Here is a 57,671-nt window from a genome sequence, read left to right as displayed (position 1 = left end):
TACGATAAATTCTAATACCAACGGCTCTTATTAACATGATCGTACATACTATTGCTATTACTTCTACATGGGTTAAGATAACTTACAAATCAGGCACACTCCATTTTAATAGCAGACCCGCATAGGTGAGGCCTCCGCCAAATCCATATAACAACACATGTTGTCCATACCGTAAACGTCCATCATCCAAACCACACTGCAAAGCCAACGGGATGGATGCCGCCGATGTATTGCCATACAATTCTACGCTTGTCAGCGTTTTTTCCAAAGGTACTGTACTTCTTTCACATATGGACTCGATCATTCTCAAATTAGCACTATGAGGTACAAACCAGTCAAGATCCTCTTTCTGCATATTTGCCTTATCCAATAATCGTTCGATTCCCGTTGGAACAGAGCGAACAGCCCATTTATAAACCTCACGTCCATTTTGAGCAATAAATCCATGGTCTTGCAGCTTCTCTCCATCCAAATGATCAGATAATCCCACTCGGTAAAGATGTGCTCCCCCATGCCCATAAGTACCTATATCTGAAGTTAAAAATGATCCTTCATCCTCGTCATATTCAACAAGCGCAACCCCTGCACCATCTCCAAAAAGTATACACGTCGTCCGATCCGTATAATCTGTAATTTTGGACAACGTTTCGGCTCCCACTACCAGCACCTTACGATGCAGACCACCCGTAATAAGGCCATTTGCCAAATGAAGTCCATAGGAAAAACCTGCACATGCTGCACTAATATCCATTGACCCTGTATTCGGAATATCAAAATGAGCCTGAATACGTGAAGCCGTGCTCGGAAAGTAGTAATCAGGTGTACTAGTCGCTACAATGATCATCTCAACATCGTTTATATTTACGTCATACAGGTTAATCATACGTGTAATAGCTTGTATGCATAAATCAGATACATATTGATCTTCAGCCGCAATGCGTCTTTCACGCATGCCCGTTCTTTGTACAATCCACTCGTCACTAGTATCCACAAGCTTCTCCAAGTCAGCGTTCGTCAAAATCCGTTCAGGTACATAAGTGCCAAAGGCCGTAAGCTTAGCTTTTGAATTCAACAATCTGATCACTCTCCTTTGTAATCCTTATTCACATTATAACACCAGATACTAATACCTGGTACTAAATTATTTTAAAACCGTCTTCTTATTACTAGTTAATATCCACTTATCCAGTTAAACTTATAACAAGCTCAATTTAAATAAAATCCCACTGCCTTTTAACGCAAAAAAAGACCATGATCTTATGAAGATCATAGTCTCTTTTGCTTGTTGCTTGGCGACGTCCTACTCTCCCAGGACCCTGCGGTCCAAGTACCATCGGCGCTGGAGGGCTTAACGGTCGTGTTCGGGATGGGTACGTGTGGAACCCCTCCGCTATCGCCACCAAACATGAATTTGCTACGCAAATTCTTCCGTATTGAAACTCGGTTCATCACAGCTGTGTGAATGAATTTCAATGCGTATTTCGTATGTATTTCTACATACCTTCAAGGTTACACCCTGAAAACTGGATCCGAAACTCTTTTGCGTTTTATCTTAGGATAAGCCCTCGACCGATTAGTATTGGTCAGCTCCATGCATTACTGCACTTCCACCCCCAACCTATCTACCTCGTCGTCTTCAAGGGGTCTTACTAATTGGGAAATCTCATCTTGAGGGGGGCTTCACGCTTAGATGCTTTCAGCGCTTATCCCTTCCGTACATAGCTACCCAGCGGTGCTCCTGGCGGAACAACTGGTACACCAGCGGTACGTCCATCCCGGTCCTCTCGTACTAAGGACAGCTCCTCTCAAATTTCCTACGCCCACGACAGATAGGGACCGAACTGTCTCACGACGTTCTGAACCCAGCTCGCGTACCGCTTTAATGGGCGAACAGCCCAACCCTTGGGACCTACTTCAGCCCCAGGATGCGATGAGCCGACATCGAGGTGCCAAACCTCCCCGTCGATGTGGACTCTTGGGGGAGATAAGCCTGTTATCCCCAGGGTAGCTTTTATCCGTTGAGCGATGGCCCTTCCATGCGGTACCACCGGATCACTAAGCCCGACTTTCGTCCCTGCTCGACTTGTAGGTCTCGCAGTCAAGCTCCCTTCTGCCTTTGCACTCTTCGAATGATTTCCAACCATTCTGAGGGAACCTTGGGGCGCCTCCGTTACTCTTTAGGAGGCGACCGCCCCAGTCAAACTGCCCACCTGACACTGTCCTCGCACCGGTTTACGGTACCAAGTTAGAACCTAGATACGATCAGGGTGGTATCCCAAGGATGCCTCCCTTCAAGCTGGCGCTCAAAGTTCGACGGCTCCCACCTATCCTGTACAGATCGTACCCAAATTCAATATCAAGCTGCAGTAAAGCTCCATGGGGTCTTTCCGTCTTGTCGCGGGTAACCTGCATCTTCACAGGTATTAAAATTTCACCGGATCTCTCGTTGAGACAGCGCCCAAGTCGTTACGCCATTCGTGCGGGTCAGAATTTACCTGACAAGGAATTTCGCTACCTTAGGACCGTTATAGTTACGGCCGCCGTTTACTGGGGCTTCGGTTCATAGCTTCGCCCGAAGGCTTACCACTCCCCTTAACCTTCCAGCACCGGGCAGGCGTCAGCCCGTATACTTCGCCTTGCGGCTTCGCACAGACCTGTGTTTTTGCTAAACAGTCGCTTGGGCCTTTTCACTGCGGCCCCCTCGGGCTATTCACCCTACCGAGGCACCCCTTCTCCCGAAGTTACGGGGTCATTTTGCCGAGTTCCTTAACGAGAGTTCTTCCGCGCGCCTTAGAATTCTCTTCTCGCCTACCTGTGTCGGTTTGCGGTACGGGCACCTTCTCCTGGCTAGAGGCTTTTCTTGGCAGTCTGAGATCATGACCTTCGCTACTACAATTTTCGCTCCCCATCACAGCCCAGCCTTAACGATGTGCGGATTTGCCTACACATCAGCCTCACTGCTTAGACGGACATCCATCCGTCCGCGTCACTACCCTACTGCGTCACCCCATCGCTCATAACGGATTACGGTGGTACAGGAATTTCGACCTGTTGTCCTTCGACTACGCCTATCGGCCTCGCCTTAGGTCCCGACTTACCCTGAGCGGACGAACCTTCCTCAGGAACCCTTAGGCTTTCGGCGGATCTGATTCTCACAGATCTTTTCGTTACTCATACCGGCATTCTCACTTGAATGCAGTCCAGCGCTCCTTACGGTACACCTTCAACCCGCATTCAACGCTCCCCTACCCCTGATGCAAGCATCAAGCCATAGCTTCGGTGGTGTGTTTAGCCCCGTTACATTTTCGGCGCAGAGTCACTCGACCAGTGAGCTATTACGCACTCTTTCAATGGTGGCTGCTTCTAAGCCAACATCCTGGTTGTCTGTGCAACTCCACATCCTTTCCCACTTAACACACACTTGGGGACCTTAGCTGATGGTCTGGGCTGTTTCCCTTTCGACAATGGATCTTAGCACTCACTGTCTGACTCCCGGAACTAAATCTATGGCATTCGGAGTTTGACTGAGCTTGGTAACCCTTGCGGGCCCCGCACCCAATCAGTGCTCTACCTCCACGATTCTATTTTCCGAGGCTAGCCCTAAAGCTATTTCGGGGAGAACCAGCTATCTCCGGGTTCGATTGGAATTTCTCCGCTACCCCCACCTCATCCCCGCATTTTTCAACATGCGTGGGTTCGGGCCTCCAGTGCGTGTTACCGCACCTTCACCCTGGACAGGGGTAGATCACCCGGTTTCGGGTCTACGTCCACGTACTCAAATCGCCCTATTCAGACTCGCTTTCGCTGCGGCTTCAGCTCTTCACCTTAACCTTGCACGGGAACGTAACTCGCCGGTTCATTCTACAAAAGGCACGCCATCACCCCTAGATCGGGCTCTGACTTCTTGTAAGCACACGGTTTCAGGATCTATTTCACTCCCCTTCCGGGGTGCTTTTCACCTTTCCCTCACGGTACTGCTTCACTATCGGTCGCCAGGGAGTATTTAGCCTTGGCAGATGGTCCTGCCGGATTCATACGGGGTTTCACGTGCCCCGCACTACTCGGGATCCGTCTCGGAGGGAACAAGTTTTGAACTACAGGGCTTTTACCTTCTCTGGCGGGCCTTTCCAGACCTCTTCATCTAACCGGTTCCTTTGTAACTCCATGTGAGACGTCCCACAACCCCAAGGAGCAAGCTCCTTGGTTTGGGCTAATCCGCGTTCGCTCGCCGCTACTGACGGAATCACTATTGTTTTCTCTTCCTCAGGGTACTTAGATGTTTCAGTTCCCCTGGTCTGCCTCTATTCTGCCTATGTATTCAGCAGAAAGTGACTGTCGATGAAGACAGCCGGGTTTCCCCATTCGGACATCCCCGGATCAAAGCTTGCTTACAGCTCCCCGAGGCTTTATCGTTGTTCGCCACGTCCTTCGTCGGCTCCTGGCGCCTAGGCATCCTCCGTGTGCTCTTTGTAGCTTAACCTAGTATTTACATCGTAAATACGATTTGCTTTGAATTTCGGTTCAACACTTACGTGTGAATGAAATTCAAGGCAGCTACCTTTATTTCACTTGTTTACACAAGATCAGCTTAAAGGAATATTCTAAAACGCAATTTCGTTTCGGTATCCAGTTTTCAAGGTACAATTCGCTTCATCGAAGCGAAACCCGATGAATATTTCGGTTCCACACGAACGTGTGAATGAAGTATTCGTCGAAGCTTGAGAGTTTGAGCTCTCAAAACTGAGCAACGAGTGAGTAAGTTCAGGATATTCATTTTATTCACACGAATGTGATGAACCGAATTGAATATCCGGTCGCAGGTACGTTATACCTGCTAATTTGAATGTTTCCATCGCAGGAAACGATTCTCCATAGAAAGGAGGTGATCCAGCCGCACCTTCCGATACGGCTACCTTGTTACGACTTCACCCCAATCATCTACCCCACCTTCGGCGGCTGGCTCCCTTGCGGGTTACCCCACCGACTTCGGGTGTTGTAAACTCTCGTGGTGTGACGGGCGGTGTGTACAAGACCCGGGAACGTATTCACCGCGGCATGCTGATCCGCGATTACTAGCAATTCCGACTTCATGTAGGCGAGTTGCAGCCTACAATCCGAACTGAGACCGGCTTTTCTAGGATTGGCTCCACCTCGCGGCTTCGCTTCCCGTTGTACCGGCCATTGTAGTACGTGTGTAGCCCAGGTCATAAGGGGCATGATGATTTGACGTCATCCCCACCTTCCTCCGGTTTGTCACCGGCAGTCTGCTTAGAGTGCCCAGCTTGACCTGCTGGCAACTAAGCATAAGGGTTGCGCTCGTTGCGGGACTTAACCCAACATCTCACGACACGAGCTGACGACAACCATGCACCACCTGTCTCCTCTGTCCCGAAGGAAAGCCATATCTCTACAGCGGTCAGAGGGATGTCAAGACCTGGTAAGGTTCTTCGCGTTGCTTCGAATTAAACCACATACTCCACTGCTTGTGCGGGTCCCCGTCAATTCCTTTGAGTTTCAGTCTTGCGACCGTACTCCCCAGGCGGAATGCTTAATGTGTTAACTTCGGCACCAAGGGTATCGAAACCCCTAACACCTAGCATTCATCGTTTACGGCGTGGACTACCAGGGTATCTAATCCTGTTTGCTCCCCACGCTTTCGCGCCTCAGCGTCAGTTACAGCCCAGAGAGTCGCCTTCGCCACTGGTGTTCCTCCACATCTCTACGCATTTCACCGCTACACGTGGAATTCCACTCTCCTCTTCTGCACTCAAGCTCCCCAGTTTCCAGTGCGACCCGAAGTTGAGCCTCGGGATTAAACACCAGACTTAAAGAGCCGCCTGCGCGCGCTTTACGCCCAATAATTCCGGACAACGCTTGCCCCCTACGTATTACCGCGGCTGCTGGCACGTAGTTAGCCGGGGCTTTCTTCTCAGGTACCGTCACTCTTGTAGCAGTTACTCTACAAGACGTTCTTCCCTGGCAACAGAGCTTTACGATCCGAAAACCTTCATCACTCACGCGGCGTTGCTCCGTCAGGCTTTCGCCCATTGCGGAAGATTCCCTACTGCTGCCTCCCGTAGGAGTCTGGGCCGTGTCTCAGTCCCAGTGTGGCCGATCACCCTCTCAGGTCGGCTACGCATCGTCGCCTTGGTAGGCCTTTACCCCACCAACTAGCTAATGCGCCGCAGGCCCATCCACAAGTGACAGATTGCTCCGTCTTTCCTCCCACTCCCATGCAGGAAAAGGATATATCGGGTATTAGCTACCGTTTCCGGTAGTTATCCCTGTCTTGTGGGCAGGTTGCCTACGTGTTACTCACCCGTCCGCCGCTAGGTTATGTAGAAGCAAGCTTCTACATAACCCCGCTCGACTTGCATGTATTAGGCACGCCGCCAGCGTTCGTCCTGAGCCAGGATCAAACTCTCCATTAAAGACCAACCGAAGCTGGTTTATAGAAAGAGCGATAAGCTCATTTTGAAACTGACGAGATAAAAAATATCTCTTGTTTGATTTTGCGAACAAAATCGTTTTACTCACTCGTTGTTCAGTTTTCAAAGATCAAACATTCATTTTGTTAATTCAGCACGTCGCTTCATCAACTCTTATATCATATCATGTCCGAACCAACTTAGCAAGCATTTTTTTAAAACGTTTTTTGTAACACTCGCTCGCAATATTGTATTTCTTGGCCGGAATTAGAATATACCATATACACATCCCGTTTGCAAGCATTTATTATGTGAAATTCATAATACTTTATATATTATTCATTTTCCTTCTATATAATAGCTCCGTTGTATCTATCTGCGTCTAACTACAAACAAAGAACCTCTTCCCTTAAGCAACAGGAAGAGGTTCTTTGTTCTATATCTACTGATTATTCTGAGCCCATAAAGGCAAAGCGGATTACTACAATAATAGCAAGCACCCACATGAGCCAGTGAATTTTAACTTTATTGCTGGTAAATAGATTACTGAATACAGCCAGTACAACGTAAGACAGGATACCAGCAGAAATACCATTCGCGATTCCACCTGTGAAAGGCATCAGCACGATAGTCAAAAATGCAGGAAACGCCAACAGAAAGTTATCCCAGTCGATGTTGCGAACCTGACTCATCATTAGGACCCCAACAATAATCAGAGCTGGAGCAGTAGCGGCAGAAGGCACGACCAGAGCCAACGGTGCAATAAACAGGGCCAACAAGAACAGAACACCTGTCGTTACAGCAGTCAGTCCGGTACGTCCGCCTTCTTCTACCCCTGCGGAGCTTTCTACGAATGCTGTAATCGTACTTGTACCCAATACAGCACCGGTACTTACGCCAACAGCATCCACCAGCATCGCTTTACCGATAATTTTCTCGCCTTTTTTCTTATCTTTCATTATACCCGCGCGAGTAGCCGTACCTACCAAGGTACCGAACGTATCAAACAACTCTACAAATGTGAAAATGAAAATGATATCAAACAGACCAATATGCAAAGCTGCTTTCAAGTCTAACTGGCCTACAGCCAAATTACTGAAATCAGGAATCCAGTTGCCTGTTGTCAAGCTACTCAGATTCGTTACTCCCATCGGAATACCGATTAATGTAGTAGCTACGATCCCAATCAGCAATGCACCTTTAACCCGAACGACCATCAGTGCTGCGATAATAAGCAATCCGATTAGGGCCAGCAGTGCATCCTTTTGATGTACCAGACTTCCCAAAATCAAATTAAAAGCATGACCCGGAACCGGTTGACCAACATCTGTCCCTGGAACGATACTCACCATAACCAGATTACAAAGCTTGAAGCCGACAATCGTAATAAACAAGCCGATACCCACTGTAATAGCTGTCTTTAAATTTTCCGGAACCGCAACAAGCAGCATCTGTCTTACTCGTGTCACGGTTAAAATCAGAAAGACGATACCGGATATAAATACAGCGCCAAGTGCCGCTTGCCAAGTAATCATGCCATTAGAACTCAGGACTACAGTCATAAAATAAGCATTCAAGCCCATACCCGGGGCCATGCCGATCGGCACATTAACGAATAACCCCATCAGGATGGTAACCAAACCTGCACCTACGGCCGTCGCAAAAAAGACAGCTTCACTGGGCATACCTGCTCCAGTCGGACCTAAAAAGGTATTGTTGACCACCAAAATATAAGCCATGGTCATAAAAGTAGTAATCCCCGCTATAATTTCTGTGCGGACGTTCGTGCCATGTTCCTTTAATTTAAAGAAACGCTCCATGAGTCGTAATTCCTCCTACGCAAAGCATACTCGTATTGTTGTCGTTCGTTTGAAGTAATATTCGCATTCAATGCGCTATATTATTACATTCGTTATTTTAGGCTCTCACCTACTGCTTGTCAACAGAAAAAGCGAATGTTACAAATTAAACATATATGTATTGTTCGGAAAACAGAAAACCCGCAAGCTATTATGCAGCTAACGGGTTATCATTTAAGGGAATCAGATGTTTTTGTACTTATCAAATGCATTCGCTGTGTCTGGGATATTCTCCAGATAAACGATCTTACCTTCCGCATCCAGCCGGGCCTTGTCCACTCCAGTAAGTGTATAAACTTCGCCTGTTGCTTTTTTACCACACACTGCCCATTTGGTTTGATAGGTATCAGGTTCTCTGGGTACAGGTTTCCAACCTTCATACATATGCTTGATTTCGAGCGATCCCTCAAAGAACATATTCAAGAAGCTTTTCCAACTGTTCATACCTTGTTTTCGATCACCATTCAATACAAACTCAATCTTCTCAGAAAAAAGGCTAATTAATCGCTCTCTACTCTTCTCGTCATCTTTTGCTAAATCATAGTAGTGAAAATAATCTTCTAAAATCTTCATCGTGCGCAATTCCATTCGTGCTGTATATGTGTATTCATCCTTATGAGAAGGTTATTGCAATTTTTCCAACAGCATGGTGGGTTTCGCTTAAAGCGTGTGCATCATATAAGCCTTTTTGCGAAAAAGGAAACGTCGCTCCCACTACCGATCTTACTTTCTTTTGCTCCAACAGGTCGGCAATTTCCTGCAGTTGCTGTCCGTTGGGCTCCAGCCATATATTTTTGGCCGTTACGTTGTACTCCTTTACCAGCTCTTCGTCAAAATTGCTCACAATGGATATGATCCGTCCAGTGCCCCTTTTCATTACCTTAAAGCTATTCTTCTGAACATCCCCGCCCATCGTATCGAACACCACGTCCACATCAGATAAAACTTCCTCAAAACGAGTTGTGTGATAGTCAATGATTTGGTCGGCTCCCAATGAAGCAAGCAATTCATGATTACGCTCACTGGCTGTAGTAATGACATAGGCTCCGGCTTGTTTGGCAAACTGGATAGCAAACATGCCTACGCCACCTGCACCTGCGTGGATTAATACTTTTTCCCCTTTGGTCAGTTGACCATGTGTAAAAAGCGCCTGCCAAGCAGTCAACCCCGCCAAAGGTACAGAAGCGGCTTCCTCCCAAGAAATTGAGGCAGGTTTACGCGCCAACAGGTGATCATCCACCAAGGTATACTCGGCATAAGTACCGAACCGTGTGGTGTCCGGGCGTGCAAACACTTCATCTCCCACTTTCCAATCGGTGACCTCGCTGCCTACTTCCGAAATAGTGCCGGCTACATCCCAGCCTAAAATAATCGGGAACTCCCAATCCATCATTTGTTTTAAGTAACCTTCACGCAACTTCCAGTCAATTGGGTTGATGGAGGTAGCCGCCACTTTGACTACAACCTGATGAGCCAGTGGTGTAGGAGTAGGCACTTCTCTTTCTTTCAATTCATCCTTGCTTCCATACTGATCTATAACGATGGCTTTCATATTCATTTCCTCCTCACATTTATATATTCTTCACATTGTTAGACATACGCTGTAGTACATCTGTCAAAGCCACAATTTCCTCATCTGTAAACTTACATAGCAGCTTTTCCTGGAAGGCTTGTCTTTGCTCTGACAAAACTTGCAGCTCTTGAACCCCTAATTCGGTCAAACGTATATAGGTCACACGCTTATCCTGCTCTTTTTTACTACGTAAAATCAGACCTTCCTCTTCCAGCCTTCGTAGATGTCGAGTCACTGCTGCACCATCCAGAACGAGCAGATGTTGGAGCTCTAGCTGGCTTAGTTCCTGACGATGGTCAATATGATACAAAATTTCAACCTTGGTAAAACTGGTTTTTAACTGTGCTTCAAAAGCGTTATTCATTTCTTTACACAAAAGATGCATGCGATAAAACAACTGACTTTTTTCAGAGCAATGTTCGATGACAAACCATCCTCCTAATACTTGACCTATCAATTGATATATCAAGTATTATACACCCTCACTAAAAATAAACAAGTCCTGAGACAAGTCTATATAGACAAATCCTACAATTCAAGAATACTCAAGCTAAACAAATAGCCTGAGCATTCTTGAATTGTATTAGATCGTATTATTGATTTCGATAAATTTATGTTCAATCGCTGTCATTTCGTGATTTGGCCGGGTTATTAAATATGTATCCATGTAGCCAAAGGTTGGGGAAGCGGGCAAATAGGATGTTACTTTGAATTGCCGCGCCAGCCTTTTGGACATAAGGGTGATTCCCATTCCCATCAAGGAAAATTCCACCATCGTATCAAACACACCGACCTCCACAACCTCGCCATGGGTCAATTGCATGTCCTGATACATCTTCTCTAAATACGTGAGGTACAGGCAGCCATCCGACAATATGATAATAGACGCTCCTTGGAGTACCTGTTTAAGATCCGAGCCTTCATGTATGCCTTTCCCCACCAGTACCAGTTCTTCACGGCATAATTTTTGATAATGAATATACGGGTTAGCGGGATACCCTGTAACAAAAGCAATATCGAGTTCGCCGTCAAGGATCAATCGCTCCATTTCCGTGGTGGTTCCGGTTTTTAATGTAACCGAAGCCTGCGGATACAGCTCATATACCTTCGTGAGCGCCCTCGTTGTTTCGCCCGCCACGATGGACTGCATGGTACCGATGCGCAGCTTTTCCTCCTGCGGTCTCATTTTCATCTCCGTGTCTTGCCACAGCAACAACATTTGCTTGAACTGAGCATATAAGATTTCTCCTGCAGGTGTCAGCTCCATACCCCGGGGCTTTCGGTAAAATAACGCTGTGCCGTAATGGGCCTCCAGCTTCTTTATTTTAGCCGTCATATTCGATTGCAGATGATTCAGCTTTTGGGCAGCTTCTGTCAGGCTTCTCAGCTCTGCCACCGAAACAAATGCCTGCATATTTTCAATATCCATCCCTTCACCTCCCATCAAATAAAATGATACCTATATCATAAACAAGCATTATTATTTATGAGTTAAGTGTATTATATTGACCTTGGACGCTACTTTCCGCCCTCATTTAAAAATTAGGAGGTATGGCAACATGGTAATAAAGAAGATTCGTGCAGGTATCGTAGGAGGTTCGATGAATAATAAATGGGCTAGTCAAACGCATATTCCGGCGTTGCTCAAGCACTCAAACCTGGATATCACTGCCGTCGGCACCTCCCGTATGGAGAGTGCACGACAAAGTGCAGAAGAAGTAGGTGCGGCACTGGCTTTTGATGATGCCAAAAAGCTCGCAGCTTCCGAGGATGTGGACATGGTCGTGGTGAGCGTAAAAGTTCCCCATCATTATGAGGCGGTGATGGCGGCAATTCAAGAGAGAAAGCATATTTTTTGTGAATGGCCCTTGGGGGCAAACACTGCGGAAGCTGCTGAAATGGTCGAGGCGGCGGCACTGGCAGGCATTCATCATACCGTCGGCTTGCAGGCACGGCAGGATCTTGAAGTGCAAACGATGAAAAAATTGGTGGAGAGCGGAGAGATTGGTGAAATTCTATCCTGTCATATGCAAGTAGCTACTTCCGGCAAAGGTGGACAAGTAAATCAGGACACTGCTTATTTGCTGAACAGAGCCAATGGCGCTAATCTGCTGACGATTAACGGCGGGCATTCTCTGGATGCGCTGCAATACATCGTTGGCGAATTCCGCGAGCTATCGGCCATCACATCATCTCGCTATAATGAAGCCACTATTCAGGAAACGGGTGAAGTCATTTCCAAGGATACAGCCGATCAGATTCTGATTCACGGACTATTGGAAAAGGGGGCGCCGATATCCGTTCACATTCAGGGCGGAGTGAATTCTAAGTTTGAGATAGAGATTCAGGGGAAAAGGGGTATTTTGCGATTGACACAGAATCCTTCGCTTGGGCATGTTCAATTTGGGAATCTGACGCTCGAAAAACTTGCGTACGATCCAAGCAGTACGCAGAGTCATGGTCCTAATGGGGCGTTTGAACAAATAAGTGTAACTGCTGAGCCTGATGGCGGACTGGATTTTCCAAAACAAGGGGTAACCCTGAATGTAGCCAAGGCTCATCATGTATTTGCCGAGGATATTTTGACGGGCACCCGTCTCGCTCCTGATTTCAACCACGCCTTAAAGCTGCATCAGCTACTGGATCGCATCGAGGAATCGGCTGCAACCGGGAAAAAGATTGTATGGTAAGGTAGAATTATAAAAAAAGAACATTCAGCACCACGATACATGTGGAATTGAATGTTCTTTATATTGTAATCAGTTTAAAATCCTACCCCACTCGATGGTGGTAATGCAGTGGACTTCCCTCCAGAAAAATTGCCTTTTTTTAATGAAGTCATGTGTTCTCAACTTTTATCCTGTCACCTTCAACCAAAATAACTTCCGCGTTGCTGATTGGATATAAATTTAATTGGCTGCCATATTCCTCAATGATGCTCTCCACCGCTTTTTTAAACGGGATGTTCGTATGGTGGGGGACTGGGTAGAATTCAATGATCCCGAGCGCAACAAAGGAATCCAAAACAGGCGCTTCCTGCACATTGTCCATAAGTCGGGCATATTCGATATTCGGTGATAAAATCATCGAACCTGCCGATTCACCTATGTATAACTTCCCTGCATTAACTTCATCAGCAATGATTTTGTCAGCCCCGGTTCTTTTTAACTCTTGAAGTAAATAAAATGTGTTGCCTCCGGTAATATAAATATAGTCATTTCCTCTAATTTTACTCTCTATTTCATTCAATGGTGCTGTGCTGATTTCGATTTCATCCACGACTAATCCTAAATTCTCTAATGCTTTTTTCCCTGAATTCACATAAAACTTAACTTTCTCTGGAATACTCGCGGTTGGGATGAAGGTGACTTTTTTTCCTTCTAAGTTTTCACCAGCGAAATGGACTAAGCATGGTGCAACATCCTTAAATGAGGACGATAGAAATAATTTTTTCATCTCTTTATTCTCCTTAGAACAACGTTTAATGAAACGAGATATGTAACACTTTAATCTAGGTACATTATAAAATATATTAGTATCAAAACATGACACCATTAGAGCATGACATGAAAAAGAGGTGAACGTTTAATTTCATACTTGATTTAAGCTATTTATAGCTTGAATCTAATAAAACCATATAAAAAAGGAGATACATTACCATTGAATAATATCTCCTTTTTTCAACTTCATATTCCGTTTTGCAACAACAAATGACTTCATATCCCGTCCTTGCTTGCCCCCGTAAAAAAGACTCCAACCGCATAGCGATACTTCGCCGATACGGAGGAGTCTTGATGTTGTATTGGTAAATCTTAAAGGTTCGTGGTTACAGGGCGGGAGTTCCCGCGTTTATTCCCACTCAATCGTTGCTGGTGGTTTGGAAGTAATATCGTACACGATACGATTCACGTTATCCACTTCGTTTACGATACGAACGGAGATTTTCTCCAGCACATCCCAAGGAATACGTGCCCAGTCAGCAGTCATACCGTCGATGGAGGTTACTGCACGAATACCTACAGTGTAAGAATACGTACGAGCATCGCCCATAACGCCAACACTCTTCATATTCGGCAAAGCGGTGAAGTATTGCCAGATTTCCCGGTCCAGACCGGCTTTAGCAATCTCCTCGCGCAAAATGTAATCCGATTCACGAACAATGGTTAGCTTGTCCTCTGTCACTTCACCCAGCACACGAATGGCAAGACCCGGACCTGGGAATGGTTGACGCCATACAATCTCAGCTGGCAGTCCGCATTCTTCGCCGACTTTACGCACTTCGTCCTTGAACAGGGCATTCAACGGCTCGATTAGCTTGAACTTCATGTTCTCCGGCAAACCACCCACATTATGATGGGATTTAATGGTCTGTGCCGTTGCAGTTCCGCTCTCTACAATATCCGTATACAGCGTACCTTGTGCCAGGAAAGTAAAATCGTCGAATTGAGAAGATTCTTCCTCGAACACATAGATAAACTCGTTACCGATGATTTTACGTTTTTGTTCCGGATCATCGACTCCTGCCAGCTTGGACAAGAAGCGCTCACGTGCGTCAATTTTGACAACTTTCATATCAAATTTACCAACGAACGTCTCCATTACACTTTCGGCTTCACCTTTGCGCAGCAATCCATGGTCAATGAACATACACGTCAGTTGGTCACCGATCGCTTTATGAATAAGCATCGCTACAACGGAAGAATCCACGCCACCGCTTAAGGCACACAATACTTTCTTGTCGCCAACCTGTTGACGAATCTCACGAATCTGATCTTCAATGAACGATTCCATAGTCCAGTTGCCTTCACAACCGCACACTTCATAAAGGAAGTTGCTGATCATCTCGTTACCTTGAACGGAATGACGTACCTCTGGATGGAATTGCACAGCATACAGATTCCGCTCCAGGTTACTCATCGCGGCAATCGGCGCACTCTCTGTTCCTGCATCCAGTGTAAAGCCGGTTGGCAGATCCGTAACGTGATCCCCATGGCTCATCCATACGGTTTGACGAGAATCCAGTCCTTTAGCCAAGCGGGCATCCTGATTGAATTGCACGTCTGCTTTACCATACTCACGCTTGCCCGCACGTTCTACCTTACCATCCAGTTGGTGAGCCATCAGCTGCATGCCATAACAAATACCAAAGATAGGAATGCCCAGGTCATAAATTGCCCGATCCACCTGAGGAGCATTGTCTGTATATACGCTGGAAGGTCCGCCTGAGAAAACAATCCCTTTTGGCGCCAGCTCTCTCAGCTTCTCCGCAGGAGTATTGTATGGAAGGAGCTCGCTATATACACCGAGATCCCGAATTCTTCTTGCGATTAACTGGTTGTATTGTCCTCCAAAGTCGAGAACTACAACGATTTCATTAGGCTTATTCATTACCGTGCCTCCCTCAATTGTTCGTTTCATTATACGCAACGATAAAACAAGACGTCAAGAATTCAACCGGAGTTGAGCGGGCATGAAAAGATTGTTAAAATGAATTGATTCTAAAATACTCAATCTGTTCGTAGGAGTGTAAACGATGGATGTGCTGAAGTGGATCGCGCAATTGTTCGAAGAATACGGCTACGGCGTCCTTTTTTTCGGCTTGCTGCTTGAGTTTATTGCTTTACCATTTCCCGGGGAAACCACCATGGCTTATGCGGGATATCTCTCCTATGCCGGTACCCTTGACTTCGGTAAACTGATGCTGCTAGCTTTTTTGGGCACAACCATCGGTATGACTATTACCTACTTTATCGGAAAGTGGGCTGGACTCCCCTTTATTCAGAAATATGGTAAATGGGTTTTGTTATCGCCGGACAAGCTTCAGAAAACACAAAAATGGTTTCAACGATATGGATACTGGCTTATTTTCCTTGGATATTTCATCCCCGGTGTCAGGCATTTTACCGGTTATTTTGCCGGAATTATTGCTCTTTCTTTCCGTAAATTTGTCTTATATGCTTACAGCGGCGCTTTATTCTGGGTCATCCTCTTTCTAAGCATCGGCAAGCTGTTTGGTCCCCAATGGGATGCCATTTTCCATTTGGTAGAGCTGTATGCACTGCGAATTGCGGGAGTCGTTGGGTTCATAATCCTGCTGTATATTATTTACCGGTGGAGAAGCTTCCTATTTAGCTCGCTACGCAAATCCGAAAAATCGGTGAAAACCAGCAACAAGGATGACACGAAGTAATCACACTCATGCTGCCTTGCGGCTACGAGTCCTTGCATAATACATCAAAATCACGATAGATATCACAATAAACCCCGCACCTCCAGCCAAACCCAGCATACGCGGCTCCATCATTTCAATCGCCACCCCTGCTCCAAACATAGACAGTCCGATGATACCTTGGCTCCACGCCGTCAGCATGCCCAACAATGGACCCTGTAAATACAATGGGGTCTCCCGCATTAATAATGTATCCAGACAAATGGCCCCTACCCCGCCAGCCAACGAAATTAAGAAGTAAATAGCAACCGCCGCCCATGCGTGATAAATACCGCTTAATCCCATAAGTAAAATTCCCTCCAACAAAAGGCATACCAGTCCTCCCTTCAACAAAGAACCACTGAATAAATGTCCTATTGCATAGCTGGCAACCAGACCCGCGCCCAAAGCGGCGTAAAACAATCCGATCCCGGCATCGCCCAGCCTGAATTCCTGCACTGCATATACACTAATCAGAACATTATCAATGCCATTGAGCATAGGAACCAGCAACTCAAATGCAATAACAACCTGGAGAGGAACAGATGAAAGGATACAGTCCAACATTCGTGATCTGCTCCGGTTTGAATCTAACAGCGAAGGAGTTTGATGTGTTTTAACATAGGAATCCTCCCTGCTTATTTTCTCCTTCATGACAGGTGGAAATGCAATATTGCGAACGATCATAGCTGCGGCAAAAAAACTTGCTGCGTTCAATATAAATGCAGCTTGTGGTCCAAAGAGAGCAGATATGATGCCTCCGGCAGCAGCACCAACAACCAGCACCAGCCCGCTCATCACCTGCTCAAGACTGTTCACCTTCAATAATTCGGAGGGATGAACAAGCAGCGGAATGGACGATTTACGAGCAGGAGCATACAAAGCTTCTCCGCAGGCTAGCAGGGTACTGACTCCATAAATGATCCATATGTCCTCAGGACTATGAATACTTAAAAAGACAAGGGCTGCCAAGCCTCTGAAGAGATCCGTAGTCATCATAAGCACTTGCCGGGATATACGGGTAATAAGCACGCCCGCCGCAGGTGACAGGACTAAAAAAGGAATCATCCGCAATCCCAGCATGATACCCACACTGAATCCCGAACCGGTAAGCCGATAAATTAAAGCCAACAAAGCGATCTGACAGAATCGGTCTCCTATTCCGTTAATGATACCTGCGGCAAATAACTTCCTGTATTGCCTATCTACCATTTTAATCAACTCCGATACTTAGGATTCATTTATTATATATCAATCTAATTAGTTACATATCTAATTTATAAAAATCGCTCTATAATCGCAAGGCATAAATTCATATATTAAGAGCATACTAAGCCAACAAACTCCAATATCGGAGGATTTTACGTATGCCAAATCAGAATAAAAGTTGTCCACTTACTCATGTGTCCTCTAACTTGAAGGATAATGTGAATCATATCGAAAGCTCCTTTGGAAACAGCGGAGATGTAATCATTAAAGAGCTATTATGGATGCAAAAATGGCCAGCAGCTCTATTTTATATTGATGGTCTGATCAACACTCAATTGCTCCATGATTCCGTTCTCCGTTCATTGATGCGAGTAAATGAACATCATGTACCGGAGGGCGCAGAACCATTCGACTATTTGAAGAATCAAGTTTTGATTGCAGGTAACTCAGGTAGTGTGGACGAAATGGATGCCTTATTCAACCAGATGCTATCTGGCGGTATTATCATTTTGCTGGACGGATACGCAAAGGGCATATGGATTGATGCGGTCGGTTGGGAGGATCGCAGTGTTAGCGAACCCCAATCCCAAAGTGTCGTACGGGGTCCAATGGAGGCTTTTACCGAAAATTTACGTACCAATACCGCTCTAATTCGTAGGCGAATCCGCGATCCGCGCCTGTGGATGGAAACAAGACAGATCGGTCAAGTCACTCATACCAATGTGTCCGTGATGTATATCAAAGGAATTGCTGACGAAGGGGTTATTCAGGAACTGAGAGAACGTTTGGACCGAATTGATATTGACGGAATTTTGGAAGGGGGTTACATCGAAGAGGAAATTCAGGATGAATCCTTCACCCCATTTCCCACCATTTATAGCAGCGAGCGCCCGGATTCGGTCGCTGCCAGCCTGTTGGAGGGCCGAATCGCTATCTTGGTGGACGGGACCCCCTTTGTACTGTTGATACCCGCATTGTTCGTTCAATTTTTCCAGTCGGCAGAGGATTATTACCAGCGTGCTGACATCAGCACTTTGCTGCGTTTGCTGCGTTTCTTTGCCTTTTTTATCGCTTTGCTTGCGCCGGCAGTTTATATTGCGGTAACTACCTTTCATCAAGAGATGATTCCTACAAACTTATTGGTCAGTCTCGCTGCACAAAGGGAAGGCGTACCGTTTCCGGCTTTTGTCGAGGCGATGCTTATGGAAATCACCTATGAAATTTTGCGTGAAGCCGGGGTGCGTATTCCCAAGACTGTCGGACAAGCTGTCTCCATTGTAGGCACGCTGGTCATTGGACAAGCGGCTGTAGAAGCAGGAGTGGTCTCGGCGGCTATGGTCATTATTGTCTCAATCACAGCGATCTCCAGCTATGTTATTCCAGAAAACGGCCTGTCGATAGCGGTTCGTATTATACGCTTCGCCTTAATGATGCTAGCCGCAGCCTTTGGGCTTCTTGGAATATTGATGGGGTTAATCGTACTTTTGCTACACTTGACCAGTCTGAGATCCTTTGGAGTATCTTACATGAGTCCGTTCGGTCCCTATGTGGAAAGCGATATGAAAGATACGCTGTTTCGCTTACCCTGGCCTCATATGACGAAGCGTCCTCAATCCATCTCTACCCAAAATACGATCCGCCAAAAAACGAAAAAAAGACGGATCGGCAATAAATCTAAAACCAGAAGGGATCAACGATGAAGCAGACCATACATTTGTTCTTCGTCTGGGGACTGATTGCATTACTGTTAGGTGGTTGCTGGGATCGCACGGAATTAAATGAGCTAGGCATCGCTATTGGGATCGGGGTGGATATGGAAGGAGACCAGTATCAGGTAACCGCTCAGGTGGTCATTCCTTCTGCTGTAGCTTCCAAATCTTCACCAAGTGCAGGCTCTCCAGTCGTTACTTATCAGGCCACTGCACCCACGATTCAAGAGGCCATTGAAAAAATGACGAATACAAGTCCGCGCTCCATTTATTTATCTCATATTCGTATGCTGATTTTAGGTGAGGAGTATGCGAGAAAAGGGATTGCTGATGCGATTGAAGCCATGATGCGAGAGCCTTTTACAAGAAGTGACTTTTATATTGCGATAGCCAAGAATAACAAGGCTTCTACGATGTTAAAGATCCCAACCCCATTGGAAAAGTTGCCGGCAAATAAATTATTTGCTTCGTTAGATACCTTAACCAAAACCTGGGCTCCTGCCACCAAAGTAACCATGGATCAACTTCTTAGCAATCTGGTTAATCCCGACATCCAGTCCACTCTGCCCGCATTGGAAGCTGTGGGAGATATAGAGTCGTCCAATGAAAAAGGTATGGATGCCACCAAAAGCATATCGCCTGGAACCATATTGCGGTTTTCGGGTAATGGTGTATTCAAAAAAGACCGATTGCTGGGATGGATCAATGACCTTGACAGTAAAGGGCTCAGTTACATCAGTGATAAAGTGGAGTCTACAACGGGGCACACCGATTGTCAGGGTGGGGGTAACATTGCCCTATTAACCTTGAGTAGCGACACTCAAAAAAAAGTAATCATTCGTGATGGAGAACCTGTTATCTCCATATCCGTTACCAACAACAGCACAGTACGAGAAGTCAACTGCCAGCATATGAAGCTAGACAGTATGGACGATATTAAAGAAATTGAAGCCGCAAGCAATGAAAAAATTGTTGAAATTATGAAACATTCCGTAGAGACCGTTCGACATGAATTTAAGTCAGACATTTTCGGCTTTGGTCAGCTGATTCACCAGTCCAAACCCGAGCTTTGGAAAAGACTAAAAGAAGAAAAAGAAAATCCATTTATGGACTTACAGATTGAATATAAGGCACAGACAAAGATTAAAAAAATTGGTTCCTTGTTTGAATCATTCCAAAAACAAATGAAGGAGTGAGCTGGGTGGAGGAGAAAGGGCGTATCAGCATCAGAAATATAGCCGTACTCGTATTTTTGAGTATTATCGGAGACTGCGTATTGGTGTATCCCTCCCTCATTACAAGCATATCCAAGCAGGATGCCTGGATCAGCTCATTCCTAAGTATCCCAGCAGGATTGGCTGTATTACTGCTACTCCTGCGGGTACATCAGCTGTATCCTGATCTCACCTTTATTCAACTCTGCCAGCGAATTCTGGGTCCGTGGCTAGGCGCCCTCATCTCGATATGGTATTTGTTCCACTTATTGATGAATTCCGCGATTTATTTAAGAGAGGTCGGGGATTTTATGAACAGCCAGACTTATGTTATGACGCCTCTGCCTGTTATCAATTTACTCTTAATTCTTGCGCTTATGTGGGGGATGTATATGGGATTGGAGCCTATTGCGCGTACGGCTCAAATCTTATTACCATTATGCTTGGCTTTCACTTTGTTTTTAATCCTGTGCTTGCTTCCCCAATGTGAAAGTCAGCAGCTTAAGCCTATGCTGGAGCAAGGTATTCCCAAGATTATGGAAGGCAGCCTATTTGCACTGTCCTATCCATTCGGAGAATTAGCTTTTTTACTCATGATTTTTCCCTATGTGAGCAAAAAACCGGGTCTAAAAAAATCAGTTTTGCTAGCCGGACTTACTGCTAGCGTTCTGTTAAGCGTACTACTCTTGGTTTCTCTCATGGTTCTGGGCCCTTTTGTAACCGAACATAGTGTGTATACCTCTTATACACTATCTAAAAAAATCAATATAGGAAATTTCTTACAGAGAGTTGAATCCATGATGAGCATAGCCTGGATTATCACTACCTTTGTTAAAACCATTTTACACTTCTATGCCTTTACCTTAGGAATGACTCAGCTACTGCGATTAGACAATGTACGGACCTTTCTGGGCCCCAGCTTTATGATCCTATTTGGTCTGATTATCGTCTCGGCACCCAACATTACTTATTATCTGGATACGATCGTCCACGCTTGGATTTATTGGGATTTGACGGATTCCGTTATCCTGCCTTTACTGCTGTTTGTCGTATACAAGTTGAGATCGAAAGGCAATCATAGCCTGGGATCTAGTTGAGCCTCACCCTCAAAGGAAGGAGCATCGACATGCTGATTACCACTATTATTATCTGTATCGCTCTAGCCATTGCTGCCAAAGATTTGCCAGGCTTGTACCGAAAGCATCGCTTTAAGGATATGTTCGTGTACATCATTATGCTCGGATTAGGCACATGGCTTAGTGTCCTTGCGGCCAAATCAGAGGTTACGCCAAGCCCGCTGGTTCTGATTGAAATCATCTATAACCCTGTTAACGCTTTTGTGTCACATGTATTTGGCTTTTAGAAGGGAGGCAGCCACAAATGTCAAAAAAAGAACGTATCAGTGTTCGGCAAGTGACTGTCCTTATGTTTATGTGTTTAATCGGGGATATGCTCTTAATTTATCCGACTATGATTACACATATTGCTCATCAGGATGCCTGGATCAGCTCTATACTGTCCATACCGTTAGGTTTAATTATTATTTACGTGCTCCTTCGTGTTCATGAACTCTACCCGGGCCTTACACTTATTGAAGCGATCCGTAAAATTTTCGGGCCCGTATTCGGAACCATTGTCTCCTGCTGGTATTTGTTTTATTTTTTAATGAACACCGCTCTTATTGCTAGAGAGGTAGGCGATTTCCTGAATAATCAGTTATTTGTACAAACCCCTCTGCGTGTCCTGCTCGCTATGGGAATATCCCTAATGGTGCTTACTGCGCTAATGGGAATTGAAGCTTTCGGTCGTGTTAGCGAGATGCTATTACCAGCATATATATTAATCTTCTCTGGTCTGATCCTTGGACTCCTGCCACAAATCCAGCTTTCTAATGTACGGCCTGTTTTGGAAAACGGGTTAGCTCCTGTTGCTAAAGGAATGGTTCCAGGCACGGCTATGCCTTTTGCCGAAATGTCTATTATGCTCATGGTTTTTCCTTATGTAAACAAAAAAGCCCATTTTAAAAAGGACATGTTGCTTGCTTCCCTTATAGGCGGAATCGTGATTAGCCTGTTTCTGCTGCTCTCCCTTCTTGTGATTGGGCCCTTTGTGACCAATTACAGTCCATACATTTCTTCTGTACTCACGACAAAAATTAATGAATTGAATTATATTACACGCGTTGAATCGCTTGTTGCTTTAACCTGGGCACTTGCTGCCTATTTCAAAGGTGTTCTTTTCTTTTACGCGTTTACTTTCGGAACAACCCAGCTATTCCGAGTTTCTAATATCCGCCCCTTTGTCATCCCCGTAGGAGCGCTTGTGTTTGGCATGACCATTTTGATAACCCCAAATGTGTTTTATTATGTAAGAACTCTTGTTTATCCCATGTCTACCTGGCATTATACAAACGGCTTGATCATTCCGCTTGTTTTATGGGGTGTTTATCTCTGCAAGCAAAGGTGGAAGCATCGACAGAACATATCCAAAAATTAACAAAAACCTTTTGAAACCGATGCTTAAAGAAGCATAATCCGATTCCAAAAGGTTTTTTGTTCTTCACTTAGGCCATATCCTGAATGTATGCCAGCGCAGCATCAATATGCCCTTTCACCCTTAAACCACGCCATTCATGAACTAAAATTCCATTTTCATCAATAAGGAACGTAGACCGAACAATACCCATGTACTGTTTGCCGTACATCTGTTTTTGCTGCCATACACCATACGTCTCAGCGACCTGATGCTCTTCATCAGATAACAACTGAAAAGGGAGTCCATACTTTGCAATAAACTTGTCATGCTGCTTGAGTGGATCTGGGCTTATCCCCAAAATCACCGTGTTCAAGCCTTCAAACTCCGTATGTTTATCCCGAAAATCACAAGCCTGGGTCGAGCAGCTAGAGGTCAAATCCTTGGGATAGAAATACAGCAACACCCTATTGCCTCGATAATCAGACAGCTTGACACTCTTTCCTTCACTCCCAGGCAATTCAAAATCCGGTGCCGCTTGTCCAATAACGGTAAATGCCGCGGACATCTCATCATCTCCTATCTTGTGGGGGTTCTTATATAACCTGACCTATGAGCCTGCCCCTCTGTAGCGGCGAATTCCCCAGTTCCATGCCAGTAAGCCCAAGGTCAGAAAGACAATTCCCATCACAGGAGTTAAGAGCGCCATATGGCGCATGTCCTCTCGGTGAAGGAACAGGGAGGCTGGATATACGCCAACAAAAGCAAACGGTAGTATCCAAGTCAGCACAACCTGAATGGCTCGGTTATAGATCGTTACTGGATAACGTCCGTAGCCCTGAATATTGTACATGAGCGGAATAATTCCTGTCGGCGCATCCGAAAAAAACGAAAGGGAAGTCAATATGGTGTATATCCCCGTATAGATCGCCACGGCACTTAGGCTCAAAATGATCAGCGCCGGTATGAACCACCACTCCATAGCCAAGTCCATCTGTGCCCCGCTGATCCCCATAATAATCAGACCGATCACTGAGCCGACCAGTGCGGGCGGGTCCACATTTTCAAGGAAAATCTGGAACAGATTATACGCAGGACGGGTCATTACCCGGTCGAGTTCACCTTTTACAATATAACGCTCGCTAAAGTTCCAAAGGTTGACGAAACAGCTGAATAGTCCGTAAGGAACCATGAAAAATCCATAAACGAACACGACTTCATTTTCACTCCAGCCACCCAAACTGTCTGTGTGCATAAAAATAACCAGGATAAAAATAAGATTCGTGGCCTGAAACAGCAGATCTGAAATCACTTCTACCCAAAAGTCGGCCCGATAGGTGAGCCGTGACTTCATGTAATTTTTTAAATATTCGCTAATGAGACCCAAATAGTACATCATCGGCTTACCCTCCCTGCACGAACAGACGTCTGCGCGCCAGTCGCCAAATGATGATCATCGGCACGAGCAGAACGACCAGCCAAATGATTTGGATACCCAGTACATTCCAAATGCCAACGCCTTTTACACGTCCCGTAAATACAGAGCCCGGCAAATAGGTAATCGCCTGAAACGGCATCCATTGGGCGATTGTCGCCAGCCAGCCTGGGAACAAACTGATTGGCAAAATCAACCCGGAAAACAGATCTACAACTACGCGCTTCATACGCATCATGCCCTCATTATTTTCGATAAAAAAGGCCGTTAATCCCGTAATAATATTAATCTGAGTGTTGATCATAAAGCTAAAAAAAAGCATGACCAGAAAACCAACCCAGGCTACCGGATCCGTGGGAAGTTTCACCGGAAATAGCAGCAACGCAATCGCCATACCTGGAATCATAAACAACAGAAAACGAAACATTCCCTCGCCGAGTCCTTGCATAAATTTAACAAGTACATAGTTATAAGGTCGGATCATCTGAATTGCAATGCTTCCATCACGAATATCCGTCGATATCTCGCGATCCAGATTGTTAAAATAAAAGGCTCTCGCCATCCACGATACGGCTACATACGTCGTCATCTGAGCAGCGGTAAAGCCTCCAATGCTACCCGCATCGCCATATATCGCTTTGTATGTGAAATAATACACGCCAATATTCATGCAATAAATAAGGATTCCTGAATAATAGTTCACACGATAAGCCAGCATCGTGAGAAATCGGATACGAATAAAATCGGTGTATACGCTAAGCATGAACTTTGGCCTCCACTACCGGATTGCCCTGGCGTTCAGCCGAGCCAGACTGATAGATACTGCGGACGATATCATCCGTGTTGGTTTCAATGATTTTGATATCCGTAATGTCCGTGCGACCGACTACGCAAGCGAGCACATCCGATACATTAATATGAAGAGGAATCCATACCTTGGCAGCCAAATCATTATCCACCGTCCAAGCCAATGGCATATCAGCAGTCCATGCCTGTAATTGCTCCAATTGGGTCGATGTGCCGAACTGGAACCGTACTTCTCGACCTGTACCCCAACGCGCCTTCAGATCCTCAAGACCACCATCATAGATGATATTCCCATCATCCAGCATAATGACGCGCGAGCACAGCGCTTCAATATCCTGCAAATCATGGGTTGTCAGCAAAATAGTCGTACCGTAATCCCGGTTCATGTCCTTTAGAAACTCGCGGATTTCGGACTTTACCATAATATCGAGCCCAATGGTCGGCTCGTCCAGAAAAACAATAGACGGATTGTGCAGCAAAGCTGCTACCAACTCACAGCGCATCCGTTGCCCGAGACTAAGCTTGCGTACCGGGCGGCTTAGCAGATCCTGCAATTGCAGCCTCTCCACCAGCTCATCCAGCCTGCGTTTGAAGTCAGTAGCCGGAACCTGATATACTTTCCGCAGTAGCTGAAAAGACTCGATCACACCGATGTCCCACCAAAGCTGGCTGCGTTGACCGAAAACAACACCAATGTTGCCTACAAATTTCTCGCGCTCCTCATAGGGGACATAACCGCCCACCTTGAGATGTCCCGATGTCGGCACGAGAATACCTGTCAGCATCTTAATCGTGGTGGATTTTCCAGCGCCGTTCTCACCGATATAACCGCATATTTCCCCTTGTGGAATACGGAAGGAGATATCTTTGACCGCGGCCACCTCGTTGTATTCGCGGGCGAATAAATCAAGGAAGGCGCCTTTTAGGCCCTCGCGATTTTTTTGAACCTTAAATGTTTTGCGCAGATCCTGCACATCAATTGCCAGCATGTTATACCTCTCAATCAGGATTTGTAAAATCCATAGTTAAATTGATTGTGCTCCAAAAAGAAATTATAATGTAATGAACTGAAAAGCGAAAGGGAGAGCATCCATGACAAGCAGAACCAAAAGGACGATATGGTCGGTTCTAGCCCTGGTTATCGTCGCGATTATCGGCTTTGCCGTGTACTATTTTACATCTATTTATAATCAGCTGGATAATCTGCATAAAGAGGGTGCTAACTCCCCCTTCAAAAATGTAAAGCAGGTCGATCAGGTTCGTACGCCAGAACCGCCCAAGTGGGAAGGTACCGATATGGTCAATATTTTGCTAATGGGTGTCGATGGGCGCGGTATCCAGAAAGGGGAAGTCCCCCGATCAGACAGCATGATGGTCGTGTCACTGGACCCCGTCAAGAAAAAAATCCACCTGTTCTCTATTTTGCGTGATACGTACGTGGATATTCCCGGTTACGGAAAAAATCGAATTAATACCGCCATTACTCACGGACCCAACACAGCCATGAAGACGGCTGGCGATCTGTTAGGCATTCCGGTGCAATATTATGTGTACACGGATTTCCAGGGTTTTATCAAACTGGTGGATGCCGTAGGCGGGATTGATTTTGAAGTGGAAAAGGATATGCATTATACAAGTAATGCAGATAAACATCAGTACGACATTGATTTGAAAAAGGGTATGCAGCATCTGGATGGCAACACGGCGCTTCAATATGTGCGGTTCCGCCACGATGCGATGTCCGACTTCTCCCGATCAGGACGGCAACGCGCATTTTTGGAGGCCGTAGCCCAGAAAATGCAGACCACGACTTCCATCGCCAACCTGCCGAACATTTTAGAGCAGGTTAACCCGTACATCGACACAAATCTCAGTGTTAACGATATGTGGAAGCTGGCGAATGTGGGGTACCAAAGCAACTTTGCAGGCAGTGAACAGGTTCCACCGATGAAGATGCTCGGAGAAGAGAATGTGGGCGGCGCGGCAGTTCTTACTGTCCGCGATCCGGAAGAACTGAAAACGTATGTGCAGGATATTTTTAATAATCCACCCACACAAACACAGGAACAAAATAAGGATCAGACCGAAACAAAACAGCCAGACAGTGCATCGTCTACCAAGACGGATAAAGCTTCTTTTACAGGGGGCAGTAAAGCCAGTGATGAGAATGCTTCCAAACAATCAACAACAAAGACAGGTCAAAAAGAGCTATAATGATGTATGCAGGGGCAGCCGTGAACGCTGCCCTTTGGCGTGTGTATACCCTATTTTAATGAACGGAAAGGAAGTTTTTGATGATGAAACGGGAAAACTCCGAAGCACTATATAAAGAAGCCCTGGAGCATATTGTCGGGGGCGTTAACAGCCCTTCACGTTCCTTTAAAGCTGTGGGCGGCGGTGCTCCAGTATTCATGAAACGCGCTAAAGGTGCTCATTTCTGGGACGAGGATGATAATCGGTATATCGATTATTTGGCGGCCTACGGCCCTATTATTACCGGACATGCTCACCCCCATATTACCAAGGCGATCAGCGAAGCGGCCGCGAACGGCGTATTATACGGAACCTCAACGGTATTGGAAATCAAACTGGCCAAGATGCTGAAGGAAGCCATTCCTTCTATGGACAAGGTCCGGTTTGTGAATTCCGGCACAGAAGCAGTCATGACGACGATTCGTGTGGCACGGGCTTATACTGGGCGGAACAAGATCATCAAATTTGCCGGCTGCTACCATGGTCACTCGGATCTGGTACTTGTAGCTGCTGGCTCTGGACCTTCTACACTGGGCATACCTGACAGTGCAGGCATTACAACCAACATTGCGAGCGAGGTCATTACTGTGCCATTCAATGACCTCGACGCGTTGCGCCAAGCTTTGGAGCGCTGGAGCGACGATGTGGCGGCAGTCATGGTCGAGCCTATTGTCGGTAATTTCGGCATGGTTATGCCGCAGCCCGGTTATTTGGAAGGGTTGTGCTCCATGGCGCGTGCGAACGGCTCACTCGTCATTTATGACGAGGTCATTACCGCATTCCGATTCCACTTCGGCTCTACCCAAACGTATGCAGGTTTGGACAACCATGATGCGATTCAGCCAGATTTGACCGCGCTGGGCAAAATCATGGGTGGTGGTCTGCCAATTGGTGCCTACGGTGGCAGCAAACAGATCATGGAGCAGGTTGCCCCACTCGGCCCGGCTTATCAGGCGGGTACGATGGCAGGCAACCCGGCGTCCATCTCGTCAGGCATCGCCTGCCTTGAAGTCCTTCAAGGAGAAGGCGTGTATGAAGAGATGGAACGTCTGGCTGTGAGGCTGACGGACGGTATTCAGTCCTCTGCCGAACGCTATGGCGTGCCATTGACGATCAACCGTATTCGTGGAGCGTTCTCGACGCATTTCTGTGATCATCCGATCACGAATTACGCACAGGCGCAGGATACGGATAGCGAAGCATTCGCATCCTTCTTCCGTCACATGCTGGATCGAGGTATTCATCTGGCACCATCCAAGTACGAAGCCTGGTTCCTCACAACAGCGCATACGGACGAAGATGTAGATGCTACGCTGGAAGCGGCGGACGATTCGTTCCGGGCGATGTCACAAGGGAAGTAAACCCAGCAGTAAGTGATAGAATATGAATTTTGATAAGAGCTGGAAGTAGTCTTAGGGAAGGGTATTCGACCTCTGGGACTTCGTTCCGGCTTTTTTTATTTTACAACTGTACCCGTACAGTTTCAGATTTTATGGATTGTATCATGTTATGCCATCCGGGTATATTGAGAGAACCACAGGTTAAGGTCATGACTACGGAGGTTTATTATGCACAGTCGTTCCAGAAATGGAGCCGCCTATCTGGCAGCTCTCAGCTATGCAGCTATACTTGGATTTTCATTTTTATTTGTAAAATTGACGGTCACAGAGGCGAGCCCGCTGGATGTGATCGCCCACCGCTTTGCGCTGTCTTTTATCGCTTTGACCGTTCCAGTGCTGCTTGGTTGGATTAAGCTCAACATCAAATTGCGTGACATTCTGCGCATTTTACCACTGGCGCTGCTCTCGCCATTAGTGTATTTTCCACTGCAAGCCTTCGGGCTGATGAGCACTTCTTCATCGGAAGGTGGAATTATTCAAGCAACCGTTCCCATCTTTACGTTGCTGTTAGCTTCTTATTTTATTAAAGAGCGTACAACAGTAGTCCAAAAGATTTCCTTACTGCTCTCTGTCTTTGGTGTGGTTTTTATATTTGTAATGAAAAGCGGAGCACCGCTAGCGTCCAATAGCTATGGCGGTATTCTTCTGCTCGTGCTCTCTGCGATATGCCTATCCGGTTATAATGTACTGGCACGGCCCTTAACACAAAAGTACAGCCCCATGGAATTGACCTACGTTACCTCTATTTTGGGATGTATCGTTTTTAACGTGGTGGCACTGGGATATCATGCCATAGACGGCTCCATGAGCGCCTATACCGCTCCACTGGTGAAGCCTGGTTATTGGATGGCACTGATTTATCTGGGCATTCTGTCTACCCTCGTCACCTCACTGTTATCGAGCTTTGCCTTGAAGTGGATCGAAGCCTCCAAAATGAGTGTGATCGGTAATTTATCCACCCTCATTTCCATGATTGCCGGTGCTTACATTTTGAAGGAGCAGCTCGCCTACTATCACATTGTTGGGGCTGTGATGATCATTATCGGCGTGCTGGGTACCAATTTCGGAGGGCAAAAAAACTTCACGCCGATCAAAGCAACTTCGGCAAAATCAGAAAAAACAGGCTAAAAATAAATACTAAATTGCCTGCAAAAAAAGAAATCTCCCAGCTGCGCAATTCCAGCCGAGAGATTTCTTTTTTCACTTCTTAGTCTTCGTCGGATTAAATAGGGTACGCCATGACACTCATTAACGCCAATTCCGGCTGTGTCGTGTCCAATCTGCTATATTGTACGATGATGGGCACATCGCTAGTGACCGTAATTGCGTAAGGAATGCCTGTCGGAATCCGTTCGCCGGATTTCTCCAACGAGGCTGTTCGGATATGACGGGTTCGTCTTCCTTCCACCATCTCGGTCAATCCCTCCAATGGTTCGCGGTCTTCAAAATAGATGTCTATACTCAGATTTGCCACGCGGCGCCCACAATTCAGCACGCATATACTCTCATGACTGAGCAGCTCTCCCCGGCTTTCCGGTGGAATATACCCATCGGGGATGACCCAGAATAGGCCGCCTCGCGGCTGATTAGCCACCTTTTCCTGAGAAAGTTCAGCATTTCCCATACTATTGGCCTCCTTCCTTTACCCATAATACTTTTTGGCGCATATGCCCCTTCTTCTAGCCGTACGGATTCTCCTTGGTACGCAACAGTTGAGCCAGAAAAGCAAGCGCCAATCCCTGACCCCAGCCCTGAATGCGTTTGTAGGGGACGTTTCGATAGCCGTCAATATCGTTCATCACAGCGGTTCCAGCGGATACACCCGTTACTGTGCCGTCGTCCTTAATGCGGGAAAGAATACCGTCGATCGCCTTTTGTGTGTATTTGTTAAACAACCGCCCTTGCATAAGCAAGGCAGTCGCGATTCCTGCCGAGCCCGAGGTTTCCAGATAAGAGGTATCATCATTCAGCACCGTATGCCACAGCCCTTCCGGGGATTGCAGTCGCACCAGCGCATTGAGCTGGTCACGCAGCGAGCCATCGATGATCATATAAGATGGATGCTGCACCTCCACAAATTTCAGCGCTTTTGCCATCGTGAGAGCTGCCCATGAATTGCCGCGCGCCCAATATATTCCTGACATCCGGCTTTGATTCGCATGATCCCATCCGTGATAATACAGATTCGTATCCGGGTCCTGCAAAAATTCTTCATGCCCGTGATATTGACGAACCCCATCCTCCCAATACTCTTTGTTGCCCAACAGATGACCGATACGCAGCAAATAATAACCGGCCATAAACATCGTATCCACCCATGCTTGCTGCGGAAATACATCATGAAGTGAGTTCACCGTATGCTGGAAAATGCCGTCGGCAAACCGTTCCGCTTTTTTGGCCAAAAATTCTGCCATCTCGATGGCAATATCAAGGTATTTTTGCTCACCTGTGGCCTGGTAAAGCGTCAACAAACAGTGCCCGACAGAAACGCCGTTCACCGAGAGAGATGGAAGCCCATCCTCAATACTTTCGTCAACCCATTCTTTCAGCTTGATCAAATACTTTTCGTTCCCTGTCGCTTCATACGCTTCGCATACTCCGTAAAAGGCTACTCCACCCGGCCAATCCCAGCTGTAGTGCATTTGAAATGTGCGTTCAACTACCCGGTCGATCACCTGCTTAACTTGTTCTTCATCAAATATCAATGCAGGCATTTCCACGTCCCCCCCTTTGGTAAGTTTCACGTGAGTTACCTCCTTGACGTCCGTATATGAATAGGTCGTCCTTCAACGTAAATACATGCGTAACGGTTGCAAATCCAGTGCCCTCACAGCATCCACCACCATGTCTGCAATACGAACCGCACCATTCTCATGAAAATGTGTGTTATCCTCTAAGCCGCCGGAAAAGTTCATGTATTCACCAGGCAGCAGCCACATAAAAAGCTCTTTACTCTCTTCGGGACCCAGCTGCTCATATAACTCCTGCGTGCGGGCAGACAAATCAATCAGCGGTACATTCGCTTCTTCCGCCAGCTCACGAACCGCTGTTACATAGTCACCATGTGTGTCAGATAGCGTACCATCCTCATTAAAATAGCGACGATGTACGGGCGTGACCAGTACCGGGGTTGCCCCATGGCTTCTTGCGCCGTCGATGTAGAGTCGAAGATGCTCCTTGTAGGTTGTAAAAGGCTCTGTAGCCCGCTCCGGGTCAGGCTTCTGATCATTATGGCCGAACTGGATGAACAGGAAGTCTCCTGCCTTTATTTCGCCCAAAATGGCACCCAGCCGTCCTTCGTCCACAAAGCTTTTGGAGCTTCTTCCCGATACGGCATGATTATCCACGCAGACATCATGCTTGAACAGGGCGGGCAAAGCCTGGCCCCAGCCAGTATACGGATAACCGGATGCGTCCTGATCCGTAACCGTGGAATCTCCGGCTAGGAATAGCCGGAGGGTCTGTGGCGCTGGCGCAATCTCCAGCGCATTGAGCCGTGGCGCGGTGCCTGATACGGTGAGGCGCAGCTTACCACCCCGGACTGGCACCGCAAACAGGGCTTCGGTGAACTGGCCCGGCAGCGTGTGTACCGGGGGAAGCATGTGCTTGCCTTCACCAGCCTTGAGTCGCGTGAGCGTTTCCGCCTGCGAATCGCCGACCAGTATAGTGACGAGATACATCCCGTCTGGCACATCTGCAACAAATGCAGCGTTCAGTGGAATACAAAAGCTGCTTCGTAGCTGCGTGCGTGCATCCTTAGCTGCACACTGCCTTTTTCGACCGTACACATGCTCCGTAGTCTCGAAGCCATAGCCCTGTTCAGTTGTATATACGCAATCCGGAGACACTCCCTTGTAGCCATCCGCAGGTTCCCCCGGACCAAAATCAAACTTCCACAATTTACTCACCTCTCAGCCATCGCCCTCAAATCCCAACCATTTAATTGTATAAACCCGGATACCTTCCATTTTCACTCGTAAGCCTCATATCCTCACGCTATGGATTTTGGATCTTACCCCTTCAAGCCACTCGTACTCATTCCTTCTACAATTTGCTTCTGGAATGCGAAGAATACAGCGATAACTGGAAGCAGGCTTAGGATAGACATCGCGAACATTCCTCCCCAGTTGGAAGCCGACTCGCTGTCGAGGAACATCTTGAGTGCAATAGATACGGTATATTTCTCCGGCGAATTCAGATACAGTACCGGACCTAGCAAATCCTCCCACTTCCAGTAGAAAGAGAAGATTGCCGCTGTAGCCAACGACGACTTGAGTAAGGGTAAAATAATTCTAAAATACAGCCGGAACTTGCCGCATCCGTCAATCGTTGCCGCTTCATCCAGCTCTCCTGGAATCGTACGTATAAACTGCACCATCAGAAAGATGAAGAACGGCATCCCGAAAAAGGAGGGTACCACCAACGGTAAGATCGTATTGATCCAACCGAGCTTGGTGAAAATAATATATTGCGGTACCAGTACCACATCCCCTGGTAGCATAAGCGTCACCATCATCAAAGCAAACCACAAGTTACGTCCTTTGAATTTCAAGCGCGCAAAGCCAAATGCGATCAATGAGGAGGAAAGCACGGCTCCAATCGTTGAAATCACCACGATCGTGAGCGAGTTCAGAATGTACGTGCCAAAGTTGTAGCCAGTCGTTCCTTTCCAGCCTGTTACATAGTTTTGCCAGATCCATTCTGTAGGGAAAAGCGAGGATGCCGTGACGAATATCGTCCGACTTTCTTTAAACGAGCTGAACAGCATCCAAAAAACGGGATACAGCATCAGGAGCGCCAGTGCAGCAACCAGTATGTGATAAATTGGCCATTTGACCGTTTTCCATGCCATCGTTATCAGCGCCCCTTTTCCGTTTCATAAAATACCCAGTATCTGGAGGTTATAAATAATATCGCTGTCAGTATCCCAATCATAATGAGCATGACCCAAGCCATGGCTGCCGCATATCCCATGTTGCTGAACATAAACGCCTGTCGGAACAGATACAGTGAATGCAGCATCGTTCCATCCATCGGGCCTCCTTCGCCCTTAGAAATAACATAAGCGGGGACGAAGGTCATAAAGGCACTGATCGTCTGCATAATCAGATTAAATAGAATAATGGGGCTAAGCAACGGTAGCGTAATACTGAAAAATTTTCGTACTGGCTTAGCGCCATCTACACTGGACGCCTCGTACAATTCAACAGGAATGTTCTTCAAACCTGCCAGAAAAATCAGCATGGAGGAGCCAAATTGCCATACGGACAAGGTGATTAGCATCGTAAGCGAAGCATCCGGGTCACCAAACCACTTCACCGGAGTCGCCCCTAAGGTCGAAAGCAGGCTGTTCACTATGCCGTTATTACTGAAAATGTTCCGCCACATAATGGATACCGCAACACTGCCCCCGATAATCGACGGTAGATAGTACATCGTCCGATAGGTGCCGACCATACGCGACTTGGTATTCAAAATCATAGCCACAAACAGCGCGAAAATCAGTCGCAACGGTACACCGACCAATACATACGTAAACGTGACCCTGATCGAATTCCAGTATTTCGGGTCGCCTGTGAACATTTTTTCGAAGTTACCCAGACCAATCCATTTGGGCGGGGTGAACAGGTTGTAGGTGGTAAAGGACAGATACAGCGAAATAAACATTGGAATTAACGTAAACGCCAGAAAGCCCACAATAAACGGGCTGATAAACGCATATCCGGTCATATTGGCTTTCAAGCTCTGATGATTTCGCAAGCTCATCAAGCCTCCCTTCTGTTGCATTTTAAAGAATTAGCAAAACTTTATAATATTAATAATTCGTTGTTATGTGAATAATATTGTGATGTCTGCAAAGGGTGCTTATGCAGTCGGTTCGTCCAATCAACCGTGCGCAATCATGCTTTGGACTACGCACGGTTAACTTAACGAAACGTTCCTTCGATCATATCGATCTTATGCTAAAACAGTGTCAGATATCCTAAAGGTCACATTGCGCTCATTATTGCTTGTTATTCGCAAGGATAGTATTCGCATCAGCCCGGAATTTGGCCGCTGCGTCTTCAGGCGTCATCTGTCCGAAATTGACCTGTTCAATATAATCGGTCAGAGTCGCAATCACTTCCGGCGATCCGACTGGCGGCGGCGGGCTCATTGGAGAAGCCTTCGGCTCCATGGAAGCTACAAATTCAAACACCTGCTTCGTAGGCTCGCTCAACTCTGGCGCAACAGCCTCCTTGATTTTGGAGGAAATCGGCACGCCACGTTCGCCTTTAATCAATTTATTCGCTTCTACATCATTCATCCAGAAATCAATAAACTTTGCGGCCTCATCCTTCACCTGTGAACGGGAAGCAACCGTCCAGTACATCGTAGGCTGCATGTATACGCCTTTTTCCATATTCGGCCCAAACATTGGTGCCAGTGCCATGGGGCGGTTAACAACCTGCTGTAAACCTACATACTGATTGGACCACTGCCAAATACCGATGCCTGTTCCTTTTACGATATCGGATTCCTCAAGAATCCCCTTGGTCTGGTTCATAATTTCAGGAGGCGGGGTCGCTCCCTTCTTAATCAGATCAGCCAATCCGCTGAAGAAGTCAACAAACAGCTTATCATCGTCATACCCCAATCCTGTCCCTTCCGCATTGTAGAGAGTCTTTCCTTGCGTACGCAAATAATAGTGGAAGAAAATATCGGCAGCCATTGAGCTGTCAAAGTATACTTTATTGGAAGCTGCCTTTAAAGCCATTTCTTTGTATTGATCCCATGTCCAGTTGTCAGGAATTTTGTCTATGCCCGCTTTTTTGAGCAGCGCCGGATCATACTGGAAACCCAGAACATTGACACCTGTTGGAATACCATATTGCTTTCCTGCTATTACGCCGGTACTGAGTACATTTTCGTTCACGTCAGCGACCTGAATTTTTTGATTTAAGTAAGGCGCGAGATCCTCCAGTTGACCATTTTTTGCATATTGGCTAATGTACGAAATGTCCATTTGCACGATATCCGGTAACTGATTAGCCGCAGCCTGTGGGGCGAGCTTTTTCCAATAGTCATCAAAAGAGGCATATTCCACATCGATCGTTACATTAGGATTTTTCTGCTTATACAAATCAACGACCTTCTGCGTGTATTCATGACGCGTATCCGATCCCCACCAAGCGATACGTAACTTTACTTTCCCGTCTGCACTTGTGCCCGAATTGCCGCCGCCGTCCGCTCCGCTACATGCTGTCGTCAAAACGAGCAGCATAGCTATAATCAGAAACCATCCCTTTTTGCCCACCTATCTCTCCCCTTTTCGCTGTTCTAGAAAGGAGCCAAATTACAAGTGACAACGTATTTACGCATTTTTGATAGCGTTTACATTAGCTCCTGTTGTTATTTTCCCAAAAGCTGAGAAGCATTGGAATACACAAATCAGGTTTCCTGGGTTTAAAAAACAGTGGGACTCCATCAGCTCATCCCCTCTCGTGTGATTTAATGTACTCGGAAGGCGTCATACCTGCCCATTTTTTGAACACCTGGCTAAAATATTGCGCGTTCCCGCCAAAGCCGAACCATTCGGCCAGCTCAAACACCTTTACATCTCCTGTCTCTCGAATATGCTCAGCCGCACGTTCGATCCGATAACGATTGACGTAGTGTGAGAAGTTTTCCCCAGTCACCTTTTTGAAAATCTTCCCTAAGTAGTCGGAATTCATATACAGCATTTGGCCTGCCACTCCGTTCAGCGACAAATCGGATTTTCTGTAGTTTTGCTCAATAATAGTGATCATTTTATCAACGGTGGAAGATTGGCGATGCACGTTACTTTTATAATAGCTTGCAGTCATTCGTTCGGCAGCTTCCTGTACAAAAGATTTGAGACATGCCAGCGTTTTTTGCTCTGCCAGCACCACCATTCGGCTCGTAAACGCCGCACGCTCTTCTTCAGGGCATATACGGATCATAGCGGCATAGAGCTGAAGCACATAAGAGCGGGTCACGGAGATTTCCAGCTTCATCCGAGACAAAATACCGAATAACCGATCCACTTCCTGTGCAACCTCCACCGTATTTCCAGCCTTGATCAGCAGACCAAACTTCTCCTCGTCCAGCTCCAAATCTGCCATCTCCCGGGTATCCTCAGCCGCTAAGTCCTCCTTCGTAATCAGACTACCCTCCCCGGTGTAAAAACGGTGATTCATACAATGCAGTGTCTCCCGGTACATCCCCCGTGAATGCTGCATACTATCCGACTCACTAACTGCGACCGTTACCTCCAGCTTGTAAAAGCGATGAAATGTCGCACGTACCGCTTCAATCTGTTTCATAAACCGTGACGTGTCATCCTCACTTTCCAGCACGATGAGCAATTGCCCCTGCATGGTCGTACTGAGCAAGACATCATCCATCAAATCTGCCGCTATATTTTGCAATGCAAACAAATGCTCCGGCTCATGGGATTCCTCCACCCGCAGCAGCAGCATTCGAACCTGCTTATCTTGCAATTCAATTCCGAATAACCGCTCATAAAATGCGATATCGCGGCTACCGTAAGTTTTATAGGAAATAAACTCCTTCAAAAAGTGTTCCTTCACATGAGGCAGCATACGCTGAAAATCTAGCTTCATCCGGTTTACAAACTGCTTGCGTTCTTCCTGCTCCTCCCGCTCCTGCCCCAACTCGGTCAGAGCCTCATGAATTTGCCGCTCATTGCATGGCTTCAACAAATAGTGCTTCACCCCGTATTGCATGGCCCGACAGGCATAATCAAAATCTTTGTAACCAGACAACAGAATGAAACGGACGTCTGGAAAATGCTCCGTCGTTTTGGCAACCAGTCCGATACCGTCTAGTCCTGGCATAGAGATGTCGCTAATCACAAAATCAGGTGGGCTGGCCTGAATCTGATCATAAGCCTCAATCCCGTTACGTGCCGTACCAACCAATCTCGTGCCCGCTTTCCCCCAATCAACCACCTGTGATATGCCTTCCAAAATCATACGCTCATCATCAACCAGTAGCACCTTGTACACGACCCTGATCCCCTTTCACATATGGAATACAGACATGAATCGACGTTCCTGTTCCTGACTCGCTATGCAGCTCTATCCCCCAAGGTGTACCAAATGTCAGGTTAATCCGTTCCTGAATATTCGTAAGTCCAATGCCCTGCCCACGAGTCGTGACCTGCCCACTCCGCAACTTTTCCAAGAAATCCGGCGTCATTCCCGGTCCGTCATCTTCAACTCGCAGAAATAGCGCACCCTCGCTTTCTCTCGCAATAATAGCAATCTGACAGGGTTCAATTCGCGGCTCCAGCGCATAATGAATGGCATTCTCCACCAAGGGCTGGAGCGTTAGCTTCGGAATTTGTGCATCCATCAGTTCTTCCGGGATATCCAGATGGAAAACGAGACGTTCATCAAAACGTGTTTTTTGGATCGTTACGTAGCTCCTTACAATATCCAGCTCTTTTCGAAGCGGAATCAGCTGCTCTTCAAAACTGACCGCACTGCGCAATAGAAAAGCAAGTGCTTCCACCATCTCTGAAATCCGATCCTGCTTATTGGCCTTGGCGAGCCAGTTCACGGACTCTAATGTATTGTATAAAAAATGTGGATTAATCTGGGCCTGGAGCGCCTTTAGCTCTGTTTCCCGCAGTAATAGCTGCTTGGCAACATTCTCATTAATGAGCTCACGAATGCGGCGAATCATTTTCTTGTACGTTCGATGAAGCAAGCCTACCTCATCCTGTGTGGAAAGGGGGACCGCACCAAGTGCTTCCTCTTCCAAACGGTCGAGATCGCCTTTTTCTATTTTACGCATGTTCTGGATTAATTGAACGATCGGTTTGGTAATGCTCCCTGACAATCTAGCCCCCAGAGCCAATGCGATAAGAAGCATAATGACAAAAATAGCGCTTACAACTTCTTTGATAATCGTAATGCTGCGAAACATATCATCGAAGGGGGTCATATGCAAATACGTCCAATCCGTATAAGAAGATTTGATTTGAGCAGCGAAAAAGGTTCCTCCTGAGTAGGTCGCAATCCCGTAAGGCTGCTTCCGGCCCAGCTCGGCCTGAATATCACTCTCACTCAAAAGTGGTGTTTCGGGATAAATCATCCGCCTTCCATCTGTAATCATCAGTTGTCCGTCACGACCGGAGGTTTGCACACGGTCCGCTACAATCCGGTCAATTCGTACACGAATCGCAAGCGTTCCGAGCCCATTCAGCGTAAAATTGGAATCGGTAAAGGATTTGAACTGCCGAGCTGCCAGCAAGGAGGAATGACCTGCGGCATACCATGCATTGGAACCGTCATGTTCGTCTGCCAGCTCCGACAGGGTGGATCGAAGCTCTTGGGGAATACCTTCGCGGTTGCCCGCACTCATGACCTGTCCCTCTTTGTCGATGACCATCATAGAATAGACATAGGTTTCAGAGCCGGCAAAGGCGACAAGCCTATTCGTTATTTTTTTACGCAGCACCATTTTGGCATAAGGGGATTTCTCTTTTTCCAATTGCAGCAAATAACGTTGAAGCTGCTCGTCCGTTGTTACCTTGAAAGTAACTTTTTCCACATCCTTCAGCTCATTTTCTATACCGATTGAAGAAATATTGAGTACTTCGGATGTTTTTTTGTACATTTGATTATCATAAATGTGAAATACGTACTTAAGTATGACTGCAACAACTGCAAAATTAACCAGCATAAGCACCGTGATCAGCAGTACCATTTTATGATGGATTCCAGCATTTTTGTAAGCGCTTTTAAAGTAGGTAATCAGTGATTGTCGCCTCCTTTATAACATACAAAATACCCCATGCCTTGGTCATTCGGCAAGAGGTATTTGCATTTGCTTAGCGTTGATCGGTTGGTTTCGATTTGTCCGCCTTGCTCATATATTCGTCGTATCGGTCATCAAGTTCCCGTGCCATACTCCGGTATTTACGCGTTTCCTCAACAATGGGATCGATATGAGTCTGAACCCGCACCTCATATTTAGGGCTGAGCCGTTCCCGCTTTTGGGCCTCATTCTCACGAATTTCGCCTTCCGTCAGCAGTTCACTGAGCTGGCGTTCCAATTCTTCGGATTGACTCATCGCGATTTCCTCCTTTAGGGTGATGGTCCCTACGTAGAATTATAACCCGGTTGCGTCTGCTTCTTTCAGCACTTGAATAAGTTGAGAATGAATAGCTGTATTCGTAGCTGCAATATGCCGTACACTCAGGTCATAAGGTCTGCCCAATGTATCGGTAATGGTACCGCCTGATTCCTGCACCAGCAAAGCGCCCGCTGCTACATCCCACGCATTCAAACCAATTTCGCAATAGGCCGATAACCGTCCCGACGCCACATAAGCCAGATGCAATGCTGCCGAGCCCAGCGCCCGAATGCCGCGTACCTGAGGTGTAAGAACCTGCGTGATTTTCATATTTAGCGGTTGTGCATACGTACGATCTGGCGGGAAGCCGATGCACACCAGACTATCTCCCAGTGTTTCTTCTCTTGAGGCTTGCATGCGATTACCATGTACATATGCGCCTTTTCCTTTTTCCGCTACAAACATTTCATCACGGGACGGATCATAAATAACCCCGACAATCACCTCTCCACGATGGGCCAAGGCAATGGACACACTGTAATACGGCAGACTGTGTACAAAATTGGTCGTGCCATCTACCGGATCAATAATCCATAAATATTCCTCTTCACGGGCAGCCTCTAGTGCGCGGGCCGAAGCTTCGGCTCCCGGCTCTACACCCTCTTCACCCAAAATCGCATGATCGGGAAAATGGGTCAGAATCAGTCTGCGAATCATCTGTTCTGCACCTTTATCTACCTCGGTCACTAGATCCGTAGGAGACTGTTTGGTATTCAAATGTTCAACAGTTCCCAGCCTGCTCTTAATCCATTCCCCGGCTTTGGATGCCGCGTTAATAGCCACGGCAGTATAGCTTTTTCCTGATACGATATAGGGAACCTTTTCGTTTTCATGTTCGTTCAACGTGTTCACTCTACTTTCTATATCATTGTTACGTGGTTTACGAAGCTGGCCTACAGCACAGTCTCTTAACCATCTCTGTTTCAGTACAAGTTTGCTAGTTTACACATTCTAGTATACACAATAAACTGCATAAAGTTTCCCCAAATGAGAGATTTATCCGCAAAATACTACTTTCTAAGGCATAATTTCTACGGAAGCCCCATCCAGCACTTTGACCCCATTATCTTCCTGAAGGCGCAGTTCATTCATCAATCCGAATAACGCTTCATCCTTAAGCTTGGCTTCAAGCATGACATCAATCCGATCCGTATATCCAGCAATATTGCGCAGAAAGGTCAGCAACGGCTCCACCAGAACACCGTCTGCATGACCACGAGGGTCTTTTTCACTTTTGGGACTGGAGGCATGAATTTTGGGCGGCAATGGATGATCAGTAGAAGATCCGGCTTGGGCCAATTCCCCTTTCCAGGTATTCAATATGTCCGGCCATAGCTCCCACGGCTTCTCACCCTCGTTATTGACCCATTGATGATGAATATCGAGAACCATCGGCAAGCCCGTTATTTTGCAAGCTTCCAGTGTTTCCACCGCATTGAATGTTTTATCATCATTTTCCAGCGTCAACCGTTCTCTTAACGAAAGATCCAGAGCACTAACCTGCTCTACAAAACGCTGGCCTGAGGTCACCTTATCTCCGTATGCACCACCAATATGAATGTTGTTCTTGGCTTCGGCACCGAGCCCCATGGCCTCCAGCATCGCTTTGTGGTACTTCAAGTCATTAATGGAGCTCTCCAACACCTCAGGACGGGGAGTGCTTAACACTGTAAAATGATCGGGGTGAAACGATACCCTCATCCTATTCGCCTTGACATAGTTCCCAACCTCTGCAAAGTCAGCAGCAAGCGCCTGAAACGGGTTCCAATCCCGCAGATCCTGATGGGTCGCGAGCGGAATCAGCTTGGATGAGAAACGATAGACCTGGATATCACTCGCGCGATTATGGCGCAGCAGCCTCAATGTATTATGGAGATTTTCAGCTGCTATCCGTTCTAGCTTGCGGATCGCAGCTTCTCGGTCTCCAATCTTGTTAAAGCTGGCCATCGTCATGGTTTTAGAGGGGGATGCATTTTGCACGGTAACCGACATGGCTACATAACCTAACCTTACGATCATAGGGTGTCTTCCTTTCAGTAGTTCGCAGTAGATGGTAAGGCCGCTTTCGTTCTGTGACCTAAAACCCTTTTCTACTGATCATACCCGGAAAAGCACATGCTGATTCGGTGTTATCGCACAAATTGCAAGAAGCAAACAGCTAGGATTGCTGCTGTGCTCCAAAAAACATTTCATCCGCCAATGCGGTCTGAATTCTTGATTCCTCATCATTCAGCTTACGAATGAGGATCATTTCAACTTCGGTCACTTCATCGCCCTGGAAATTAATTTCGGCGATACAGCCCACAATCTGCACGATGGCTACTGCCACGTTGTCCACGCTGTAAGCGATGACCTTCTGGCCTGTCGGAAACACGCGCAGCCCGGATTTAACCATTTTGCCACGTCCGTATTCCAGCAGTTCGTAAAGTTCTTGTTCGCTCTTGAATTTGCATACGGAGTTAAATTCAGTTTGAAAGCCCATGTGTAGCCGCCACCTTTCATCATTAAGGGTTTAGTGAAATGCTCAAGTAAGTGCCATATATATGAACAAAAAGGAGAGTGATCAGCTCCCCTTTGTTTCTTTTATGAGTTCTCGTAGTGCAATGCGGACCTGCGCTCATAACGCTCCAGTGCAAGAGCAATCATGCGGTCCAGCAGACTTGCATAGGATACGCCGGTTTCTCTCCACAATAATGGATACATACTGAACGGTGTAAAACCAGGCATCGTATTCACTTCATTAATAAGAATATGTCCGTCCGAGCGTCTGACGAAGAAATCGGCACGGGAAATCCCGCAGCCTTCCAGCGCGCGGAATGCTTGTAATGCGGCTTCACGAATACGATCTGCCACTTCCTCATCCAACGGTGCCGGAATAAGCATTTCCGATTGGCCATCCGTATATTTGGCAGCATAATCATAATAATCACTCGACGATACAATTTCACCCGGTACCGAGGCAATCGGCTCGTCATTGCCAAGTACGCTGACCTCAATCTCACGGGCATCGACGTACTCCTCGACAATCACCTTCAGGTCAAATTGCAAAGCCAGATCTACAGCCTTTTCCAGCTCTTCTCGGTTGCTGGCTTTGGAAATACCGACACTTGATCCCAGATTGGCCGGTTTGACAAAGCAAGGATAACCTAGCTCGGTTTCCATATTACGTACCAGATCATGACTGGTTTGGGCCCACTGTGTACTATTAAAATAACAGTATTTCACTTGCGGCAATCCTGCATGCTCAAACAGCTTCTTCATGACGCCTTTATCCATACCTGCTGCCGAAGCCAACACTCCTGCACCGACATAAGCCATATCCGCCATTTCGAACAGACCCTGAATCGTTCCGTCCTCGCCAAAGGTGCCGTGCAGCAACGGAAACAGCACATCCAGCGTCTGCTCTCCGTACAGCTTGCCGAACAACGTATCTAATGCCGCCTTGGTACCGCCCTCTGCACGTTCCAGCTTCAATTGCTCTACAGAAGCCAGAGGAGCGCTTAATAGCGCCCCTCTACGCCAATCGCCAGCCTTCGTAATATAAAAAGGAATAATCTCGTATTTCTCATAGTTAAATGCGTTCATTACCGCATACGCCGTTTGCAGCGAAACCTCATGTTCGCCCGATTTGCCACCGTACACCAGCCCTACGGTCAATTTTTGATTTGCCATGCCTATCCTCCGCTTTCCTACTTTCGTCATTATGACTGATTTGCGTCACTATACCTGTTATCCATCATCTCATTTAAAAATAGTCGGCGATGTGATAAAAGCGATATACCGTGTTGTCGGTCCACGCATACGAATTTTTATAGTCCCAATAACGATGTCTGGAGCTTACCGTATGCGCATTGACTAGCGGCATGCCGCCCGCATCAAAGGCCGTTACCACCGTGCTGTGCTGAAAGGTTCCGTCACCATCCCAATCGTAAAAAATGACGTCCCCCAGCATGAGCTGCTCCGGTCGACTCACCTGCTCAGCAGTCAAACCCCATGAGCTGGAGCCCAAATACCGCTCCAGACTGTTGGAAACTGCCCAACTGTAGCTCCACAGCTCACGTCCGGCGACCCGCCCTTTATACCACCAGCCCGATTCTCTTTTACCAGTATAGTGGATCGGTGCGCCCCCTGCAAAGAGGCATTGCGAGATATAATTGGTGCAATCCACATCAAAACCTTCAAACTCCGGGTTAAAGCTATCCCACCACTGATCTGCATAAGCCGCTGCTTCTTCACGGCGATATCGGCTGGGACGTGCGGACGAACCAAAGCCCAGCACACCGCGATTCAGCAGCGGCAAACTCCCTCCCTGATTAAACGAAGCCTGTTCAAAAGGAACCTCTCCCCCCGCTGGCTTCCTTTCTGCCGGATCGCGCTCAATTCTCGCTACCTGCCAGGCTTCACCCTCGCGTGTGAACGTCAGACGCTCCCGTTCAATCCGATCCTCCCGGTGAGTCATCCCACCCTTCTCATAAAAGAGTCGGACATGCAGCTGTACATCTACCACAGCCTCATCCGGCGTATCCTGCACCATTCGTAGCGGCTTGGCGCGTGTCTCGCTGCGTAGGGGAACAGCATCCCGTTCGTTGTACCACTGCTCCAACCTGGCCGCACGTGCTGCTCGTTCCATCCGCTGGCCCACCTCCAGATACTCATCTGGCTGCGGTACACCATTGACTTCACTGCGATTGTATTGATTCACGTAAGCAAAAAGGGCCTGTTTCCATTCCCGCTCCCCCATCCCTATCCCTCCAAATTCGTCCCGCTATCCTTTTCCGGGGATAACCGGAATGATGTAGAACTTCCTTTTTCCCTCTCTGGTCTGATATGCTCTCTATCTATAAGTATGAATCTCTAAAGCTTCGTATGAACATCGAAACGCGAGGGAGCGGAACGTTTTATTTTCCAATCTGCAAGGCATCATTTAGGCCAAAAAAACTTTACGGAACTGCCTGAAAACGGTATACTTAATCCAAAAGCAATCATTTTGAAATCATGTTTCATCTAATGAAACAAATTGCATTCATCACAACCTCTAACACGTTATGAAGCACTGAAGATGTAATTGAGAACGCAACCAATTTAAACCAACTGGGCAAGACGTCGAAAAAACGACATCCCTATTTTCCCCCAAGCATTCACTTCAAGGAGGTAATACTTATGTCAGGAAAAGATCAATTCTCCATCGCCCGTAGTCTGGAAGTTAACGGGAAGCCTTATCGCTACTACAGTCTTAAGGCACTGGAGGAACAAGGAAAAAGCGGTATCGCCAAGCTGCCTTTCTCCATTAAAGTGTTGCTGGAAGCCGCGGTTCGCCAATTTGACGGACGCGCCATCACTGAAGAACATGTACAGCAGCTGACAGGCTGGGCTGAGGATCGGGACACCAACAAGGAGATTCCGTTCATTCCTGCACGCATCGTGCTACAGGATTTTACCGGTGTCCCCGTGGTTGTCGATTTGGCAGCTATGCGTGATACGGTGAAAAAAGCAGGCGGGGACCCGAAGCAAATCAATCCGCTCGTTCCCGTCGATCTCGTTATCGACCACTCGGTCATGGTCGATGCTTTCGGTACCAGTGATGCGCTGGATTACAACATTAATGTAGAGTTTGAACGTAACGAGGAGCGGTACCGTTTTCTGCGCTGGGCGCAAACGGCGTTCAACAACTTCCGCGCCGTTCCGCCATCCACAGGTATCGTCCATCAGGTCAATCTGGAATATCTCGCCTCCGTTGCGGCTACCAAAACCATTGACGGTGAAACGGTCGTCTTTCCAGATTCCCTCGTAGGAACAGACTCCCATACCACGATGATTAACGGCCTTGGTGTTGTTGGCTGGGGTGTCGGCGGGATTGAGGCAGAGGCGGGTATGCTGGGGCAACCGCTGTATTTTGTCACTCCCGATGTGATTGGCTTCAAGCTGACAGGCAGTCTGACGGAAGGCTCTACCGCCACCGATCTGGCGCTCACTGTTACACAAATGCTGCGTAAAAAAGGCGTAGTCGGCAAATTCGTAGAGTTTTACGGGCCTGGTCTGGCTAACATCAGCTTGGCTGACCGTGCGACAGTTGCCAACATGGCACCGGAATACGGCGCAACGATTGGTTTCTTCCCGGTCGATGCGGAAACACTGGCATACCTGCGCAGCACTGGACGTTCCGATGAGCAAGTAAGCCTCGTAGAGGAATATTACAAGGCCCAAGGCATGTTCCGCACATCCGATACACCGGACCCTGTGTTCAGCGATACCATTGAGCTGGATCTAGCCTCGGTTGTACCGAGTCTCGCCGGACCCAAACGTCCGCAGGACCGTGTTGAGCTTGGCCGCATGAAAGAAACGTTTGAAGGCATTATTCGTACCCCAGTGGACAAGGGCGGCTATGGACTGAGCGATGAAAAAATCGCACAGAAGATTCCGCTGACCCATCCGGACGGCTCCACCAGCGAGTTGGGTACAGGAGCAGTCGTTATTGCGGCTATCACAAGCTGCACGAATACCTCCAATCCAAGCGTTATGCTCGGTGCGGGCTTGCTGGCCAAAAAGGCAGTGCAGCGTGGGCTCAAAAAGCCAGGCTATGTTAAAACAAGCTTGACGCCAGGCTCCCTCGTCGTGACGGAATACCTGCAAAAAGCGGGATTAATCGGACCGCTCGAAGCCCTCGGCTTCCATGTAGCAGGCTACGGCTGCGCAACCTGTATCGGTAACTCCGGTCCACTTCCTGACGAAGTGAGTCAAGCTATCACAGACCATGATTTAACGGTTGGCGCAGTTATTTCCGGTAACCGGAACTTTGAAGGCCGTGTGCATGCGCAGGTCAAAGCCAACTATCTCGGCTCACCGCCACTGGTTGTCGCTTATGCGCTGGCAGGTACAGTGAACATTGATTTGGTGAATGATCCGCTCGGTTACGATCAGGACAATCAGCCTGTCTACCTGAAAGACATTTGGCCCACTTCTGAGGAAATCAAGGAAGCCATCAGCCTGTCTCTCAGCCCGGATATGTTCCGTCGCAAATACGAAAATGTATTTACTGCCAATGAAAAATGGAACTCCATTCCGGTTCCTGAAGGCGAACTGTATGAATGGGATGAAAAATCAACTTATATTCAAAATCCACCATTCTTTGAAAAACTTCAGGATGGCGTGCAGGATATCAAGGAAATCCGTAATGCCCGTGTGCTTGCCCTGTTGAATGATTCGGTCACGACGGACCATATCTCACCAGCAGGCAACATTGCTCCTTCCAGCCCGGCAGGACTGTACTTGAAGGAGCATGGCGTGGAACGCAAGGATTTCAACTCCTACGGCTCCCGTCGCGGTAACCACGAGGTCATGATGCGCGGTACATTCGCCAACATCCGTATCCGCAACAATGTGGCTCCAGGTACTGAAGGCGGCGTGACCAAATACTTGCCAACGGATGAGGAAATGTCCATCTATGATGCGTCCATGAAATATCAGGCAGCCGATCAGAACCTGATCGTCATCGCTGGTAAGGAATACGGCACAGGCAGCTCTCGTGACTGGGCGGCCAAAGGTACGCTTCTGCTGGGCGTTAAGGCTGTCATTGCCGAAAGCTTCGAGCGGATTCACCGCAGTAACCTGGTCGGCATGGGTGTACTGCCTCTGCAATTCCAGGAAGGCTATGGCTGGTCCAGCTTGGGCCTCAATGGTCGTGAAACCTTCGACATTCTCGGCATTAGCAATGACGTGAAGCCTGGTCAAGAGCTTACGGTTGTGGCTAAACGCGAGGATGGCACGAAGTTCGAATTCCCAGTAATTGCTCGTTTGGACAGCACCGTCGACATCGACTACTACCACAACGGTGGTATTCTGCAAACCGTATTGCGTCAAATGATTCAAGAGTAAAGAGCGTATAAATAACAAAATCCCCTCCAAATGCAGTGGAAACTGCACATTGAGAGGGGGTTTTTTATATGCTTTAAGCCTTTAAAAGGAAACATATGCCGAGAACTGAGAACACTAGGGTTATAAGGAGTGTGAAGAGACCAGGCAGGCTTTCCATGATTGCAGAGCCTTCTTCGCTCTTGAACTGACGACTGAAATAGGGTTGGAGCATAAGCATAATCATAAAAGATATGAGGCTGATTCCACACAACAACCATACCTCAGGGGAGGATTTGTCAACAAAACGGTCAGCCACATCATTGAAATTGTAGTGGATTGCTACATTCCTAGGCATTCTCGGATACATGAAAAGGTAGATAATGAAAGGCAAAACAGAAATAAGAAAAGACAATACATTAGAAAAATTTAATTTACTTCTCATGGAAATCCCCCTAATATGCTAAATCGATCCGCATTATACAGATATCAGCAGTCTATATTTTTATACCTATGGCTTAGAAAGAGAGAAGTAACAAAACTAATCATCGTCGGTAAACAAGAAGCGAGCACCATATACACATTAACTTCTTGTCCTAATCCTATAGCGATCCCGATTAAGCCAAAAGGCTATCCAAATATAAGCAGAGATACGATGCGTCTTCTTCCATGCCTTTTCATTCGAAAGCAGCCATGGGAACTTCAAACCAATTAAACGGTTAGGTGTTAATTTAGTGAATGTGATACCTACTGTTAAGTGCGATATCGCTGAAACCAATAAAACTATATTTAAGGGACTGAAGTAAATAGCATTTGAATACAGTAACATTAAAAAAAGAAAAATAAAATTTAGAACAACAAACACACTGGAACATATTTTACGATATGGAACCAAATTATTTTCAGAAAATTGTTCTCTATGTTTCGAGAATTTTGGATATAAGACAACAATAAGAAAAGAGATAATCATCGCTCCTGATGACACAATAAAAAAAGCTAAAGGGAGCTTTAGCGGGTTCATTGAAGGCAATATAATAAATGAATTTATAAAATGCAATATAATAAATAAAATAGAAATCTGAATCCACGGCTTTTTAAATTCTTTTTTTAAATCATAGTTATTCTCCACTCAAAACAACCTCACTTGGAACTGTTTCTCAGTTGATTTTAGAAGTAAGTGTATTTATAATACTTCATTATAAAAAATGAATATATTTTAATAAAATATATATTATTGTCAGATCATAATGCATATTTTTCAAAAAAATAAGAGATCAAAGTCACATTCACAATATTTTTTTACAAAAAATAGCTTTTCTTCTGTTTCGAAAAGAAGTTATTATCTATCTACTCTATTTCGATTATTAAAATAAACATCTCAAAGCAAAAAAGCCGATCCCTCAGGACCGACTTCCTACCCTATTCTCCTATAACCTTATCTTCACACCACCAGTTACTTCGAAATATCCAGAAAACCTTCTCCGAACACGTCCCGCACGTCATGAATGGTGATAAACGCTGCTGTGTCGATGGCTTTCACTATCTTTTTAAGCGCCGATACCTCTTGTTTACTAATGACGATATACAGCACTTCTTTTGGATTTTTAGTGTAATAACCGTGGCCTGACAGGACAGTAACTCCACGATCCATTTTCGTAATGACCATCTCGGCAATTTTATCTTGGTGCTCCGAAATAATCATGACCGCTTTTTTGGGGTTCAGTCCTTCGATCATGAAGTCCATCACCTTCGTACCAACGTACAAAATAACGATAGTTAGCATCAATTTTTCCGGGCCAATAATAAAATAGGAAGAGAATGCGACAATCAAATCAAAAAACAGCAGGCCATAACTGATATTCCAATCCAGATACTTGTTGGCAATCCGGGCTAAAATGACCGTTCCCGCCGTTGTGCCACCTACCCGTACGATTAAGCCAATGCCGACCCCCACCAAAACTCCGGCAAAAACGGCATTAATCGTCGGCTCATGCGAATCAATCCGCCAGTTGACTGTTAAATGTAAAAACAGCGAGTTAAAAGCGACCGCAATGATAGTGTACAAGGTCGTTCTCTTGTCTAAAAATTTATATCCGACAATCAGCAGCAAGCCATTAATCACCAGATTAACGATCGAGGGAGACCACTGAAACAGGTAGTACAGGATGATTGTGACCCCTGTAACACCTCCCTCACCAAACTCATTCGGGATCACAAACAGATTAACAGCTAGCGCGAAAAAAAACGCACCCAGAATAATAAATGCGATGTCTGCAATACATTTTTTCATATATGCTCTAATCCTCTCTCTAACATTTCAAAGGATGAATCGCCAGATCGATTGGCTGACTCTTGTTGTCAAAATACGCTGACAACCAGTTCATGGTATCTACTACCAAACATAAAGTCAATACAACTTTGACACTTTAATTCGCCACCAGACTGCCTCAATCCTGACTTGAGGAGTCCGCAAAACCCTCCTTTTACAAGGTTATTCGACAAAAAAACACAATCCCGACTACTAAACTAAGAAAACGGGCCTCAAGCCCTTGTTTTAGACCTAGGCACATTTTCCCCTAAAACGACCATCCTCCTAATCGGCATTTTGAACACACATGACCATCTTCCTGTTTTATGTCAAAAGCGTTTTACTTTGAAAAAATGTGGGTATAATGATTGAAACATAACCAAGCAACCTACATAGCATTGCGACATCAAGTACATACAAATAGTCCTATACAGACGTCCTAAGCAACTCAATCTGAATTTGACAATATGGAATTGGAGGAATGATCTACATGAATACAATGAACTTAACCGTCCACACCCTGATGCCCTTTCACCACCAATACCAACGTGCCAACGCGGTGAGTATGCAGAAGAAAGAAGATAGCTCGGAGAAGAAGCTCAGCTTTCAGGACATTTTGAATGAAAAAATGGGTAAAAAATAAGGCGCCGTTTATCCGGTTGCATGACTCGCTTTACATAAGCCAAAAAGCCGTAGTTTCCTACATCGACTGTAGAGAACCACGGCTTTTTTTGATTCATGCGTTCCTAAACTCACACATTCGTTTTACTGACCGCCATCCCGATACTGCTCTGCCTTCTCACGCATCCCAGCGGCCACTGCTTCTTCGGTGTTCAGCCCCTTATCCGCTGCATAGGCGCGAATGTCCTGCGTGATGCGCATACTACAAAATTTGGGGCCGCACATCGAGCAAAAATGTGCTTCCTTGGCTCCCTCTGCTGGTAGCGTTTCATCATGGTAGGACAAGGCCCGCTCGGGATCAAGCGACAGATTGAACTGATCCCGCCAGCGGAACTCAAAGCGTGCCTTGGACAAAGCATCATCCCGCTGCTGCGCCCGTGGATGGCCCTTCGCCAGATCGGCAGCATGTGCCGCAATTTTGTAGGTAATGACACCCTCACGGACATCATCCTTATTCGGAAGACCCAAATGCTCCTTAGGCGTAACATAGCACAGCATGGACGTCCCGAACCAACCGATCATCGCCGCCCCGATGGCTGAGGTAATATGATCATATCCGGGGGCAATATCCGTCGTGAGCGGTCCCAAGGTATAGAAAGGAGCTTCCTTACAAATCTCCATTTGCAAATCCACATTCTCTTTGATTTTATGCATAGGGACATGTCCCGGCCCCTCAATCATGACCTGAACATCATGCTTCCATGCGATTTGCGTTAGCTCGCCCAACGTTTCCAGCTCTGCAAACTGTGCTTCATCATTCGCATCATAGATACTACCTGGACGTAGACCATCCCCGAGAGAAAAGGCCACATCATAGGCTTTCATAATTTCGCAGATTTCTTCAAAATGTGTATACAAAAAATTCTCCTGATGGTGCGCAAGGCACCAGGCTGCCATGATCGACCCGCCACGGGACACAATTCCCGTCATTCTATTCGCCGTCATCGGTATATACCGCAGCAATACACCCGCATGAATTGTAAAATAGTCCACTCCCTGCTCCGCCTGCTCGATCAGCGTATCGCGATACAACTCCCACGTCAGCGCTTCTGCTTCGCCGTTCACCTTTTCAAGTGCCTGATACAGCGGCACAGTTCCAATCGGTACAGGAGAATTCCGAATGATCCATTCACGTGTGGTATGGATATTACGGCCTGTGGATAGGTCCATAACTGTATCCGAGCCCCAACGCACAGCCCAGGTCATTTTCTCCACTTCCTCCTCAATCGAGGAGGTAACCGCAGAATTACCAATGTTCGCATTGATCTTCACGTGAAAATGACGCCCAATGACCATCGGCTCACTTTCCGGGTGATTGATATTCGAAGGCAAAATGGCTCGTCCAGCCGCCAATTCCTGCCGTACAAACTCAGGCTCCACCCCTTCGCGGATCGCCGCAAATTCCATTTCGGGCGTAATGATCCCTTGCCGTGCATAATGCATTTGCGTCACTGTACGACCTTGCGAAGCACGAAGCGGACGGTTGGTCACGCCGGGAAATTCAACTGTCTCCCGTTTGGAGCCAGGTTTCAGTCCATTATCCTCCGGTTTGACGGCGCGTCCCTCGTAAGCCTCCACATCGCCCCGTTCCAGTGCCCAAGCTCGCCGTAATGGAGGCAGGCCCTGACGGATATCGACCTGATAGGCTTCGTCAGTCATGGGACCGCTCGTATCGTACACACGCAATGGCTCATGATGCTCCGTGCCCTGCGGCGTATGTGTAGGATGAAGAGCAATTTCCCGCTCTGGGACGGCAATGTCCGGCCGCGAGCCTTGAATATATACCTTACGGCTCCCTGGAAAGGGCGTTACCCCACTGGCTTGCTCCCCGTTTGTCTTCTCTACCCCAACTTCCCTTGTTCCTGCCAACCTTACTTCTGCTGATTTAAATTCTGTTCCTTTTGTTCCTTCTACTTCTGTCGGCTTCATTGTCCATTCCTCCTGTTTCGATGAAATGACACACCGATCCGGAACCATTCCCAGGGTGGCGCTGATCTATGCAAAAAAGCCGGTTCCCGAGGGAACCGGCTAATCTAACGAGGCAGCTATCCAGACCGTGCACATGTGGAATAATCCTATTCCAATGCGTCACCGTAGACAGCAGCTGCGTATACATTTCAATGGCCGATTACTTCCCTACGCTGGTATGATCCAGATCAGGTGCAAAGGGTCCGGAATCTTACACGATTCCATCTCAGCCCGGCATTACAGGCTCCCCCAGTAACTGCGATACTTCTATTCACATGAGGCGGACATAACAGACATCCCGCCATCCTTATCAGACTACTTCAAATTTATGGCTTTGGCAACCCTTCTAGGTTCCATTTAGCAAGAAGACGCTCCTCACCAAATCACTTTGCTTGCTTCAACTGCATTCATTCTTGTTACGGAAGCATAAGCCCCATTTCCTTAGCCGCTTCGATCAAAATCGGAGCAAAGTCATGTAGCGTCTCGGGTGCAAGCCGGCTGACCGGACCGGATACAGATAAAGCCGCAGTGACCTGTCCCTTCCGGTTCACAATTGGTGCGGCCACAGCAGCGGCCCCTGGCTCCCGTTCTTCATAGCTGGTCGCATAGCCCTTCTCGCGAATGTCCTGCAGCTGGGCTTTATAGACCTCCGCGTCTACCGAGGGCGGCCATTCATTCCCGCTTAGCAGGGCTTCCAGCTCCTGCGGCGGCATAAAGGCAGCCAGCACCTTACTGGAGGCTCCTACAGCCAGCGGCATACGCGCACCCACAGGCGCAACCCTGCGGATCGCCTGATTGCTCTGCACGGCTTGTATGCGAATACGCATGCTGCCGTCCCGTAAGTACAAGCTGACCGTTTCGCCCAGACGGTCACGCAGTCCTTCCATTGCAGGCTGTAACAACACCGCCGGCTCGTCACTTTGGGACAAATGTGTGGATAGCTCCCAAATGCGGAAGCCAAGTCGATATTTTTCCGTTTCGGCATTCCGAACGACAAAGCCCCGATCCTCCAACGTAGTCAGCAGCCGATGAACCGTGCTTTTATGTAGACCAATTTTGGAGGCAATCTCCGTTAGGCCAAGATCCGAATCTGCGGTAAAACACAGCAATATATCAAGTGCACGCTCTACAGCGCGAACGGTTAATTTACGGTCTTCCATTCGTGAACCGCTCCTCTTGTATCCATATTCGTTTCACACTATGAAACATGGTTACATAAATTATATAGAATAGTCGCGGCTACTGTAAACCGATGTTTTTGTGACAACCATATTACAGAACGAGAACAAACATCGACAATTCTTTGCATCATTTTTACTTTTCCGGTTCAGGCGTTGACTTTGGATAACCCCCATCATACGATAATAGGTATCTATACGGATATACACTATCATTTTCAAGTGGAATTATACCTAAATTCTATTGAAACGAGGATCAATTTTATATAAGGAGGCTCTTACATGATTTCTACATCCCAGCGCAACTCTCAGCTACAGACCGCTGTTCAGGAGCCGTCCACCCCACTCTTTAATCCCCGTCTGCTGCGGTTCAAGCACGTTGTGATTGCTCTGCTGCTGTCGGTCGTTTTTTTTCTGTTGTTTTGTTTTATTGCCTTGCATGCTTACATCGCATGGGTACTTACGAATCCTACCGTCGCGCCGCTGTACTCTAATCCGATGCAGGCCAAAAACATGCCTTATGAGGAAGTCAGCTTCCCTGCCAAGGATGGTAGCCGCATGGTACAAGGCTGGTATATCCCGGCGGATCAATCGCGGAAAACGATTATTTTCAGCCATGGTTATGGAGCTAACCGCGAAGAAAGCTGGATTCCCATGTATGATCTGGCGCATTATGCCCACAGTTTGAACTTTAATGTGGTCATGTTCGATTATGGATTCGCGTCACAAAACAGCAAATCAGTCGCAACCGGAGGCAAAGCGGAATCCCAGCAGCTTCTCGGAGCGATCCAGCTTGCGAAGCAACGCGGCTCGTCGGAGATTATCGTATGGGGCTTCTCCATGGGGGCAGGAACCGCTCTTCAGGCGGGCTTGCAAACCAAGGATGTGGACGCAATGATTTTGGACAGCACTTTCCTGTTGGAGCCGGATACGCTGTACCATAACATTCACAATCAAATTAACCTGCCAAGACATCCGTCTTTGGAAATTCTGGAGTTGCTGTTTCCAGTCTTGAACGGCACCAGCTTGCATCAGATTCCATATCAGGAGGTTAAAAAGGAAAACTATCCGTTCCCGATCATGTTTGTGCATGGTACACAGGATGAAAAGGCTCCTTATCCTATTGCGGAAAAGCTCGCTGCCAATCAAACCAACCCACTTTCCAGTGTATGGATTGTCAAAAACGGAATACATGAGCTTATTTTCAGAGAGCATCCCCGTGAATATCTACGGCGGGTATCGACGTTTCTAAGCAGTGTACAGGAGCTGGAGGACAAGAAAACGATCGCTGATGCCCACAAACAAACGACTACAAAGTAAAGAATTATTTTTCAAAAAAACTGTATTTAATTCTTCACCTTGAAGAAGCCTGCCTACGGACACTAACCCGTGCCGTAGCTGGGCTTCTTTTTCGTTTACCATGGTATTCTTGTTCTACGTAACAGATGTGACCAAATTAAGCGAGTTCATAGACATATTCCCGATAGGACAGCGAATATACTGGGTACGTATGCATCCAGGGCAGATCTGCCAGATCCGCCGGATAGCCATAGTGGGATACGGGAGGTATAAAACGATGCTGAGTACTTATGGGTCTTTCCTGCCCTTACGTGTGCTGGAGGAAATTCGGCATTGGAAGCAGCAGGAAAGTTGGCATGTGGAAGTGATTAAATCCGCTACCGAGGGACTGGAGCCTACTTATGTACGGCTGCTGGATGATTGGCGGACTGTATTCGAACAGACGGAACGCACCGCCATAGAGTTGCTTGAAGAGCAACGGAGCGCACTTGATCCGGCAGATCAGGCGTGGCATCAGGAATGGAAACAGCTGTCGGCTGCCCCACAAGCACATACACACGAATTCACTGAACCTCCAAAACAGTCAAGGGGATTAGACGCATCATCATCTGTAAAGATGCCATCGTCAGAGTCAGCATTAAACGCTCAGCCTGACTCACAAGAATTAAATCGTCGATTGGACGATTTGCTACAAACCGCAAACCGCCAGTCACAGGAGTATGTACGGCAGCTCGGTCTGCTGAGCGAGCACAGTCATGCATTGCGTCAGCAGCCAAAATCCGCTGGAGTTGTATTACACGCGGCACATGAAAGCCAATATTTCCTAATCTCGACAACCCCCTTTCAAGAACCTGGCTCCATCGCAAGGGCTGCTGGGTTGTATCATGTAGCGACAGAGGGTGAGAATTACCCAGAGGAAGCGTTTCGAGAACGTCAGGCAGGCATAAGGGGAGAAGGCACATGGACGACTAAAGGCGTCAAATCCAGCCAGGCTCAACCTTCGGCAACGGAAAAAACCTCAATCGGCCGGTCGGTTCCTATTGGAGGACATCGACTCCCACCGCTCCCTTACCCCTATAATGCGCTTGAACCGTATATTGATGAAAAAACGATGCGCATTCACCATGACAAGCATCATTTGAGCTATGTGAATGACCTGAATAAAGCGGAAAAGAAGCTGGAAGAAGCCCGAAAAACAGGTAATTTTGATCTCGTAAAACATTGGGAACGCGAACTGGCATTCAACGGCGCAGGCCATTATCTGCATACTCTTTTTTGGACGATCATGAGTCCTCAAGGCGGTGGAAACCCAAGCGGACCGCTGGCTGAACAGATTAAAAAAGATTTTGGCAGCTACGATGCATTCAAAAAACAATTCAGTTCGGCAGCCGAAAAGGTCGAGGGTGGCGGCTGGGCGATCCTGGTATGGAGTCCGCGCGCGGGACGGCTTGAAATTTTGCAGGCCGAAAAGCACCAGAATCTGACTCAATGGGAGTCCATTCCGCTGCTGGCGATAGATGTGTGGGAACACGCATATTACTTAAAGCATCAAAACGAGCGCAACAAATACATTGAGGATTGGTGGCATGTCGTTAACTGGCCTGAAGTGGAAGCACGCTACGATCAAGCCTCCAAGCTGAGATGGCAACCCTTCTAGAGGTTGTTCAAAAAGTCGTCTTTCCATAACGAAGCTATTCAAGAAGCGGATTCGACGTCGAATCTTGAATTCAGCCGGGCCTTCCGTTGCTCACGTAGATCTGTCTACGCTCCGCTACTCAGTCCCTAGCTTCATCCAACTTTCTCGGTCCTGAAAAGCCGACTTTTTGAACACGCACTAATAGGCTTCTAAGCTAAAGACAAACTACACCTGCAAATCGTATCGCTCTCTGAGCGCTGCCATTTGTTCGGTCCATCCTTCCGGTTGTACCAGCCAGCTATCGGCAGGTAAAATGACTGTCTGGCTCTCGACGACACGGCGCAGAGATGCCGTGTACGCCTCAACAGACGGCACTCCAGCCAGCTCTGCCAGGCTACCCATCGTTGCTGGATTCACCCGGGGGTAATCCTGCTGCTGCACGCCTGTCGACGTATCTCCGGCTGCCTCTGTATAGAATTGCTGTACCGCCTGTGCACGCTCTGCACCGCTGCCCTCAATCATCACGAAGGCTGTGATGATATACGCCTTGGCTTGACGTCGCTGTGCAATGCCGCAAAACTTGCGGCCCCGGACGCTGACATCGTAATCCCCGGGACAGAAGGACCCGGGGATTTCTCCGGTCTGCGCCTCGCCAGACCACGGAACCAGCGCATCGGCAATTAGCCCTGCCATGAGCCGAAAATCTTCATGCAGGCTGATGGCCCGCTGTGGATTCGGCAGGATCAAGGACAGGTTCAGCACCCCCCTGTCCAGCATGACGGCTGCTCCACCTGAGGGGCGTACGCATACCGAAGTTCCCGCGTTGCGCACTCGCTCCATCGCTTGTGGGGCGTAAGAGAGCCTGCGGTCCCGGTGACCGATCACAAGCGCTGACGGATGCCGCCAAAGATGCAAAATGGGTGCAGCTCCTTTCCCTACTTGCCGACAGGCCAGCTCCTCCCAAGCCAGCGGAGACAAAACGTCCTCCTGAGTGTCCGCAAGTGGTGCTTCAAACC

Annotated in this window: 47 protein-coding genes, 3 rRNA genes and 1 riboswitch (1 of these 51 cut by a window edge); of the genes, 14 read left to right on the top strand and 36 right to left on the bottom strand. The window is 47.1% G+C overall.

Features of this window, described 5'->3' with window-relative positions; all coding sequences use genetic code 11:
* Positions 1–82: 82 nt before the first annotated feature.
* The 9 genes from MKY75_RS03865 to MKY75_RS03825 all read right to left on the bottom strand — a co-directional run bounded on the left by MKY75_RS03865 (position 83) and on the right by MKY75_RS03825 (position 11,289).
* Positions 83–1,075, bottom strand: a complete 993-nt coding sequence (locus MKY75_RS03865; protein WP_340884361.1) for a ketoacyl-ACP synthase III — start codon at positions 1,073–1,075, stop codon at positions 83–85.
* Between the two features lie 212 nt (positions 1,076–1,287).
* A 5S ribosomal RNA gene (gene rrf / locus MKY75_RS03860) occupies positions 1,288–1,404 on the bottom strand.
* 149 nt (positions 1,405–1,553) lie between these two features.
* Positions 1,554–4,480: ribosomal RNA gene (locus MKY75_RS03855) — 23S ribosomal RNA — on the bottom strand.
* 395 nt (positions 4,481–4,875) lie between these two features.
* A 16S ribosomal RNA gene (locus MKY75_RS03850) occupies positions 4,876–6,431 on the bottom strand.
* The 16S, 23S and 5S rRNA genes sit together here, the layout of an rRNA operon.
* A gap of 446 nt (positions 6,432–6,877) precedes the next feature.
* Complete coding sequence (locus tag MKY75_RS03845) at positions 6,878–8,248, bottom strand: NCS2 family permease (protein ID WP_023987039.1); 1,371 nt, start codon at positions 8,246–8,248, stop codon at positions 6,878–6,880.
* A gap of 222 nt (positions 8,249–8,470) precedes the next feature.
* The gene (locus tag MKY75_RS03840; protein ID WP_220027006.1) at positions 8,471–8,860 is read right to left on the bottom strand and encodes a nuclear transport factor 2 family protein; all 390 of its coding nucleotides are present in this window, start codon (positions 8,858–8,860) and stop codon (positions 8,471–8,473) included.
* 40 nt (positions 8,861–8,900) lie between these two features.
* A complete protein-coding gene (locus MKY75_RS03835; RefSeq protein WP_029515744.1) occupies positions 8,901–9,839 on the bottom strand; it encodes an NADP-dependent oxidoreductase in 939 nt (312 codons plus the stop codon).
* Positions 9,840–9,858: 19 nt separating this feature from the next.
* A complete protein-coding gene (locus MKY75_RS03830) occupies positions 9,859–10,329 on the bottom strand; it encodes a MarR family winged helix-turn-helix transcriptional regulator (RefSeq protein ID WP_039270704.1) in 471 nt (156 codons plus the stop codon).
* 114 nt (positions 10,330–10,443) lie between these two features.
* Positions 10,444–11,289, bottom strand: a complete 846-nt coding sequence (locus tag MKY75_RS03825) for a LysR family transcriptional regulator (protein ID WP_340884358.1) — start codon at positions 11,287–11,289, stop codon at positions 10,444–10,446.
* 130 nt (positions 11,290–11,419) lie between these two features.
* Between MKY75_RS03825 and MKY75_RS03820 the strand changes: the two genes are divergently transcribed.
* Entirely contained in the window at positions 11,420–12,550 is a 1,131-nt protein-coding gene (locus tag MKY75_RS03820; protein WP_165150793.1) for a Gfo/Idh/MocA family protein, read from the top strand.
* A 148-nt stretch (positions 12,551–12,698) separates the two neighbouring features.
* On the opposite strand, the gene MKY75_RS03815 is transcribed toward MKY75_RS03820, so the two are convergent.
* A complete protein-coding gene (locus MKY75_RS03815) occupies positions 12,699–13,316 on the bottom strand; it encodes a peptidase E (protein ID WP_165150791.1) in 618 nt (205 codons plus the stop codon).
* 393 nt (positions 13,317–13,709) lie between these two features.
* Positions 13,710–15,248, bottom strand: a complete 1,539-nt coding sequence (guaA, locus tag MKY75_RS03810) for a glutamine-hydrolyzing GMP synthase (RefSeq protein WP_013308777.1) — start codon at positions 15,246–15,248, stop codon at positions 13,710–13,712.
* Positions 15,249–15,393: 145 nt separating this feature from the next.
* On the opposite strand from guaA, the gene MKY75_RS03805 reads away from it, so the two are divergent.
* On the top strand, positions 15,394–16,050 hold the full coding sequence (locus MKY75_RS03805; protein WP_039270692.1) for a DedA family protein: 657 nt from the start codon (positions 15,394–15,396) through the stop codon (positions 16,048–16,050).
* A gap of 6 nt (positions 16,051–16,056) precedes the next feature.
* Here the strand turns inward: MKY75_RS03805 and MKY75_RS03800 are convergent, their stop codons facing one another.
* Complete coding sequence (locus MKY75_RS03800; RefSeq protein ID WP_340884355.1) at positions 16,057–17,280, bottom strand: MFS transporter; 1,224 nt, start codon at positions 17,278–17,280, stop codon at positions 16,057–16,059.
* A gap of 155 nt (positions 17,281–17,435) precedes the next feature.
* On the opposite strand from MKY75_RS03800, the gene MKY75_RS03795 reads away from it, so the two are divergent.
* The 5 genes from MKY75_RS03795 to MKY75_RS03775 are packed head-to-tail and all read left to right on the top strand — an operon-like array spanning position 17,436 to position 22,696.
* On the top strand, positions 17,436–18,977 hold the full coding sequence (locus tag MKY75_RS03795) for a spore germination protein (RefSeq protein ID WP_165150785.1): 1,542 nt from the start codon (positions 17,436–17,438) through the stop codon (positions 18,975–18,977).
* Positions 18,974–20,182: a Ger(x)C family spore germination protein gene (locus MKY75_RS03790; RefSeq protein WP_165150783.1), complete on the top strand. Its 1,209-nt coding sequence runs from the start codon at positions 18,974–18,976 to the stop codon at positions 20,180–20,182. The genes MKY75_RS03795 and MKY75_RS03790 overlap by 4 nt, the downstream gene beginning before the upstream one ends.
* Positions 20,183–20,187: 5 nt before the next feature.
* Positions 20,188–21,297, top strand: coding sequence for a GerAB/ArcD/ProY family transporter (locus tag MKY75_RS03785; protein ID WP_165150781.1), 1,110 nt, complete (start codon positions 20,188–20,190; stop codon positions 21,295–21,297).
* A gap of 29 nt (positions 21,298–21,326) precedes the next feature.
* Positions 21,327–21,563, top strand: coding sequence for a hypothetical protein (locus MKY75_RS03780; protein ID WP_025718028.1), 237 nt, complete (start codon positions 21,327–21,329; stop codon positions 21,561–21,563).
* 17 nt (positions 21,564–21,580) lie between these two features.
* On the top strand, positions 21,581–22,696 hold the full coding sequence (locus MKY75_RS03775) for a GerAB/ArcD/ProY family transporter (protein WP_165150779.1): 1,116 nt from the start codon (positions 21,581–21,583) through the stop codon (positions 22,694–22,696).
* Positions 22,697–22,763: 67 nt separating this feature from the next.
* Here MKY75_RS03775 and bcp read toward each other — a convergent pair whose 3' ends face one another.
* Genes bcp through MKY75_RS03755 form a run of 4 tightly spaced genes read right to left on the bottom strand, consistent with a single transcriptional unit; the run spans position 22,764 to position 25,903 of the window.
* Positions 22,764–23,240 (bottom strand): thioredoxin-dependent thiol peroxidase, encoded by a 477-nt coding sequence (gene bcp / locus MKY75_RS03770; protein WP_165150777.1) that lies wholly within the window; start codon positions 23,238–23,240, stop codon positions 22,764–22,766.
* Positions 23,241–23,282: 42 nt separating this feature from the next.
* Complete coding sequence (locus tag MKY75_RS03765; protein WP_025718032.1) at positions 23,283–24,071, bottom strand: ABC transporter permease; 789 nt, start codon at positions 24,069–24,071, stop codon at positions 23,283–23,285.
* Between the two features lie 4 nt (positions 24,072–24,075).
* Positions 24,076–24,870: an ABC transporter permease gene (locus MKY75_RS03760; RefSeq protein ID WP_025718034.1), complete on the bottom strand. Its 795-nt coding sequence runs from the start codon at positions 24,868–24,870 to the stop codon at positions 24,076–24,078.
* A complete protein-coding gene (locus tag MKY75_RS03755) occupies positions 24,863–25,903 on the bottom strand; it encodes an ABC transporter ATP-binding protein (protein WP_165150775.1) in 1,041 nt (346 codons plus the stop codon). The genes MKY75_RS03760 and MKY75_RS03755 overlap by 8 nt, the downstream gene beginning before the upstream one ends.
* Before the next feature lie 103 nt (positions 25,904–26,006).
* Here MKY75_RS03755 and MKY75_RS03750 point away from each other — a divergent pair, with 103 nt between their 5' ends.
* From MKY75_RS03750 to MKY75_RS03740, 3 genes are all read left to right on the top strand, one after another.
* Entirely contained in the window at positions 26,007–27,128 is a 1,122-nt protein-coding gene (locus MKY75_RS03750) for an LCP family protein (protein WP_165150773.1), read from the top strand.
* A gap of 83 nt (positions 27,129–27,211) precedes the next feature.
* Positions 27,212–28,528 (top strand): glutamate-1-semialdehyde 2,1-aminomutase, encoded by a 1,317-nt coding sequence (locus tag MKY75_RS03745; RefSeq protein WP_025722139.1) that lies wholly within the window; start codon positions 27,212–27,214, stop codon positions 28,526–28,528.
* Positions 28,529–28,735: 207 nt separating this feature from the next.
* Complete coding sequence (locus MKY75_RS03740; protein ID WP_318627563.1) at positions 28,736–29,695, top strand: DMT family transporter; 960 nt, start codon at positions 28,736–28,738, stop codon at positions 29,693–29,695.
* Positions 29,696–29,789: 94 nt separating this feature from the next.
* Here MKY75_RS03740 and MKY75_RS03735 read toward each other — a convergent pair whose 3' ends face one another.
* The 14 genes from MKY75_RS03735 to MKY75_RS03670 all read right to left on the bottom strand — a co-directional run bounded on the left by MKY75_RS03735 (position 29,790) and on the right by MKY75_RS03670 (position 44,478).
* Entirely contained in the window at positions 29,790–30,191 is a 402-nt protein-coding gene (locus tag MKY75_RS03735; protein ID WP_340884353.1) for a sensory rhodopsin transducer, read from the bottom strand.
* 55 nt (positions 30,192–30,246) lie between these two features.
* Positions 30,247–31,281, bottom strand: coding sequence for a glycoside hydrolase family 88/105 protein (locus tag MKY75_RS03730; RefSeq protein WP_029515762.1), 1,035 nt, complete (start codon positions 31,279–31,281; stop codon positions 30,247–30,249).
* A gap of 72 nt (positions 31,282–31,353) precedes the next feature.
* On the bottom strand, positions 31,354–32,466 hold the full coding sequence (locus tag MKY75_RS03725) for a rhamnogalacturonan acetylesterase (RefSeq protein ID WP_029515763.1): 1,113 nt from the start codon (positions 32,464–32,466) through the stop codon (positions 31,354–31,356).
* 113 nt (positions 32,467–32,579) lie between these two features.
* Positions 32,580–33,419, bottom strand: coding sequence for a carbohydrate ABC transporter permease (locus tag MKY75_RS03720; RefSeq protein ID WP_013308762.1), 840 nt, complete (start codon positions 33,417–33,419; stop codon positions 32,580–32,582).
* A gap of 5 nt (positions 33,420–33,424) precedes the next feature.
* Complete coding sequence (locus MKY75_RS03715) at positions 33,425–34,333, bottom strand: carbohydrate ABC transporter permease (protein WP_023987015.1); 909 nt, start codon at positions 34,331–34,333, stop codon at positions 33,425–33,427.
* Between the two features lie 238 nt (positions 34,334–34,571).
* Positions 34,572–35,864: an ABC transporter substrate-binding protein gene (locus tag MKY75_RS03710; protein WP_029515765.1), complete on the bottom strand. Its 1,293-nt coding sequence runs from the start codon at positions 35,862–35,864 to the stop codon at positions 34,572–34,574.
* Between the two features lie 175 nt (positions 35,865–36,039).
* Positions 36,040–37,599, bottom strand: a complete 1,560-nt coding sequence (locus tag MKY75_RS03705; protein ID WP_340884350.1) for a response regulator transcription factor — start codon at positions 37,597–37,599, stop codon at positions 36,040–36,042.
* The gene (locus MKY75_RS03700) at positions 37,577–39,307 is read right to left on the bottom strand and encodes a sensor histidine kinase (RefSeq protein WP_209018226.1); all 1,731 of its coding nucleotides are present in this window, start codon (positions 39,305–39,307) and stop codon (positions 37,577–37,579) included. The genes MKY75_RS03705 and MKY75_RS03700 overlap by 23 nt, the downstream gene beginning before the upstream one ends.
* A 124-nt stretch (positions 39,308–39,431) precedes the next feature.
* Complete coding sequence (locus MKY75_RS03695) at positions 39,432–39,674, bottom strand: hypothetical protein (RefSeq protein ID WP_029515768.1); 243 nt, start codon at positions 39,672–39,674, stop codon at positions 39,432–39,434.
* A gap of 39 nt (positions 39,675–39,713) precedes the next feature.
* Complete coding sequence (locus MKY75_RS03690) at positions 39,714–40,580, bottom strand: inositol monophosphatase family protein (protein ID WP_013308756.1); 867 nt, start codon at positions 40,578–40,580, stop codon at positions 39,714–39,716.
* A 174-nt stretch (positions 40,581–40,754) separates the two neighbouring features.
* Positions 40,755–41,756 (bottom strand): UV DNA damage repair endonuclease UvsE, encoded by a 1,002-nt coding sequence (gene uvsE / locus MKY75_RS03685; protein WP_069011284.1) that lies wholly within the window; start codon positions 41,754–41,756, stop codon positions 40,755–40,757.
* Between the two features lie 139 nt (positions 41,757–41,895).
* Complete coding sequence (locus tag MKY75_RS03680) at positions 41,896–42,219, bottom strand: hypothetical protein (RefSeq protein WP_013308754.1); 324 nt, start codon at positions 42,217–42,219, stop codon at positions 41,896–41,898.
* Between the two features lie 101 nt (positions 42,220–42,320).
* A complete protein-coding gene (locus MKY75_RS03675) occupies positions 42,321–43,409 on the bottom strand; it encodes a D-alanine--D-alanine ligase (RefSeq protein WP_340884348.1) in 1,089 nt (362 codons plus the stop codon).
* Between the two features lie 73 nt (positions 43,410–43,482).
* The gene (locus MKY75_RS03670; RefSeq protein ID WP_069011283.1) at positions 43,483–44,478 is read right to left on the bottom strand and encodes an amidase domain-containing protein; all 996 of its coding nucleotides are present in this window, start codon (positions 44,476–44,478) and stop codon (positions 43,483–43,485) included.
* Between the two features lie 419 nt (positions 44,479–44,897).
* On the opposite strand from MKY75_RS03670, the gene acnA reads away from it, so the two are divergent.
* Positions 44,898–47,609 carry an aconitate hydratase AcnA gene (gene acnA / locus MKY75_RS03665; RefSeq protein WP_340884347.1) on the top strand — a complete coding sequence of 904 codons (2,712 nt, stop codon included), beginning with the start codon at positions 44,898–44,900 and terminating at the stop codon, positions 47,607–47,609.
* Positions 47,610–47,682: 73 nt separating this feature from the next.
* On the opposite strand, the gene MKY75_RS03660 is transcribed toward acnA, so the two are convergent.
* The 3 genes from MKY75_RS03660 to MKY75_RS03650 form a co-directional block, all read right to left on the bottom strand.
* Positions 47,683–48,030, bottom strand: a complete 348-nt coding sequence (locus tag MKY75_RS03660) for a DUF1648 domain-containing protein (protein WP_322251841.1) — start codon at positions 48,028–48,030, stop codon at positions 47,683–47,685.
* Positions 48,031–48,168: 138 nt separating this feature from the next.
* Positions 48,169–48,414, bottom strand: coding sequence for an SdpI family protein (locus MKY75_RS03655; protein ID WP_340887058.1), 246 nt, complete (start codon positions 48,412–48,414; stop codon positions 48,169–48,171).
* Positions 48,415–49,038: 624 nt separating this feature from the next.
* Positions 49,039–49,875 (bottom strand): YitT family protein, encoded by an 837-nt coding sequence (locus tag MKY75_RS03650; protein ID WP_029515776.1) that lies wholly within the window; start codon positions 49,873–49,875, stop codon positions 49,039–49,041.
* Between the two features lie 508 nt (positions 49,876–50,383).
* Here MKY75_RS03650 and MKY75_RS03645 point away from each other — a divergent pair.
* Entirely contained in the window at positions 50,384–50,536 is a 153-nt protein-coding gene (locus MKY75_RS03645; RefSeq protein ID WP_010348453.1) for a hypothetical protein, read from the top strand.
* 122 nt (positions 50,537–50,658) lie between these two features.
* Here the strand turns inward: MKY75_RS03645 and thiC are convergent, their stop codons facing one another.
* The gene (gene thiC, locus MKY75_RS03640; RefSeq protein WP_069011280.1) at positions 50,659–52,503 is read right to left on the bottom strand and encodes a phosphomethylpyrimidine synthase ThiC; all 1,845 of its coding nucleotides are present in this window, start codon (positions 52,501–52,503) and stop codon (positions 50,659–50,661) included.
* 187 nt (positions 52,504–52,690) lie between these two features.
* Positions 52,691–52,803: riboswitch (TPP riboswitch) on the bottom strand.
* Between the two features lie 155 nt (positions 52,804–52,958).
* Positions 52,959–53,702: an IclR family transcriptional regulator gene (locus MKY75_RS03635; protein ID WP_039270658.1), complete on the bottom strand. Its 744-nt coding sequence runs from the start codon at positions 53,700–53,702 to the stop codon at positions 52,959–52,961.
* 300 nt (positions 53,703–54,002) lie between these two features.
* Between MKY75_RS03635 and MKY75_RS03630 the strand changes: the two genes are divergently transcribed.
* Positions 54,003–55,040, top strand: a complete 1,038-nt coding sequence (locus MKY75_RS03630) for an alpha/beta hydrolase (protein ID WP_029515779.1) — start codon at positions 54,003–54,005, stop codon at positions 55,038–55,040.
* Positions 55,041–55,296: 256 nt separating this feature from the next.
* A complete protein-coding gene (locus tag MKY75_RS03625; RefSeq protein ID WP_029515780.1) occupies positions 55,297–56,676 on the top strand; it encodes a Fe-Mn family superoxide dismutase in 1,380 nt (459 codons plus the stop codon).
* 204 nt (positions 56,677–56,880) lie between these two features.
* Here the strand turns inward: MKY75_RS03625 and MKY75_RS03620 are convergent, their stop codons facing one another.
* Positions 56,881–57,671, bottom strand: the 3' portion of a protein-coding gene (locus MKY75_RS03620; protein ID WP_340884345.1) for a lipoate--protein ligase family protein. The gene runs 55 nt beyond the window's last position; only the last 791 of its 846 coding nucleotides appear in the window; the start codon falls outside the window, past its right edge; the stop codon is at positions 56,881–56,883.

This window comes from Paenibacillus sp. FSL L8-0663 (assembly GCF_038008125.1).
Lineage (GTDB): Bacteria > Bacillota > Bacilli > Paenibacillales > Paenibacillaceae > Paenibacillus > Paenibacillus polymyxa_D.
This window is presented reverse-complemented; position numbering and strand designations above follow the sequence as displayed.

What these genes read in the sequence shown, in the direction of transcription:
- MKY75_RS03845 (WP_023987039.1), bottom strand. Translation starts at nt 8,248, where the DNA reads ATGGAGCGTTTCTTTAAATTAAAGGAACATGGCACGAACGTCCGCACA.
- MKY75_RS03840 (WP_220027006.1), bottom strand. Translation starts at nt 8,860, where the DNA reads ATGAAGATTTTAGAAGATTATTTTCACTACTATGATTTAGCAAAAGAT.
- MKY75_RS03835 (WP_029515744.1), bottom strand. Translation starts at nt 9,839, where the DNA reads ATGAAAGCCATCGTTATAGATCAGTATGGAAGCAAGGATGAATTGAAA.
- MKY75_RS03825 (WP_340884358.1), bottom strand. Translation starts at nt 11,289, where the DNA reads ATGGATATTGAAAATATGCAGGCATTTGTTTCGGTGGCAGAGCTGAGA.
- MKY75_RS03820 (WP_165150793.1), top strand. Translation starts at nt 11,420, where the DNA reads ATGGTAATAAAGAAGATTCGTGCAGGTATCGTAGGAGGTTCGATGAAT.
- MKY75_RS03815 (WP_165150791.1), bottom strand. Translation starts at nt 13,316, where the DNA reads ATGAAAAAATTATTTCTATCGTCCTCATTTAAGGATGTTGCACCATGC.
- guaA (WP_013308777.1), bottom strand. Translation starts at nt 15,248, where the DNA reads ATGAATAAGCCTAATGAAATCGTTGTAGTTCTCGACTTTGGAGGACAA.
- MKY75_RS03805 (WP_039270692.1), top strand. Translation starts at nt 15,394, where the DNA reads ATGGATGTGCTGAAGTGGATCGCGCAATTGTTCGAAGAATACGGCTAC.
- MKY75_RS03800 (WP_340884355.1), bottom strand. Translation starts at nt 17,280, where the DNA reads ATGGTAGATAGGCAATACAGGAAGTTATTTGCCGCAGGTATCATTAAC.
- MKY75_RS03795 (WP_165150785.1), top strand. Translation starts at nt 17,436, where the DNA reads ATGCCAAATCAGAATAAAAGTTGTCCACTTACTCATGTGTCCTCTAAC.
- MKY75_RS03790 (WP_165150783.1), top strand. Translation starts at nt 18,974, where the DNA reads ATGAAGCAGACCATACATTTGTTCTTCGTCTGGGGACTGATTGCATTA.
- MKY75_RS03780 (WP_025718028.1), top strand. Translation starts at nt 21,327, where the DNA reads ATGCTGATTACCACTATTATTATCTGTATCGCTCTAGCCATTGCTGCC.
- MKY75_RS03775 (WP_165150779.1), top strand. Translation starts at nt 21,581, where the DNA reads ATGTCAAAAAAAGAACGTATCAGTGTTCGGCAAGTGACTGTCCTTATG.
- bcp (WP_165150777.1), bottom strand. Translation starts at nt 23,240, where the DNA reads ATGTCCGCGGCATTTACCGTTATTGGACAAGCGGCACCGGATTTTGAA.
- MKY75_RS03765 (WP_025718032.1), bottom strand. Translation starts at nt 24,071, where the DNA reads ATGATGTACTATTTGGGTCTCATTAGCGAATATTTAAAAAATTACATG.
- MKY75_RS03760 (WP_025718034.1), bottom strand. Translation starts at nt 24,870, where the DNA reads ATGCTTAGCGTATACACCGATTTTATTCGTATCCGATTTCTCACGATG.
- MKY75_RS03755 (WP_165150775.1), bottom strand. Translation starts at nt 25,903, where the DNA reads ATGCTGGCAATTGATGTGCAGGATCTGCGCAAAACATTTAAGGTTCAA.
- MKY75_RS03750 (WP_165150773.1), top strand. Translation starts at nt 26,007, where the DNA reads ATGACAAGCAGAACCAAAAGGACGATATGGTCGGTTCTAGCCCTGGTT.
- MKY75_RS03745 (WP_025722139.1), top strand. Translation starts at nt 27,212, where the DNA reads ATGAAACGGGAAAACTCCGAAGCACTATATAAAGAAGCCCTGGAGCAT.
- MKY75_RS03740 (WP_318627563.1), top strand. Translation starts at nt 28,736, where the DNA reads ATGCACAGTCGTTCCAGAAATGGAGCCGCCTATCTGGCAGCTCTCAGC.
- MKY75_RS03735 (WP_340884353.1), bottom strand. Translation starts at nt 30,191, where the DNA reads ATGGGAAATGCTGAACTTTCTCAGGAAAAGGTGGCTAATCAGCCGCGA.
- MKY75_RS03730 (WP_029515762.1), bottom strand. Translation starts at nt 31,281, where the DNA reads ATGCCTGCATTGATATTTGATGAAGAACAAGTTAAGCAGGTGATCGAC.
- MKY75_RS03720 (WP_013308762.1), bottom strand. Translation starts at nt 33,419, where the DNA reads ATGGCATGGAAAACGGTCAAATGGCCAATTTATCACATACTGGTTGCT.
- MKY75_RS03715 (WP_023987015.1), bottom strand. Translation starts at nt 34,333, where the DNA reads ATGAGCTTGCGAAATCATCAGAGCTTGAAAGCCAATATGACCGGATAT.
- MKY75_RS03700 (WP_209018226.1), bottom strand. Translation starts at nt 39,307, where the DNA reads ATGGTACTGCTGATCACGGTGCTTATGCTGGTTAATTTTGCAGTTGTT.
- MKY75_RS03695 (WP_029515768.1), bottom strand. Translation starts at nt 39,674, where the DNA reads ATGAGTCAATCCGAAGAATTGGAACGCCAGCTCAGTGAACTGCTGACG.
- uvsE (WP_069011284.1), bottom strand. Translation starts at nt 41,756, where the DNA reads ATGATCGTAAGGTTAGGTTATGTAGCCATGTCGGTTACCGTGCAAAAT.
- MKY75_RS03680 (WP_013308754.1), bottom strand. Translation starts at nt 42,219, where the DNA reads ATGGGCTTTCAAACTGAATTTAACTCCGTATGCAAATTCAAGAGCGAA.
- MKY75_RS03675 (WP_340884348.1), bottom strand. Translation starts at nt 43,409, where the DNA reads ATGGCAAATCAAAAATTGACCGTAGGGCTGGTGTACGGTGGCAAATCG.
- MKY75_RS03670 (WP_069011283.1), bottom strand. Translation starts at nt 44,478, where the DNA reads ATGGGGGAGCGGGAATGGAAACAGGCCCTTTTTGCTTACGTGAATCAA.
- acnA (WP_340884347.1), top strand. Translation starts at nt 44,898, where the DNA reads ATGTCAGGAAAAGATCAATTCTCCATCGCCCGTAGTCTGGAAGTTAAC.
- MKY75_RS03660 (WP_322251841.1), bottom strand. Translation starts at nt 48,030, where the DNA reads ATGAGAAGTAAATTAAATTTTTCTAATGTATTGTCTTTTCTTATTTCT.
- MKY75_RS03655 (WP_340887058.1), bottom strand. Translation starts at nt 48,414, where the DNA reads ATGTTACTGTATTCAAATGCTATTTACTTCAGTCCCTTAAATATAGTT.
- MKY75_RS03650 (WP_029515776.1), bottom strand. Translation starts at nt 49,875, where the DNA reads ATGAAAAAATGTATTGCAGACATCGCATTTATTATTCTGGGTGCGTTT.
- MKY75_RS03645 (WP_010348453.1), top strand. Translation starts at nt 50,384, where the DNA reads ATGAATACAATGAACTTAACCGTCCACACCCTGATGCCCTTTCACCAC.
- thiC (WP_069011280.1), bottom strand. Translation starts at nt 52,503, where the DNA reads ATGAAGCCGACAGAAGTAGAAGGAACAAAAGGAACAGAATTTAAATCA.
- MKY75_RS03635 (WP_039270658.1), bottom strand. Translation starts at nt 53,702, where the DNA reads ATGGAAGACCGTAAATTAACCGTTCGCGCTGTAGAGCGTGCACTTGAT.
- MKY75_RS03630 (WP_029515779.1), top strand. Translation starts at nt 54,003, where the DNA reads ATGATTTCTACATCCCAGCGCAACTCTCAGCTACAGACCGCTGTTCAG.
- MKY75_RS03625 (WP_029515780.1), top strand. Translation starts at nt 55,297, where the DNA reads ATGCTGAGTACTTATGGGTCTTTCCTGCCCTTACGTGTGCTGGAGGAA.